The organism is Pseudomonas putida, assembly GCF_050990305.1.
Lineage (GTDB): Bacteria > Pseudomonadota > Gammaproteobacteria > Pseudomonadales > Pseudomonadaceae > Aquipseudomonas > Aquipseudomonas putida_AH.
In genome coordinates this window covers 2,631,429-2,688,733 of the sequence record NZ_CP158817.1, presented here as the reverse complement: position 1 = coordinate 2,688,733, position 57,305 = coordinate 2,631,429, and the positions used below count along the sequence as shown (strand labels likewise).

The window sequence follows — 57,305 nt, the reverse complement described above, 5'->3', positions numbered from 1 at the left end:
CAGCCACTGACCGGCGAACTGCGAATACCAGTCCCAGGTCTGCACGGTGATCGGCATCGGCCTGGCGGGATCGACCTGCACGACGGTCGAGCACTCGCCGCGCAGCTGCGCACCGAGGTAGGCGAGGATTTCCGTGCGCGCATTGATCGCACCGATTTCCCGCGCATCCAGCCCTGCCCCTTCGGCCATGCCGAGGATTTCGGCGTGCAAGGGTGGCGCGAACTGTTCGATCTGAAGCAATGCCTCGCAGCCCAGTTGCAGCAAGTCCACGGGGCCTTTTGCCGTGCGTTCGAACAAGCCGCGATACGCCTCGACCGACGCCTTAATCTGCGCGGCATGGCATTCGCCAAATTCGCGGCCTCGGCCACGGGGATCGGTCACCGTGGAGCGGAATACTGTGCTCATCGGCGTTGCTCCAGATACGGCGTCACATGGGCGGCCACTTCATCCAGGCGCGCAAACCAGACATCGCCATCGCTCACCAGACGCTCGACGAAACGCTCCAGTTGTTCGAAACGCGCCGCCCGGCCAATCACCTCCGGGTGCATCGTGAAGCTGGTGTGGCGACCGTCGCGACGGGCCGATTCGTACTCGGCCAGCCACACGTCGGTCAGGGTGCGCGGGTGGGTGTAGTTGCCACCGTTATCGATGCCCCAGCCAAACATTGGCCAGTCATCCAGCGACCAGTGCACCGGCAACTCGACGATCGACTGTCCGTTCCAGGTTTCGATGTACGGACGGTCATCGCCCATGCAGCTGGAGTCGTACTTGAAGCCGTGGCGGATGATCAGCTCGAAGGTTTCCGGGGTCAGCTCCCAGGACGACGAGCGATAACCCGCCGGTTTTGGCGCACCGGCCCTGGCCAGCGCCACCAGGCCGCGCTCCATTTCATCGATCTGTTCCTGTACCGAAACCTTGTCACTGCGCAGGTGCAGGTGGCCGTGATGGCCAACTTCGTGGCCCGCCTCCAGCAGGCGCTCCACCAGCCCGGGGTTGTGCTCGGCGGTGTGGCCCGGCACGAAAAACGAGGCCTTGATCTGGTGCCGCGCCAACAATTCGAGAATCCGTGGCACGCCGCGATTCACGCTGAAGCGGCCTTCCGACAGGCTGGTCAGGCGGCGGGCAAACGTCGGGCTGTCGCCGAGAAAACCGGCCTCGCCATCCACGTCGAACGTCAGGGAGACGGCCACGGGGCTACGATTCGGCCAGGCGAGGCCGAACGAGTTGTCGATACTCATTGGGGTGTTCCTTTATTGCGTGGTTGTGCGTGGGCTGCGAGCAGCGCCTTACGAATGCGCGGGTTGCGGGTGCGCCCGGTCTTGTGCCCGGCGCAACCGGTACATGACCTGGGAGATGGCGAGGACGGCGATGGCGATGCCGACTTCCTTGTAGCTGCCGTAGCCGGTGATCGAGGCGCTGGTGATGCCCACGATCAGGATCAGGCCGTCGAACACCGCCAGCGCCGAGGCAATGGCGATCCAGCGTCGCGGCAGGCGAATGGGTCGCGGGGTATCCGGCTGGTCCTTGCGCAGCACCACGAAACCGGCAACCGCCAGCAGGTGTGCCAACACATAGCCGACGTTACCGGCGACGATCACCGCCAGGGCATTGCCGACAAACAGCACCAGCGCCACGTTGATCGCCAGTTGCACGGTGACGGCGCGGGCCGGCACGCCGCTGCGATTGAGCACGCCGAACTGGCGCACGGTCAGGCCATCGCGGGAGCTTTGATAAAGCGCACGGGCCGCATCGGCGGTGCCCATTACCGAGAGCACCAGAATGCCGGCGATCAGCACCAGGGTCATCGCCGCCGCCCCACCACCGAGCAGCGCCACCGCACCGGCCTGGAGGAAACCGTTCGGCGAGTTGGCCAGGGTCTGCTCGCCCAACAGGCCGGCCAGGCCCAGTGGTGTGAGGGTGAACACCATCAGCAGGATCAACGCCGACACGCGCAAGGCCTTGCGGGTGTCGCGCACCGTGTCGCGGTACTCGGGAATGAACGAGGCCGCCGCTTCCACCGCATAGGCCGACCACGCCATCACGAACAGCCAGGCCATGACCGTGCGCAAGCCTTCCAGGCCACCGGGGATGCGCCAGGTGAAGGTCGACGTGGTCCAGAGGTGCGAAGCGAACGCGCCGCTGCCGAAAATCACCACCGGAATCATCAGCAGCACGCCGGCCAGGGTGATGAGGATCATGGTGAAACGCAGCTCAATCATGCTCAGCGCCCAGGACAGCAACGCCACGCCCAGGGCAATCAACTGCGGCAAATCGAGCTGGATGATGCCGAGGTCGAGCTGATAAGTGGCGTTGGGCCAGAACTGCTCGGTGAGAATCTGCGAAACCGCCAGGCCCCAGATCGCCGGGGCCGTGGCCCAGGCGAACCAGTACGCGTAGGTCGCCAATGGCCCCAGGGAAGGAAAACGCTTGCTCCAGGCTTCGTTGGCATACAGGGCGATGCCACCGGATTTGTGGCTGAACATCGCGCCCATTTCCGAATACACCCAGTTATGCAACGCCGCCACGCCGGCGATGGTGGCCCAGAGCGCGACCGCCGCCCAGGCACCGATGGCGCCCATGGAATAACCGAGGCCGACGAACAACGCCGCCGGCAAGCTGAGGGTGATGGCGACACCATCCCACCAGCGAATGGTCTTTTCGAAGCCTTGGGTCGGCTCAAGGCCGTTAGTGCTCTCGTGCATGACGTTCACCCTCATTCGCTATTTTTTTGTAACACCTTGCGATGAGTCAATCTTAATCCTGTTTTCTGCGCATTAGCAGCTGTTTTTTACGATTATATTGCGCATTGCGCAGCTTATGTCGCCATTAGATACGCATAGCGATAAACAGCACGATCGCGAAAAAACCGCTTTTTTGGGCGCAGGCCTTGAGGGATGAGGGTTTGCGGGCAGGCAGGTGCAATCACCTGCGCGCCAGGGGTGCGCAGGATTTGTCGCAAATGGATAAGGGGCAGGAAAACGTCGTGATCGACTCATCCCGAATAGGACGTCAGGTGATTTTCTCGCTGGGTCGTGGGCGAGCCCGCGCGGGACAAACCATTTTTTTCCTCATCAGTAACCACATATTTACTAATTTTCCTGCCCCCTGACATCGGCCACCATCGCAGCCGCTGACAGAGGTAAAGGGTCCACGAGAGACCACGCGGCCTCAGCTCTTTTGGGCGCCCTGCCCACTGCCCCGATTTGTACGAACAAAAAAAACCATCGTCCCGGGAGTGTTCCATGACCAAGTCTTTGCGTACCCGTTTAACTCATCCACTGGCAGTCACGGCCCTGGCCGTGGCTGCCGCCGGCAGCGCCCAGGCCGGCACCCTGTCCATCGGCCATACCACGTGGGTCGGCTACGGCACCCTCTACCTCGCCCAGGACCTGGGTTACTTCAAGGAAAAGGGTCTGACCGTCGAGTTGCCGGTGGTTGAAGAGGCGTCGATGTACATGGCGGCCCAGGCGTCCGGCCAACTCTCAGGCTCGGCCTCGACCATTGACGAAGTGCTCAAATACCGCCCGCAGTTCTGCTTCAAGGCCGTCGCGGCCCTGGATGACAGCCATGGCGGCGACGGCGTGCTGGTGGGCAAGGACGTCAAGAGCCTGCAGGAACTCAAGGGCAAGGCAGTCGCGGTCAATGAAGGGTCGACCTCGCAGTTCTGGCTGTCCTACCTGCTGAAAAAGCACGGCATGACCATGAGCGACATCACCGTGCAAAACATGACGGCCGATGACGCCGCCACGGCGTTTATCGCTGGCCGCGTTCCGGCCGCCGTGACGTGGGAACCGCATCTGTCGATGGTCCGCGACAAGCAGCAAGGCAAGGTGCTGATCGACAGCAGCAGTACCCCGGCAGTGATCGTCGACGTGGTAGCGCTCAACTGCAGCGTCATCGAAAAGCAGCCCGACGACGTCAAGGCCTTGGTGTCCGGTCTGTACAAAGCGGTGCAGTACACCAAGGACCATCCGGAAAAAGCCTACGAAATCATGGCCAAGGGTGTCGGCGGCTATCTGTCCGATCCCAAGGAACTGGCGGCCGCGGCCAAGGGCGTGCGTTTCTACGACCAGGCCATGAGCGAGCAGTTGCTGGGTTCCGTGGGCAAGCCTGGCGCCAGTGCCGAGCTGATCAAGTTGGCCAACGAGACCGCCAGCGAACTCCAGGGCAAACCCTACAACGTCAGCAATGACGACCTGGTCGACAACCGTTTTGTCAGCCCGCTCTAGGAGGTCGTCATGTTCAAGCGAAATTCGTGGGTCAGCCGCTGCGTCACGCCCAAGACCGGGCTGCCGGTGTCGGTGATCTGGAGCGCCAGTGGCCTGGCGTGGGTGTTGCTGGTCGGCCTGTGGGCCGGTCTGTCCTATGGCGGCGTGGTGCCGGCGATGTTTCTGCCGACACCGGGTGCCGTGCTGGACGCGGCAGCGCGCCTGGCACGTGACGGCACATTGGGTACGCACGTTTGGGCCAGCCTGGAAGTGGTGATGGTCGGCTTTATCGTGTCGTCGCTGGTGGCGGTGCCGCTGGGGTTGCTGATGGGCAGCTTCCGCATCGTCCAGGCGTTCCTCGAACCGATGGTCAACTTCATCCGCTACCTGCCGGTGACCTCCTTCGTGCCGCTGTTCATCCTGTGGATCGGCATCGGCCTGGAACAGCGGGTGTCGGTGATTATCTTCGGCGTGTTCTTCCAGCAACTGGTGATGATCGCTGACGTGTCCAAGGGCATTTCCAAAGACCTGGTCAACGCCTCCTACACCCTGGGCTCCAATCGTCGCGACGCGGTGCTGCATGTGATTGCCCCCGCCTCGTTGCCGGGCGTGCTCGATACCCTGCGCGTGACCATGGGCTGGGCCTGGACTTACCTGGTGGTCGCCGAGCTGGTGGCGGCTTCCAGTGGCCTGGGCTACCTGAGCCTCAAGGCGATGCGCGGCTTCCAGGTGGATGTGATTTTCCTCGCCATCGCGATCATCGGCCTGCTGGGCCTGGTCACCGATCAACTGTTCCGCTTCCTACGCCTGAGGATCACCGCATGGGCTCAGTAACCGCTACTTCGCATCGTTTCGTCACGGCTGACGCGCCCCCGGTGAAGGCTTCGCCACGGCTGCAGGTCGACAAGGTCAGCCTGCGCTACCAGAAACCCGACGGCAGTACCTTTACCGCGCTGGAGCAAGTGTCTTTCGACGTGCCAGACCAGCAATTCGCCGTGCTGGTGGGCCCTTCGGGGTGCGGCAAGTCGAGCCTGCTGTACCTCACCGCCGGCCTGGCCGAGCCCACCTCGGGCGAGATTTATGTCGGTGGCCAGCAGGTGCAGGGGCCGGGAGCGGATCGTGGCATGGTGTTCCAGAGCTACACCTTGTTCCCCTGGCTGACCGTGCGGCAGAACGTCGAGTTCGGTCTCAAGCGTCGCGGCATGCCGGCAGCGCAGCGCAAGGACATCGTCGATTACTACGTCAACGAAGTCGGCCTCAGCACCTTTGCCGACCACTACGCCAAGCAGCTATCGGGCGGCATGATGCAGCGCGTGGCCATTGCTCGTGCACTGGCTAACGATCCGCAAATCCTGCTGATGGACGAACCCTTCGGCGCGCTCGACAGCCAGACCCGCTTGCAGATGCAGCAGCTGCTGTTGCGTGTCTGGGGTAACAGCAAGAAGACGGTGTTGTTCGTGACCCACGATATCGACGAGGCCATTTTGCTGGGCGACCGGGTGTATGTCATGGGCGCCCGGCCTGGGCGGATCAAGCAGATTCTCGACGTGCCGATTGAGCGTCCACGCAGCCTGGACATGGTGATGGAGCGTTCATTCATCGAGATGAAGCGCAACATCTTCGGGCTGCTGCATGACGAGCTGGAGGAGGCGCATTGAGGTAGCGGCGACCTTTATATCGCCTTCGCGAGCAGGCTCGCTCCCACAGGGATCTCGGGTGGCCACATTCTTTGTGTTCACCGATGAGCCACTGTGGGAGCGAGCCTGCTCGCGAAGGGGCCGGCATGCTCAACATCACCAGTGACTGACACACCGCCATCGCTGGCAAGCCCGCTCCCACAGGTTCTGTGTCCAGACGCAAAATCTGTGACACCCCCAATTACTGTGGGAGCTGGCTTGCCCGCGATGGGGCCGGAACATTCAATACTAATGGCAGAGGCACACCACCCTCACAACTCGATATCCGCTCCCGGAATGGTGAAGCGGATTTTGTGCACTTTCACTTCCTGCATCATCCGCACTTCTTCCACGCCCGGCAGCGCGCGAAGGCGTTGCTTGAGGCGCCACAACGCGTCGTTATCGTGGCACAGCACCTGCACGCAAATATCGGCGGTGCCCATGGTGGTGGACAGGTAGCTGACTTCGGTCCAGCGCCCGAGGGTATCGACCACTCGCTCGTGTTCCTGTGGCCCGACGTTGACGAACAACAGTGCCAGCTTCGCATCGCCCAGCTTGGCCGGGTTGGTGAACGCCAGAATCTGCAAAATGCCCTGGTCCTGCATGCGCTTGACCCGCGTACGCACCGTGGCCTCGGGCACCGACAAATTACGTGCGACTTCGCGAAACGCGCGACGACCGTCTTCCTGCAATTCACGGACGATGTCCATGTCCAGAGGGTCGAGTGTTGACATTGGCATGCTGGGTTCTCGATGGCAGCGCCCGACGCACTGGAATGCGCACCGGGCAAAGAAGCGAAGGCTAGCAGATATGACCGCACGGCTGGAATGCGTGGCGCCGGCTCAGGCGTGCGCCTGCACCACCTCGATCCCCAGTACCCGGTAATCCTCGATATTGCCCGAGGCCACATGGCGTTCGGTGATCAGCGTGTGCAAGCGCGAACAGGGCGCGACCACGAACGGTTCCACCGCGCCCAGCTTGTCCGCCGTGGTCACGGCAATCACCTGGGATGCACTGTCGAGCATCGCCTGCTTCACCGGCACCTCGTCAAAATGCAGGGAGCTGATGCCAACTTCGGGGTGAATCGCACACACCCCGGTGAACAACAGATCGGCCTTGATGCCTTCGAGCAGGCGCAGGGTTTCATGGCCGCTGGCCGACATCGTGGCCGGGTTGAGTTGGCCGCCGGCCAGGATCACCTTCACCCCTTTGTATTCGGACAAGGTAATCGCCGTCATCGGTGAGGCAGTGACCGCCGTGATGCAGATGTCTGATGGCAGCATTCGCGCGATCTGCAAGGTCGTGGTGCCAGAGTCGAACATCACAATCTGCCCGTTCTCGACGCGACTGGCCGCGATCTGCGCCAGGCCGGTTTTCACCTCGTCGGTTTCGCTGATGCGGGTGAAGTAGTCCTTGCCGGTGTCCTTGGGTCGCGGCAGCGCCCCGCCATGCACCCGTTGCACCAGGCCGGCATCGGCCAGTTCCGACAGATCGCGGCGGATGGTGTCTTCGGAGACAGCGAAGTGTCGGCTCAACTCGGAAGCCATGACCTTGCCGTCACGCTCGAGGATCAAGAGGATTTTCTGCCGGCGCAGATGAGGGAGTTCGGCTGCGGAATGATCGTGCATGGTTATGCCTGTTTGTGCGTTATTTTGCGCGTTTCGGCAGATTAGCCAAAGCGCCGGGTAAACACAAACCGGCGTGCCCGGAAAACAGTGCAGGTATCAATTCTTTCGATCTTTCACATCACGAGGGGCAATTTTTTATTTCCCAGTCGCCTGTTCAGAATGGCGCCATCAACACTGTTCTGGAAGGAAGCCGCATGAACCTCAATTTCGCCTTTGCCTGCATGATCGTCGTCTCATTCACCATTGCCCTGGTGCACACCTGATCGCAGCATGGCGCTCCCATTCCCCCTGTAGGAGCTGCCGAAGGCTGCGATCTTTTGATCTTGTTTTTCAAACGATCGCAGCCTTCGGCAGCTCCTACGTTTCAGCTAAGTTTCGGTCGGTAGCCTTTCTCCTGCGCACTTGATAGCGCTGCCCAGGAGAATTGACCGACATGAACCCGACCCTAGCCGGCTGGCTCAACAAAGTCCCCGAAGTGACGCTGTCCTTCTGGATCATCAAAATCATGTCCACCACAGTGGGCGAAACAGGCGCCGACTTCCTCGCCGTCGACGCCGGCCTCGGCACTGTCTGGACCAGCATCGGCATGGCCGTGCTGCTGGCCATCGCCCTGACCTGCCAACTGCGTACCCGCGCCTACACCCCCTGGATCTACTGGCTCACGGTGGTACTGGTGAGCATCGTCGGCACCCAGATCACCGACATTCTCACCGACATGCTCGACGTCAGCCTGTACACCAGTACGGCGGTCTTCTCAGTGCTGCTGGTGGTCAATTTCCTGGTCTGGTACCGGGTCGAGCACAACCTGTCCATCCGCGAAATCGTCACCCCCCGGCGCGAATTGTTCTATTGGGCCACGGTGCTCTGCACCTTTGCCCTGGGCACGGCGGCGGGCGATCTGGCCACCGAGGCGCTGGGCCTGGGGTTCACCCTTGGCGCGGTGATTTTCGGCGCCTTGATCGCGGTGACACTGATCGCCTGGCGTCTGGGCGGCAATGTCGTGCTGACTTTTTGGATCGCTTACATCCTCACCCGCCCTTTCGGCGCCTCCCTGGGCGACCTGCTGACCCAGGCCAAGACCTACGGCGGCCTCGGCATGGGCGCGACCTGGACCAGCGCGCTGTTCCTTTGCGTCATCGTCATTCTGGTGACCGTCGCGCAAATCAGCGTCGGCAACCGCAAATCCATCGCTCAGTAACCTTTCAAAAGCCATCAAGGAATTGTCATGCGCTACTTTCAAAACGCTATTCGCCACATCGCCATCGTGACCTCGATTGCCCTGCTCAGCGTCGCGGCCGGCTGCTCGAAACCTGCCGACAAACCTAATGCGGGGGCCACCTCGAGTACTGCCGACAGCCAGGCCCACGCGGGATCCAAACTCGGCGATTTGTCGCCCTTTCGCAGCATTGCCGCCGATGTCGCAGGCCTGGTCGATAAAAATGACCTGGCGGCGGCGAAAACCCGGATCAAAGACCTGGAAACCTCCTGGGACGAAGCCGAAGCCGGCATCAAGCCCCGCGCCGCCAGCGACTGGCACGTGGTCGACAAAGCCATTGACCACGCCCTGTCCGCCCTGCGCAAAAGCAGCCCTAACCAGAGCGACTGCAAAGCCGCGATGGATGAGCTGTTGAAGGCCTTCGACTCGATGAAAGGCTAAACCTCTCCCCTGTAGGAGCCAGGCTTGCCGGCGAACTGGACGCTGCGGTGTATCTGTTGTACCGCGTTATCGTTCTTCGCGGGCAAGCCTCGCTCCTTCGGGCGAATTGGGCAACGCGGCGTGTCTGTTAGACCGCGTCACCGTTTTTCGCCTGTAGGAGCCAGGCTTGCCGGCGAACCAGACGCTGCGGTGTATCTGTCGTACCGCGCCATCGTTCTTCGCGGGCAAGCCTCGCTCCTACGGGCGAACCTAGCGACGCGGTGTGTCTGTTAGACCGCGTCATCGTTTTTCGCCTGTAGGAGCCAGGCTTGCCGGCGAACCTGGCGCCGTGGTCTATCTGTCAGACCGCGTTATCGTTCTTCGCGGGCGAGCCTCGCTCCTACGGGCGAAACGGGCGTCGTGGTCTATCTGTCGGACCGCGTCATCGTTTTTCGCCTGTAGGAGCCAGGCTTGCCGGCGAACCTGGCGCCGTGGTCTATCTGTCGGACCGCGTTATCGTTCTTCGCGGGCGAGCCTCGCTCCTACGGGCGAACCTAGCGACGCGGTGTGTCTGTTAGACCGCGTTATCGTTTTTCGCCTGTAGGAGCCAGGCTTGCCGGCGAACCTGGCGTCGTGGTCTATCTGTCGGACCGCGTTATCGTTCTTCGCGGGCAAGTCGGAACGCCGCCCGCTCGCTCCTACGGGCGAACCAAACGCTGCGGTGTATTTGTCAGACCGCGTTATCGTCCATCGCGAGCAGGCTCGCGCCTACAGGGCACCGGACAAATCCGTAGACAGGTGTTTCAATACAAGCGCGACGGTCATCACCGTCGCGTTTCCTTTTTGCCGGAGCGACACATGCGGATACTGCTGGTCGAAGATGACCCGATGATCGGCGAGGCGATCCAGGGTGCACTCAAGGACGCGAGCTATACCCCCGACTGGGTGCAAGACGGTGTCGTCGCCCTGACCGCGCTGCAGACCCAGCGCTATGACCTGGTGCTGCTGGACCTCGGCCTGCCCGGCAAGGATGGGCTTGAGGTGTTGAGCAGCCTTCGCGGCCAGGACAACCCGGTACCGCTGCTCATCATTACCGCCCGGGACAGCCTCGAAGATCGCTTGCGCGGGCTCGACGAGGGCGCCGACGACTACCTGCTCAAACCTTTCGACATGGCAGAACTGCTGGCGCGCATGCGGGCCGTCCTGCGCCGTCACAGCGGCAATGCCTCGTCGCGACTCGACAACGGCGTAGTGTCCCTGGATCTGGTTTCCAAAGAGGCCAGCACTGAAGACAACCCCAGCGTGCTGCTCTCGGCCCGCGAGTTCGCCCTGCTACAAGCCTTGTTGATCCGACCTGGGGCGATCTTGTCGCGCAGCGAGCTGGAAGACCGCCTCTACGGCTGGGGCAATGAAGTGGAAAGTAACGCGGTGGAGTTCCTGATCCATGGCTTGCGCCGCAAATTGGGCAGCCATGTGATCAAAAACGTCAGGGGAATGGGATGGATGGTTTCAAAAAACGCCTAGGTGAGTCGGTCCAGCTCAGGCTGTCGCTGGCCCTGTCGCTGGCCATCCTGATCATCGCCGTCGTGGCCGGTATCTTCGCTTACGTGTCGGCCTTCGATGAAGCCCACGACATGCAGGACGACACGCTGCGGCAGATGGCCGACTTGTTCGACCGGCAGCACATGACCCTCCAATACCCCGAAAACGGCGCTGAAGAGGATGACGAGTCGCGGATCATTCTTCAGTACCTCGCCGACGGCAGCAAAGCCTCAGGCCTGGATGACGCCGGCACGCCACTGCCCTTCCCCACGACCCTGGCCGACGGTTTGTCGACCGTGCCCATTGCCGGCGAAGCGTTTCGCGTGCTGGTCAAGACCACCGCGCGCGGCGAACGCATTGCCGTCGCCCAGGAAACCGGCGCCCGCGACAAGGACGCTCGCGCCAGTGCCTTGCGCAGTGTGCTGCCGTTCCTCATTTTGCTGCCGGTATTGCTATTGGTCGTCGGCGACCTGGTGCGCAAGTTGTTCCGCCCGATCGCCACCCTGTCCTCGGAAATCGACCGACGCGACGAGCAGGAACTGCACCCGATCGACGAGCAGCACCTGCCAGTCGAGATTCGCCCCTTTGTCGTCGCCATCAACCGCTTGCTGCAGCGCGTGGCGCAATCCATGGAAACCCAACGCCGCTTCGTCGCCGACGCCGCCCACGAACTGCGCTCGCCCATGACCGCCCTTTCCTTGCAGGCCGAGCGCCTGGCCGCCGCCGACCTGTCGACCCCGGCACGAGAACGACTGTTGCCATTACGGCGCGGCATCGAACGCAGCCGCAACCTGATCGATCAACTCCTGACACTGGCCAGGGTGCAGTCAGCCCCAGGACTTGCCCGCCCGATGCCAGTCTCTGTCCGTGACATCTACCGGCGCGTGCTGGAGGACCTGATGCCCCTGGCCGAACTCAAGCAACTGGACATTGGCGTAGAGGCCGGCGAAGACGCTCGCGTGATGATGGAGGATGCGGACCTGCTGACCCTGGTGAAGAACCTGGTGGACAACGCCATCCGCTATACCCCGCCGGGAGGACGGGTCGACCTGTCGGTGGCCCTTGAACATGGCAAGGCCCTGCTGCAAGTCAAGGACTCCGGACCCGGCATCACCCGCGAGGAACGCGAGCGCGTGTTCGATCCGTTTTATCGCAGCCTGGGGACCCAGGCCTCGGGTTCCGGGCTGGGGCTTTCGATCGTCAAGGCCATTGCCGATCGTACCGGGGCGAAGATTCGCTTGGGCTTTACCGATGAAAAAGAACAACGCGGCCTGTGTGTTTCGCTGTGGTTGCCCCTGAGCACGCCGCCCCTGGAACCGGTTGTGCCGTCCCCTCAGAGTAAACATTGATGCGTTTTTCGCTGGTTTTGAATGGAAGCGGTGCCGGTTAGCCAACCTGAATACAGATGTTTAAACATCAGATAAATCACCCTTCAAACAATAACGCTTATCAATTAACCATTAAGTAACTTGATGCGCTATTGATCTAACGCAATACAACCCACTCCGCCTGCAAGCACTCTCCAATACCGTCGGTCGATAAGGGCTCATGCCGTTAAACCCGGGAAAAGTTAGTGAACTAGTCTGATTGCAAGTTCGGCGGAGTGAACGCCATGGCATTGGCTGAAGAACAAAAACTGCAGCGGCGCAAGGAAACCCGGCTGTTCCTGTTTCTTGTCGTCTGCCTGTTTCCCTTGCTGTCGGTCGCTATTGTTGGCGGCTACGGTTTTATCGTCTGGTTTTTACAAATGATCTACGGCCCGCCCGGGCCACCCAACTGATCACACTCCGTTGGAGTCAGCGCATGGACGAAGCCCTGCACATTGCCAGTCTGGTCGTACTTGCCCGACCGGAACTGCTCGCCGCCATAAAAGCCAACTTGCGGTTATTGGACGGCGTGGAGTTACACCAGGAAAGTGCGGCCGGAAAACTGGTGGTGGTCCTTGAAACCACTCACGAAAACCAGATCCTGCAACGCATCGAACAGATCAACAATCTGCCCGGCGTACTCAACGCCGCGTTGATCTATCACGAAATCCTCGATCCTGCCGGAGACATCGAATGAGCATGTCGCGTCGAGCATTCGTCAAGGCCCAAGCCGCCGCCATTGCGGCGTCAGCGGCTGGCTTGCCGATCATCACTTCTGCCAGCAACCTGGTGACCGAAGCCGACATGGTCACCCTGGACTGGAACAAGGCGCCCTGTCGCTTCTGCGGCACCGGTTGCAGTGTGATGGTCGCGACCAAGGACAACCGCGTGGTCGCCACCCATGGCGACGTCAAGGCCGAAGTCAATCGCGGGCTGAACTGTGTAAAGGGCTATTTCCTGTCCAAGATCATGTACGGCGTCGACCGCCTGACCCAGCCCCTGTTGCGCATGACAAACGGTCAGTTCGACAAGCAAGGCGAGTTCCAGCCAATCAGCTGGGAGAAAGCCTTCGACATCATGGAATCGAAGTTCAAGGAAGCGCTCAAGAAAAAAGGGCCCGAGTCGGTCGGCATGTTCGGCTCCGGGCAGTGGACCGTGTGGGAAGGCTATGCCGCCAACAAACTGATGAAGGCCGGCTTTCGCAGCAACAACATCGACCCCAACGCCCGCCATTGCATGGCCTCGGCGGTGATGGGCTTCATGCGCACCTTCGGCATGGACGAACCCATGGGCTGCTACGACGACATCGAAGCCACCGACGCCTTTGTACTGTGGGGCTCGAACATGGCCGAGATGCACCCGATCCTGTGGAGCCGGGTCACCGACCGACGCCTGAGTTACCCCCATGTGAAAGTCGTCGTGCTGTCGACCTTCGAACACCGCAGCTTCGAACTGGCCGACATCCCCATGGTGTTCAAGCCGCAGACCGACCTGTTGATCCTCAACTACATCGCCAACCACATCATCGAAAGCGGTGCGGTGAACAAGGACTTCATCAGCCAGCACACCCGCTTTGCCCAAGGCGCCGATGACATCGGCTATGGCCTGCGCCCGGATGATCCACGGGAGAAACAGGCGAAGAATGCCGATAAGGCCAACACCTGGACGGACATTTCCTTCGAGCAATTCGCCGCGTTCGTCAAACCCTACACCCTGGAGCGCACCGCAAAGGAAACCGGCGTCCCGGCCGAACGGCTCAAGAGCCTGGCCGAGTTGTATGCCGACCCCAAGCGCAAGGTCGTGTCGTTCTGGACCATGGGTTTCAACCAGCACACCCGTGGGGTGTGGGCCAACAACCTGATCTACAACATCCACCTGCTCACCGGCAAAATCAGCGAGCCGGGCAACAGCCCCTTCTCGTTGACCGGCCAGCCATCGGCCTGCGGCACGGCGCGGGAAGTCGGGACGTTCTCCCATCGTCTGCCCGCAGACCTGGTGGTGGCCAACCCGAAACACCGCGCCACCGCAGAAAAAATCTGGAAGCTGCCTGAGGGCACCATCCAGGAGAAAGTCGGTTTTCACGCCGTGCAGCAAAGCCGCATGCTCAAGGACAGTGTGCTGAACGTGTACTGGACCATGGCCAGCAACAACATGCAGGCCGGGCCGAACATCATGCAGGAAACCCTGCCCGGCTGGCGCAACCCGGAAAACTTCGTGATTGTCTCCGACGTCTATCCCACCGTGTCGGCCCAGGCGGCGGACCTGATCCTGCCCACGGCCATGTGGGTGGAAAAGGAAGGTGCCTTTGGCAACGCCGAACGTCGCACGCAGTTCTGGCACCAATTGGTGACTGCACCGGGAGATGCCAAATCGGACTTGTGGCAATTGGTGGAATTTTCCAAGCGCTTCACCGTTGAGGACGTGTGGCCCGCCGAGTTGCTGGCCAAGAAACCCGAATACAAGGGCAAGACCCTGTACGACGTGCTGTTCAGGAATGGCCAGGTCGATCAGTTTCCCGCCGAGCAACTGGAAGCCGGTTACAAGAACGACGAAGCCAAGGCCTTTGGTTTCTACCTGCAAAAAGGCCTGTTCGAAGAGTACGCCCAATTCGGCCGTGGCCACGGCCATGACCTCGCTGCTTTCGACCGTTACCACAGCGAACGTGGCCTGCGTTGGCCGGTGGTCGATGGCAAGGAAACCCTCTGGCGCTACCGCGAGGGCTACGACCCTTATGTGGAGGCCGGCAGCAAGGTGCAGTTCTACGGCTACCCGGACAAAAAAGCGATCATCTTCGCCCTGCCCTACGAGCCGCCGGCCGAAGCCCCGGACACCGAGTACCCGTTCTGGCTGAGCACCGGTCGGGTCCTGGAACACTGGCATACCGGGACCATGACTCAACGGGTCGAAGAACTGTACAGGGCGGTGCCCGACGCGCTGGTCTACATGCATCCCGAGGATGCCAAGGCCCTGAAGGCGCGCCGTGGCAGTGAAGTGAAACTGATCAGCCGGCGCGGTGAAATCCGTGCGCGCATCGAAACCCGAGGGCGCAACAAACCGCCACGGGGTCTGGTGTTCGTACCGTTCTTCGATGCCAACAAGCTGATCAACAAGGTCACGCTCGACGCCACCGACCCGATCTCCAAGCAGACCGACTACAAGAAATGCGCCATCCGCATCGAGTTGATCAGCGCGGCCTGAGGAGCACTGTCATGACTTTTCGAATCCTGCCGCTGTTGTTGCTTGCCGTCATGGGTGTGGGTGTGGCCATCGCCGCCGACGTCAATTACCCCCTGGACGCACCTGCCCCGGACGGGCGCCGGCCCGGTGGCACCCTCACCCAGAACATGCCCGCGCCGCCAATTGCCAACGATGAAAACAAGGACCTCAAGCGCGAGCGCAACTACCCCGACCAGCCGCCGACCATCCCCCACACCATTCGCGGCTACCAGATCGACAAAAACGGCAACAAGTGCCTGTCCTGTCACAGTCGGGCCAACAGTGCCAAATCCCAGGCAACGATGATCAGCATCACCCACTACATGGACCGCGACGGCCAGGCCCTGGCCGCCGTTTCACCGCGCCGCTACTTCTGCAACCAGTGCCATGTAACGCAAAAAGAGGTGCTGCCGCTGGTGGGCAACAGCTTCGAGACCATCGACCAAATCCTGCAAGACGACGCCAACGCCACGAAAAAACCTTGAGGAGGCGCCATGAAAGCACTGTTCGCCCTGCTTAAGGACTACTGGGGCACCCTCCGTCGGCCAAGCGTCTACTACAGCCTGGGCTTTCTGACGCTGGGGGGATTCATTGCCGGGATCATTTTCTGGGGCGGGTTCAACACCGCGCTGGAGCTGACCAACACTGAGAAGTTCTGCACGTCCTGCCATGAAATGCGTGACAACGTGTTCGTCGAATTACAGGACACTATCCACTACACCAACCGCTCCGGCGTGCGCGCCAGCTGTCCGGACTGCCACGTGCCGCACGAATGGACGCACAAGATCGCCCGCAAGATGCAGGCCTCGAAGGAAGTCTGGGGCAAGCTGTTCGGCACCATCGACACCCGCGACAAATTCCTCAGCCTGCGCCGGGAACTGGCCGAACATGAATGGGCGAGACTCAAGGCCAATGACTCGCGTGAATGCCGCAATTGTCACAACTTCGAGTTCATGGACTTCACTCGCCAGAGCAAACGCGCCGCAGCGATGCACTCAACGTCGCTGGCCAAGGGTGAGGCGACTTGCATCGACTGCCATAAAGGCATCGCCCACAAACTGCCGGACATGACCGGAGTGAAAGGCTGGTAGCGGCCTAGTTGCTGGCGACATGCCCGGCGCTGTCTGCCTTCACCAAGGCCTTCAACGACGCATCGAACTGCTCCAGCGCATTCACCTGCAGCTCGGTTTGCTGATCGATCTGCGCGGCAATCTGCGACGCGGCTTTGCCATGCACCCACACCGAAGGCATCTGCTGAGTACGTGAGCCTTCGGCCTGACCGATGTATTGCAGGTTCGCGTCGTAGAACTTGGCCATGAACCGCGCTTCGACCTGATTGTTGCGCTTGGACACCAGGCGACTGTGAGTGTCGAGCATCACCACCACATCCGGATGCGCCTGCACGGCCGCGTCGAGGTTGTCGTAGACCGTCACCGTACCGAACGCCTTCTGCAACGATCCCATCAACCAGTTGATCGCCCGCTGCGGATCGGAGCTGTCGACGAATGCCTTGGCGATCTGCGCATTCATCTGGGGATTTTGCGCACCCTTCACCGCCACGGCGTGGTATTGCTCCAGGTATTGCTGGGTATTGAGGGTGTTCTCGCTGTACAGCACCGCCACCGTCCGCGCGTGTTGCAAACTGGCGGCACTGTCGGTGATCGGCAGGAGACGGCAGGACGGATCGGCGGCAAGGGCCGGTGCGGTGGAGGCAAGGCTGCCGGTCAGCACGGCAATGACAGCCAACAGAGTCGAGATTCTCATCGCGCAGGTTCCTTCAATGGCGAGATTGGAATGACCCTATCCTCCTCCTATGACAGAAAAACAGAACTTGCATTCTTTAATGATGAGTATCGATGGAATGAATGGTGGCTATCGGTAGTGGATTTAACCGGTTGGTGCACCCCCCGTAGGAGCGATGCTTGCTCGCGATGAACGTCAACGATAACGCGGGTTGTCTGAATGCCCGTGTTGTTCTGGCGTTTTTTCGCGAGCATGCTCGCTCCTACAGGGGTACCCTTCAGTCGGCTATAAGGCCGATCAAACAGCCTGCACCGCAGCCAGCGAACCCGCGTTGGCCGCACTCGGCTGCACAACACCCTGCCCTGGCAAATCAACCCGTGCTGGCACCCACGCCGGCACACTCGGCATCTCCTTGCGCAAGCTGTGGATCAAGGTGTACGACATCACCAGCAAGAGCATGGCAATCGGCAGTCCGGCGGCGATGCTCGCCATCTGAATCGCCTTGAGCCCGCCCGCCAGCAGCAGCCCCGCGGCAATGGCACCTTCCAGAATGCACCAGAGCAACCTGATCCAGTTCGGCGGATTGGTGCTGCCCAACGCGCACAGGGTGCACAACACCTGGGTCCCGGCATCCGCCGTGGTGACAAAGTGCACACCGAGCAGGACACAGACGAGAATCGAGAGTGCGGCGCCAATGGTCTTGCCATCGAGCGATTGCAACAAGGTGAACATGGCCGCCGTGGTTTCTTTCTTGGTGGCCAGCAACACGGTGCCGCCTTCGAACTTCGGCTGTTCCTGTGTCACGCCTTGGGTGGCAACGGAGGCCTGGTACGCCTGGCGATCCTGTTGCTCATTCTTCAACGCCGCACCGCCGAACACGGACATCCACAGGATGGTCACCATCGTCGGCACCACCAGCGCCCCGATCACCAGTTCACGGATGGTCCGGCCTTTGGAGATACGTGCAATGAACAACCCGACGAAAGGCCCCCAGGTCATCCACCATGGCCAGTAGAACGCCGTCCACCAGTTTTGCCATTCGGTGTCTTTCTGGGTATCCATCCAAAAGCTCAGGCCGACAATGTTTTGCACATAGTCACCGGTGGACTCGAACATCAAGTTAAGAATGTAACGGGTAGGCCCCAGTGCAAGTACTGCAAACATCAAAATGAAAGACAGGTACATATTCAACGTGGAGATACGCTTCATGCCTTTGGACAAACCGGCCACCAGCGAAATACACGCCACCACGCTGACAAACAAAATGATGGATAACTGCAAGGTCACACTGACCGGAACACCAAAAACATTGTGCAAACCGGTATTGATTTGAACGACACCCAGGCCCAGCGACTGGGACACACCGAACGCGGTAATCACCACGCCCATGATGTCGACCACATGCCCGACCCACCCGTAGATACGGTCGCCGATCAACGGATAGAGCAGCGAGCGAAGTGCCAGCGGCAGCCCTTTACGGTAGGCGAAGTAAGCGAGGCTCAGGCCGATCATGGAGAAGATCGCCCACGGGTGCAGACCCCAGTGGAACAGCGTGATGCGCATCGCCAGGGTCGCCGATTCATCGGTCAGCCCCTTGGAGAACGGGTTGTCGGCATAGTGCAGCATGGGTTCGGCCACCGACCAGAAAATCAGGCCGATGCCCATTCCCGCACTGAACAGCATGGCGATCCACGACGCGAAACTGAACTCGGGCCGGTCATGCTCACCGCCCAGTTTGAGAGTGCCGAAACGGCTGGTGGAGATATACAACAAGAGGCCCAGTACGCCACTGATCAGGGCGAGGTAATACCACTTGAAGTTGTGCAGAATAAAGGCCGAAGCCATTTCAAAGGCTTTGGATGCCTGTTCATCTTTAAAGGCACAAAACAGAACGAACAGGACCACGCCCAGAATAGAAGCGACGGTCACAGTCGGATTGAGGCCTTTTAACATGCCGGATTGCGCACGCATTGTTTTCCCCTTTTGTTTTTGTTTAAGGGTTTAGTTACTGTTCCGCAGGATTTGTCTGCAGGTTGATTCCGGACTAACTCGGTTCTGGCAGCATGGCCAAGATGATTGAATTCCTACCCTCGCTCAAACCATATTTAGTCACCGACTCATGAGAAAAACGCATCAATAAAATCGCCTGAATCGGGCGCTGACGTACCGTTTTTCGAAGGGGCAGATCGCGTGTGAGCGCACTCCCCCTGTAGGAGCAAAGCTTGCTCGCGATGACGGCAGTCCAGTCAACAATGCCGTGCCTGACACACCGCCATCGCGGGCGAGCCTCGCTCCTACAAAGCGAAAAACGCCGGAACACCGTGGGCGTTCAGACAGGGCGCGTCATCGTTGATGTCCCTCGCTCGCACACCCGCCCATCAACGCCTGTCAGCACACTCGGCCACCGACTCACCAACCGCCACCAGGTTAGAGCTGGCAATCCCGTTCGGCGTCACGGGGTGCTGCAATGGCGCATCCTTTTGCAGGTGCTTGCCCGTGACTTTTGCCTGGCCTACGCACAGCGCGAGCAACAGTGCGCTGCCGGCATAGAACCCGTAAAAACTCGGCGCCGCGAAGTACGCCATCAGCGCGCCCGCGATCAGTGGTCCGATGCAGGCGCCGACACCAAAAGTGATCAACAGCATTCCCGAGAGCGACACGCGTAACGCAGGCTCCATGTTGTCGTTGGCCAGCGCCACGCCCAACGGGTACAGGCAGAACTGTAAAAATCCAATGCCCGCGCCGAACCACAGCAAAGTGACAAACGAAGGGCTCTGATTGAAGGCCAGCGGCAGGCTGATAGCGATCAACAACACCGCCACGGCACGGATCAGGCTGGCACGGGGCAAGCGATCCGAGAGCCAGCCCAAAGGCAACTGGGCCAACAGCCCCGCGGCGATGGTCAAGGCCATGAGCTGACCGACCTGCGCCGTGGCCAACCCCTGCTTGCTCGCATAGATCGCAGCCAGGCCGTAGAAACTGCCATTGAGCATGCCCGACACCAGAATGGTCACCAGTGACTGGGGAATCCGGCGCAGGAACAGACGCAGATCAATCGACGCCGCTGGCACTGCCGTCGGATGCATGCTGCGGGTCAGGGCCACCGGCACCGAACCCAGGGCGAAGACCATGGCCACGCCCAGCAGTACGCGAATGCCCAAGCCTTCATCCAGACTCAGGGCCAGATTGCCGAGCATCATGCCGACGTAACTGGCCACCATGTACAGCGACAGGACCCGGCCGCGTTGCTCGGTCTTGGCCTGGTCGTTGAGCCAGCTTTCCAGCACCATCAACTGACACATCATTGCCAGCCCCACCAGCGCCCGCAGCACCAGCCAGAACGGCAGCGCCGTACTGAACTCATGGGCCAACACTGCCGAGGCAATGATCCCGGCACAGGCGGCAAAGGTGCGAATGTGCCCGACCTGCGCGATCAGGCTGCGCCCGACCCAGCCGCCCAGCACCATGCCCAGGGCATTGGCGGCCATCAGCGCGCCGCCTGCGGTTTCCGATGCACCCAGCACGTTCAGGCGCAACGCCAGCCAGGTCATCAACAACATCGATCCCAGCTGCATCATCAAGCTGGCCAGATACAGCGCGCCGAACGTCTTCGTCAGTCCAAACACGGTGCTGATTCCATAAAATAAAAATGCTAAATCTGTGGCTCGGGGATTCTTGTGGCTTGGGGATTCTTGTGGCTTGGGGATTCTTGTGGCTTGGGGATTCTTGTGGCGAGGGGATTTATCCCCGTTGGACTGCGCAGCAGTCCCATCTTTTGGGGCCGCTTCGCAGCCCAACGGGGATAAATCCCCTCGCCACAAGAGTCCTCTCTCTACAAGAGTCCTCTCTCCACAAGAGTCCCCTCTCCACAAGAATCCCCTCTCCACAGAGTTGGTTCAGTTCAGGCCGTGAAGCTCTTTCCAGTTGCCCGGATGCACGACATAGCCGAACAACGCGTGCCCGCCGTACACCAGTTCGGTGCCTTCGGGAATCCACAGCAACTGGCCGGGCGTGACCTGGAACAGCTCATCGCCGACCTGCAATTCAAAGCAGCCTTCGATGACGAAAATCACTTCGTCATACAGCACCGTCCAGGCCACCTGCGCCCCTTCCCAGCGGGCAAAACCCACGCCGATATTCGGCGAGATTTCATTGCTCAAGGCCCGGGCCACGAAGGCGGCGCCGGGTGGGCCGCCGCGAAAGGTGAAATCCAGATCCTTGTGGTCGACGCGCAGAACCCGGCCCTTGCCTTTGCCGGGCGTGCTCATAACTCGCTCCGGCTGTTCCACGCGGCCAGATGAATGCGCGAACGCACGCCCAGTCCGAGAAAGGGTTCAGGCGGATTGAGCGACGGCATGCCGGTCACCGCGCGAATGTCGTTCAACTGCGCGGAGTCAGCGCCCACAGCCATGTCCGCCAGCAAGGTGCCGGAGATGGTGCCCCACGCGGCGCCCACGCCGTTGTCGCACGCCGAGGCATGCACGCCCGGTTCCAGCTCGCCGAAGAAGTTGGTGAAGTTGCGCGAGATCGCGTAAACCCCGCCCCAGGTGTGGGTGAACGGCACGTCGGCCAGCTGCGGGAAACGCGCCTTGAACGCCTTGCGGTGCGACTCGCGAATCTTCAGACGCATGCCGTCGCTGGTGCTGCGGCCGTATTTCGGCACGTGCTTGTAGGTATTGCGGATGATCAGGCGGCGATCCTGGGTCATGCGCACCGTGGTCCCGGCATGGTCCGCCGGGGTCAGGCCCCAGTCCAGTTGACCGCCGTAGGTGGCCAGTTCCGCATCGGTCAGCGGACGGGTCCAGCTGGCGAAGGTCATCACCGGCAGCAGGCGGTTGCGCAGGTAGCCAAACTCTTGGGTGAAGATGCTGGTGCCCAGCAGCAGTTGCGGGGTGCGGATCACACCATTGGTGCCCTGCAGAATCCAGCCGCCGCGCCCGTCACGTTCCAGACGCTGGATCGGCGACTCTTGCAGCAACTCGACGTTATCCGGCAACGAGCGGGCCAGGCCGGTGACCAGCGCCGCCGGTTGCATCAGGTAGCAACCGGGGGTGTAGATCGCCCCGCTGTAATGTTGAGTGCCCAGTACGCCGGCCAGTTCCGTGGTGCCGACCCGGCGGAAGGGTTCGCCCAGGTCGGTCATCAGTTTCTCGAAGTGATCCAGATACGCCATGCCACGCGGGCCGACTGCACCCTGATACTTGCCGGCGTGGGACCACTGGCAGTCGATATCGTGTTTCTGTACCAACCCCTGCAACTGCGAAATGGCCGAGCGGTTGAGCGACAGCAAGCGTTGCTTGTGCGCCGGGTCCGGATGCTCCAGGGCGAACTTGTGCGGCAAGTCGATAACGAACCCCGAGTTGCGCCCTGAAGCGCCATGGGCGACCCGCTGAGCATCCACCAGGATGATCCGCGCTTCGGGATGATGCTGGGCCAGACGCCGTGCGGCGGCCAGACCGGCGAAGCCCGCCCCCACCACCGCGTAGTCGGCCCGTTGCTCGCCGGACAAACGCTTGCAGGCCGGTTGTTCAGGCAAGGCTGCGTACCAGCCGCAGCTCGCATCGTCATAAGGCAAATTGATCGAATTTTTCATGATTGAAGCCTCAGGCGACCGCCTGCTGAGTGTTCTGACAGGACTGCAGCAATGCGCTGCGCTGCGTTTGTGCTTGGCGACCCAACAGGACAAAGCCGTTGAGCCTGCCCTCGGTGTCATGGAAGCTGGCGCTCATGCCATCTGGCGTCGCCGTGCATCGCCATTGCCCTTCACTGCCCGCCGCCGGTGCCAACAGGCACAACGGCGCGGCCGGGGTTTTCACCGTGACCGGCATCAGCGGGTATTCCACGGCTGTAGCCTGCCCGAGCAGCGTTTTGCTCAGCGCCTGGATGCCCTGGTTGATCGGCGCCAGGTACGGCAGCAATTGCCCGTCGATCTCGATGCAATCGCCCAGGGCATAGATGCCCGGTGCCGAGGTTTGCAACTGGGCGTTGACTTGAATGCCGCGCCCCACCGCCAACCCTGCACTCTGCGCCAGGCTCAGGTCCGGACGCAGCCCGACCGCCGACAACACCAGATCAGCCTTCAGCGTCTGGCCGCCGGCGAGTGTCAGGACATAGCCCTGCCCGCTCGATTCGATGGCCTCCAGCGTGTTTTGCAGGTGCCACTTGACCCCCAGATCACTCAGCGCCCCTTGCAGCACCTCCCCCGCTTCGGCGGGCAACAGGCGCTCCATCGGCCAGCGCCCCAGACCGATGACATCCACCTCAAAACCGTTGTGGGCCAAGTCGTTGGCGAACTCGCAGCCGATCAGGCCATCACCGAGGATCGCCACCCGCTTCACACCGGTCAGGCGTTCGCGGAACCCATGGTAATCCTGCAGGTTGTTGACGCTGACCATGGCCGCCGCCTCACCGCGAATCGGCAGACAGATCGGTTGCGCGCCGCTGGCGATCACCAGCTGGCCGTACTCCATGTCACCGAAGCTGGTGCGCAAGCGCCGAGCCGAACTGTCGATGGATTGCACCGTGCAATGCGCATAGATGCGGATGTTCAGGCGCTGCTCGACGGCCAATGGTGATTCACCGGACATCGCCTCGGCGCTCTTGCCCTGGGACAAGCCGATCGACAGCGCCGGCTTGGAATACAGGTAACCGGATTCCTGGGTCAGCACGCGGATCTCGACCTTCGGGTCCGCCTTGCGCAGCGCCTGGGCCAGGCCCAAACCTGCATAGCCGCTGCCGATGATGACGATCGGCCCACGCGGCAAAGCAGCGACCACAGGTACCACCACGGCTGGCGGCGGCGTGCTGATGGGCGCGCTGACAGCCACAGCCGCCTCGGTGTACTCGCTGATGTCGAGCATCTCGAAATCAGCCTTACCGACGTGACACTCCGGGCAGATCCAGTCTTCGGGCACATCTTCCCAGCGCGTGCCGGCAAGAATCCCGTCCTCGGGCCAGCCCAGCGCCTCGTCGTAAATCAGACCGCAAACGATGCAAAGCCAAGTCTTGAACATGGTGTTCACTCCCCGGCGACCCGAATCGCCACGTTTTTGGTGCGCACGTAGCTGTACAAGGCTTCCTGGCCCTTTTCGCGGCCGAAGCCCGACAACCCGACTCCGCCGAACGGCGTTTCGATGCCGCCGGCGTACCATTCGTTGACGAACACCTGGCCGGATTTCAGACGACGGGTGCAGCGCATGGCGCGGCTGATGTCCTGGGTGAACACGCCCGCCACCAGACCGAAATCGGTGCCGTTGGCGATGGCGATGGCCTCCTCCTCGGTGTCGAATGGCATGATCGCCAACACCGGCCCGAACACTTCTTCCTGGGCGATACACATGTCTGGCGTGACGTCGCGGAACACGGTCGGGCGCATAAAATGCCCGGCGCGGTCAGCGAAGGCTTCGCCACCGGTGACAGCCACGGCGCCGTCTTCGATGGCCCGGCGGCACAAGGCTTCGATGCCCGACAATTGCCCGGCGCTGACCACCGGCGTGAGGTCGGCGTTGTCCTGACCCAGGCCGACACTGAGACCCTCGGCCATGGCCACCACGGCCTCGACCACCTGTTCATAGATCTCGCGTTGCACCAGCAGTCGCGACATCGCCGAACACACTTGGCCGGCATTGAAGAAGATGCCCCACTGAACGCTGGCCAGCAGTTGTTTGAGGTCGGCATCGGCGAAAGCAATCGCTGCCGACTTGCCACCCAACTCCATCACGCTCGGAATCGCATGCTGGGCCGCGTCGCGCAAAATCGACTGGCCGGTGGGCACGGAGCCGGTGAACACGATCTGGTCGACGCTGCGATGGCTGACCAGGTGCGAACCGACTTCACGGCCACGACCGCAAATCAGGTTGACCGCGCCGTCTGGCAGGCCGGCCTTGGCGATGGCGCGGATCAGCACGCACATGCCCAGCGGCGACAATTCAGGTGACTTGATGACCACCGCGTTACCGGCCGCCAGGGCCGGTGCCAGCGAGCGGGCACAGATCGACACCGGGAAGTTCCACGGCACGATCTGCGCCGAAACGCCCATCGGGTCGTACAGGGTGAAGTCCATGTAGCCGTTGCCCAGCGGGATCGAGGTGCCCTCGATCTTGTCCGCCATGCCGGCGTAGTACTCGAAGTAGCGCGCCGCTTCGGTGAACTCGTCTTTGGCGTCGCTCAGGCGCTTGCCGTTTTCCTGGCACAGCACCCAGGCGCCCTCGTCCGCCACCGCGCGAATTTCCTCGGCGATGCGCAGCAGCCAGGTGACCCGCTGCGCAGGGCGTGCGCGGGTCAGCTCGCCGCTGTCGGCGCAACGACGGGCCGCCTGTAAGGCGCGCTCGGCGTCGGCCACGGTGGCCTGGGCGATGGTCGCCAAGGGTTCTGCGGTGCCGGGGTTGTTGACCGTCAGGCGCTGGGTGCTATCGACCCATTGCCCATCGATGTAGTTGAGCCAGTGAGAGGCTATCGGATACATGGCTCCGCTCCTCAGGCTTTTTCAGTGGTGGCGAGCAGCTGACGCGCGGCCCACTGGTGGAAGAAGTGCGTCGGGATGTCCATTTCCGGAGAGAAGGCGCCGCCCTTGTAACCTGGGGAGTAACGGCCTTTCTGCATGCCTTCGACGGAGCTGATGTCTTCGGCGAACACCACTTTCCAGGATTCGAGGATCGCATCGCGGCAGGCGCTGAATTCCTCGCTGCTCGCCGCTTCGTCGCCGACGTAGAACAGGCGCAGGTGCTCGATGGTGCGGCCCGGCGATACCGGCTCAAGCTGCATGGCGAAAGCGTGGTCAGCCTGGATGCCCAGCAATACGTTCGGGAAGAACGCGACGTATTCGGCGTTGCGCAGACGGTCCAGCGGCCAGCTCGGGAATTTCGGCAGGTGCGTGCCGGCGACATCCGACAGGTTGTAGGCGTAGCTGCCCTGGCCGGAGAAGTGCTCGCCGACGATGATGTTGTAGTGGTCTTCCAGGCGCGAGTAGGAGTTCAGGCTCGGGTGCACCCACGGCAGGTGATAGGCCTCGCAGTAGTTCTCGACGGCCAGTTTCCAGTTGCAGTTGATGTCCAGCACGGTGGCGTCATGACCCGGACGGCGGCTCAACAGGCTCATGCCGTCTTCGCCGAGGAACTGGCTCCAGCGCGCGGTCAGCGGCGCGAGCATGTCTTCGAGCGGCTGCGCATCCCCGGACAGGTTGATGAACACCATGTCCATCCAGATTGCGCTGCGGATGGCTTTCAGGCCGTGTTTTTCACAGGCGAAACGTTCGTCCTTGTGTTGGTCGATGCCGCCAACGTGCGGGGTGCCGCGCAGGCCGCCATTGAGGTCGTAAGTCCAGGAGTGGTAAGGGCAGCGAATCACGCCTTGCACCTCGCCCGCCTCTTCCACCAGCTTCATACCGCGGTGGCTGCAGACGTTATGGAACACCTGCACCAGGCCTTCGCGGTTGCGCATCAGCAGCAGTGGCAGGCCCATGAAATCGACGGGTTTGACCGAGCCGGCCTTGGCCAGGTCGCTGGCGAAACCGACACAAGCCCAGGTTTTACCCATGACCTGATCGCGCTCGAGCTCGAAGTAACGTTGTTCGGTGTAAAACTCGTTACTCAGGCCAGTCGCTTCGTGGATCGGGTTGAGCACGGTTTCAAGGTTTTGCACTGGAATTTGTTGGAGGGTGGTCATTATTGTTTTCCCCTGCTGGGCACGGTATTGGAATGATCGGCAGGCTTGCTGGCCAGGTCCGCTGGCGGCAAGTTTCGGAAAACGGGGTGGGTGTCGACAAACGATATTTCGGGAGGGATTCATGACTTTTGATCATGAATATGACAGCGCTAAACTTGCCTGTAGGAGCTGCCGCAGGCTGCGATCTTTTGATTTTTTATAAGCAAGATCAAAAGATCGCAGCCTGCGGCAGCTCCTACAGTAGGGTTTTGGCTGTTATTTGTTGGTGGGCGGGGTAGGCAGTTGGCTCATCAACCAACTGCGAAAACGTTTCACGCTTTGCCGCATACCGCCACGGGACAGCGGTTCCAGCAGGCAGAAATGCGCATCGGTGCGCAACACTGCATCCAGTGGCCGCACCAGTGCACCGCCCTGCAAATAGTCTTCGACCAGATTGGACCAGGCCAGCGCAACGCCCTGCCCGTTGAGGGCCGACTGAATCACCATCGAGTAACTGTTGATATTGATCCGGCGCTTGGGTTCGACGTTTCTCAGGCCCTGGCTCTGAAACCATTCGGGCCAGCCCAGCCAGTCACGCTGCGGGTCGTCGAGGACCAGCCAGGTGCAGGCTGCAAGGTCCGCAGGCGTGGTCAAGTCAGGATGCTTGGCCAGATACGCGGGGCTGCACACCGGATAGACCTCTTCGGAAAACAGCGGCGTGACCTGCATCTCCCGAGGCGGCGTGCTGCAGTAATACAACGCCAGATCGCAATCCAGGCGCGAGAAATCCTTGACCTGATCATGGGCGATGATGCGCAGGTCGATCTCTTCGTTTTCACGTTGAAACTCGGTCACTTTGGGCAATAACCAGAGGGACGCCATGGCCGTGCTGGTCGCCACCGTCACTTGCTCGGCACCTTGCCAATGACGAATTTCGCCGGTGGCCTGGGCCACTTGCAGCAAGGCCGCGCGAACCGTTTCGTAATACTGGCTGGCCGCCGGGCTGAGGTGAATCGTGCGGGTGGTACGTTCGAACAAAACCTTACCCAGGTAATCTTCGAGCAGGCGTACCTGGCGGCTGATTGCACCTTGGGTCACGTTCAATTCTTGCGCGGCCAGGGTAAAACTCAAATGGCGCGCGGCGGCTTCAAACGCGACCAGACTGTTGAGTGGCGGCAGAGGGTGGATTTTCATACAGGCAAGGTCACGTCGTTGTTTTGGTTTTATCGCGCGAGTTTAGTCTTTGGTGATGGGCGTGGACAGCGGCTGTTTCAGTTGGGCTTGGGGCCGCGTTCGAAGAGCCTGTAGGAGCGAAGCTCGCTCGCGATGGCGGGGTTCAGGCAAAACATTGTTGATTGGACTGCCGTCATCGCGAGCAAGCTTTGCTCCTACAGGTGTGCGTGTTTGCCAACATATGGGCAGACACCCAGTTTGCTTTGGTTTTTTGATCTGCCCTGCCCCCGTCATTACTTTGTAGGAGCGGAGCTTGCTCGCGATGGACGTCAACGATGACGCGTACTGTCTGAGGGAACGCTTTTTCGCGAGCAACCTTCGTCAACGAAAACGCAGGCGGTCTGAATGTACGCGGTGTCTGGACATCCATCGCTGGCAAGCCAGCTCCCACAGGGGGATTGGGTACATTCGCGAAAGCCAGGTCGGCTGTCAGGCCGCCTCGCGCGCTTTTGATTTGGCTTTTGATCTTCTTGCCCCATCGAGAGGCCGAGTGGAGGTTCTGCGCAGTGGGCAAACCGGCATGGATGCCGGTTTAGCCGCCCCCGGCCATGGATGGCCGATGGCGGCGGGCCTACGGAGCAGGACCGGAGCGAGGGCATGCCGAGCCTAAGCGAGGCACCGAACGAAAGGGGCAAGAGCCCTTGGTTACTTGGGGCTCTTCCAAGTGACTCGCCGTAAGGGCGAAACCATAAGTGGCCGTTACCGAAGAAACGGATATGTACGCTATGCCCCTAAGCCCGAGAAACGTTTTTCAAGTTTGACCGTAAGGGAGCAGCCGCTACCGACGTCGGCAAAATCACATCATCAACGTGCCCCACCTCCGTCTTCTCCTCCACTACCTCCCCATCCAACGCCCTGTGCATTTTCGCCGTATCCAACGCCCCTACCCACTTCGCAATCGCCATGGTCCCCACGCCATTGCCAATGGTATTGGTGATCGCCCGCGCCTCCGACATGAAGCGGTCAACGCCGAGCAACAACACCATCCCCGCCACCGGAATCGTCCCAAGGGACGACAGCGTAGCCGCCAGAATGATGAACCCGGACCCGGTAACCCCCGCCGACCCCTTGGAGGTGAACATCAGCACCGCCAGCACGATCAATTGATCGGTCAGGGTCAGCGGCGTATTGGTCGCCTGGGCGATGAAGATCGCGGCGATGGTGTAGTAGATCGCCTGCCCGTCCGGGTTGAAGGTCAGGCCGGAGGGAATGATCATCCCGGCCACGGGTTTGGACACGCCGGCCTTTTCCATCTTGGAGATCATCTGCGGCAGCACCGATTCCGACGAGCTGGTGCCCAGCACGGTGAACAGTTCTTCCTTGATGAACTTGAGGAACTTCCACAGGCTGAAGCCGCTGTAGCGGCAGATCGGGCCGAGCACGAAGATCACGAACACCGCACAGGTCAGGTACACGCAAGCCATCAGCTTGCCCAGGGAGAACAGCGATCCGAAACCGTACTTGCCGATGGTGAATGCGATGGCACCGAACGCACCGATCGGGGCCAGGCGCATGACCATGTTGACGATGCGGAACATGCCCTGCATCAGGCTGTCGAGGGTGTCGACAAAGGCTTTGCCGCGCGGCCCGACGTGAGCCAGGGCGATACCCAGCAGGATGGAAAACAGCAGGATTTGCAGGACGTTGCCCTTGGCGAAGGCATCGACAATGGTGTCGGGGATGATGTTCATGACGAAGTCCATGAACGAGGCATGCTTGACCGCCGAGGTGTAGGTCGCCAGGCTCGAGGTATCCAGCGTCGCGACATCGATGTTCATGCCGGCGCCGGGCTTGAACACATCGACCACCACCAGGCCGACGACGAGCGCCAGGGTCGACACCACTTCGAAATACAACAGCGCGCGAAAGCCGACGCGGCCCAGTTCCTTCATGTTTTCCATGCGCGCGATACCCGTGACCACGGTCAGGAAAATCACCGGGGCCAGGAGCATCTTGATCAGTTTGATGAAAGCATCGCCCAAGGGTTTGAGCGCGGCGCCGGTTTCCGGAACGAAGACCCCGACGAGGGCGCCGAGGATCACCGCAATGAGCACTTGTACGTAGAGTTTGCCGAATATTCTTTTCATGACAGGGCCCTGATTTTTTATTGTTGTCAGGAAGTGCCCGTGGGGCGCAACAAATGCTCCGCCCCGGGCGTTATGCCGCAGTACTACTTTGAATCGCTGGGAAAGATCAGCGGTTGATCAGCGCAATCACCGCATCGGTGATCTGCCGTGTGGTGGCGTTGCCGCCCAGGTCCGGGGTGTGCAAACCGCTTTCGGTGACGGCTTCGATGGCCGACATCAATTGCTTGGCCGCCCCGCGCTCGCCCAGGTGTTCGAGCATCATGGCGGCAGTCCAGAAGGTGGCGATGGGGTTGGCCACGCCTTTGCCGGTGATGTCGAAGGCCGAGCCGTGGATCGGTTCGAACATCGACGGGAATTGGCGCGAAGGATTGAGGTTGGCGGTCGGTGCGATGCCCAGGCTGCCGGACAGCGCGGCGGCCAGGTCGGAGAGAATGTCGGCGTGCAGGTTGGTGGCGACGATCACGTCCAGGGTCGACGGCTTGAGCACCATGCGCGTGGTCACGGCGTCCACCAGCTCCTTGTCGATTTTCACATCCGGGAAGTCCTTGGCCACTTCGTAGAAGATCTCGTCCCACAGCACCATACCGTGACGTTGGGCGTTGGACTTGGTGACCATGGTCAGGTGCTTGCGTGGACGGCTCTGCGCCAGTTCAAAGGCGAAGCGGTGAATGCGCTCGACCCCAGCCCGGGTGAACACCGAGACTTCAGTGGCCACCTCTTCCGGCAGGCCACGGTGCACGCGACCACCGTTGCCGGAGTACTCGCCTTCGGAGTTTTCCCGCACCACCACCCAGTCGATCTGGTCACCGTTGTGCAGTGGGCTTTTCACCCCCGGCAATACGCGGGCCGGACGCACGTTGGCGTATTGGTCGAACCCCTGGCAGATCGGCAGGCGCAGGCCCCAGAGAGAGATGTGGTCCGGGACGTTGAGCGCACCGACCGCGCCGAAGAAAATCGCGTCGAAGGTCTTCAGTTCCTCCAGGCCACCTTCGGGAATGTAATAGCCGTTTTTCAGGTAGTTATCGGAGTTCCAGTCGAAGTGTTTGAAAGCCAGTTCAAAACCGGACTTTTTCGACAGGGCTTGCAGCACCTCGACGCCGGCTGCGATCACTTCCACACCGATGCCGTCACCTGGCACTGCAGCAATTTTGTAGGCGCTCATAGTTGTCTCCACTCTCGTCGACTTCTTGTTGTTCCCGTTGAACCGGACTGTTCAGGCGGGGTGTGAGCGGAGTATATGTAGTGAACAAATAGGTGCGAGTTACCAAAAATCACTACATAAATAACTTTGAGTTACGAATGGACCAGACCCTGGATTTGTCGTTTTTTTACCTGCTGGCCAATAAAGGCAGCCTCGCGGCGACCGCTCGGGAGCTGGGCGTCACCCCGCCAGCGGTGAGCAAACGCCTGACTGCGCTGGAAGCCCGATTGGGCATTCGCCTGGTGAACCGCACCACGCGCTCGATGAGCCTGACGTCCGAAGGCGAGCTGTATTTCTCCCAAGCCGCACGCATCCTTACCCAGATCAATGAACTGGAGCAGTTGGTCAGCAGCAGCCGGGCGACGCCCAAGGGCCTGATTCGGGTCAATGCCTCCCTCGGCTTCGGCCGCCGTCATATCGGCCCTGCCCTCGCCGCGTTCTACGCCCAGTATCCGGAGGTGGAAATCCAGCTGGAGATCAGCGACCACCCACTGGACCTGGCCACCCACGGCTTCGATCTGGGCATCCGTTTCGGCACCCTGCCGGATGCGGCGTTCCATGCGCGCAAGATCGCTTCCAACCGCCGCTTGCTGTGTGCTTCACCGCTGTACCTGGACAAATTCGGCACCCCGCAAAAGCTCGCCGACCTGCAACATCACAACTGCATCTTCATCCGGCAGAACGAGTCGCCCTATGGCGTGTGGAGCTTCACCAACGGCGGACACACCGACAACATCAAGGTGCACGGCGCCTTGGGTTGCAACGATGGTGAAGTCGCCCTGAACTGGGCGCTGGAGGGGTATGGGATTTTGCTGCGGGCCGAATGGGACATCGCCCGTTATGTGCGCAGTGGCCGCCTGCGCCTCGTGCTGGAGGACCAGACGCCGACCCGCGCCGACGTGTATGCGGTGTACCCGCAACAACTGCATTTGTCGGCGAGGGTGCGTAGCCTGATCGACTTTTTGATCGAGCGTTTCAAGCACATTGATAATGTCGAGGACAACTGACTGCCCGATGCCTATTAAAGCCGGTGGCATCAGCCAGGATCACGCTGCTGTCGCTGGGTTCCTCACCGGTTCAGTGAGCAGCGGCATTGGTCCACTGCGATTCGGTGAGCATGTTCTGGCGCTTGGCTCGCTGAGTCAGAGCCAGCATCATCATAAAGCCCAGTACGATCAGCACCGGATACGCCATCAGCAGTTCGCTAAGCGAGTACTTCCAGGCCAACGGGCGCCCGACCCCGAGCATGGCGGCATACATCCACGACACTGCTGATAGCGAGCCACAAAACAAGGCCAGCATCCGTGCACTGAATCCGAGTTCAAGCAAAGAGCCTGCCTTTTTCAGAGCCGGCAATACCAGGTTGTGCAGCAGGACGCCGTTGTAGGTCAGCAGCACGACAATGATCACCTTGGCGTGAAGCTTGGGGTTCATGAAGTATTCCGTGCCTTTGCCCAGGTAATCGATGCCGATGATGGCGGCGCCTGTCACCCATAGACCGATCAATGCCCAGACGACAGACCTCTGAAGGCTTTCCATGTGCGCAAGATCATGTTCAGTGAATGACTTGCGTTTCCACAGGTCCCTGACCATTGCTATATCACTGGTCAGCACTAATCCAATCGCCACGCAGCAGGCGACCAAATGAACGTACACAACGCCCAGCCGCAATAACTCCATGAATTCTTTATGTTCGATCAGGCTCATAATTGTATTTATCGCCACGGGTATGTTCTCCACCTTATTCGATAGTACAGATCGGCCAATCAACAGAGCATTGCTTAAAATAACCCTGCACGACCTTGCTCATACAAGAATGCAAACAACAGGTTAATTATAAAAATCCTATTGATGCGGTAAGTGAATCGATGACTGCTTAGTTGGCACCTCTTATATTTCAGGTAAAAAAATCCCCACGTGCATTCACTGCATATGAGGTTCGGGTTTCACTTCCTGAGTGGGATTTCAAGAGCAGGTCATTGGGTGACGTGCTGCTGAATCTGAGGACCCAAGCCCGGATTTGTTCACTTTCATGGCACATCACCGACAAACGGTCGCTGACTTGAAGGTCAATGAAAACGGTATCAACAGAGCAACTTTCCCGTCAGCGCCCATTCCAACTGAGCTGCTTGAGTTACATGACTATCGTCATTACCCATTGGATCCATTAGTTGCCGCGCAGGCCAAACCGTGAGCAATAAGCGAACTCTTGTCATTTACACCTGTAACGCTAAAACAGTCATACTATTTTTGAGCAGCCTGAATACTCCAGAGGCTTCGATAAAAACCAGTGCACGCATATCCCGCCTGGCAAGACAACTTGGCCATCTAACTATTAGAGAGAAAGGATTAACAACAAAAGTTAAATACACGCTCATCCCGTCACCCTTGTACGGGTGACGGTCCCTGCGACGTGACTTGCGAAATCGGTCGCCGGGACCTTTATCAATTCAACTCAAGCGAGCTTCACCACGACGTTGATGTTATTACGCGTGGCTTTCGAATACGGGCAGTACTGGTGTCCGGTATCGACCAGTTTCTGCGCGGTCTCGCGATCCAGCCCCGGCAAGCTGACATTAAGCCGGGCCTGCAGCAGGTAGCCGCCCTCATTGGTGCCCAGATCGACTTCGGTGTCGACCGCCACATCCTTGGGCAGCGCAACTTTCAGCTCCTTGGCCGCAACGCCCATGGCGCCGATGAAACAGGCTGACCAACCAGCGGCGAACAACTGTTCCGGATTGGTGCCGCCACCATTGGTGCCTGGGGACGAGAGTTTTATATCCAGAATGCCGTCGGAGCTGCGAGACGCGCCGTCCCGGCCGCCGGTGGTGTGGGTTTTGGCGGTGTACAGTACTTTGTCGAGCTGGTTCATGATGATCTCCTGATTGATTGGGGTGGTTATGCAATGTCAGGTGAATCAGAAAACGGCCTGCCGGCACGATGCCGGTCATTCAATATAGACGGCGCTGGTCAATCGGGAGCTCGGTCCGACAAAGGTCAGCTTGCACAAGGCCGGGGCCTATCAAAACCTGTGGGAATAGGCTTGCTTGCGTGACACGGCCGGCCTGATACCCCGTGGCGCGCTCAGGTTCATCGCGAGCGGGCTCGCTCCTACAAGGGACTGAGTACATCCGTGAAATCAGGGTGTCTTCGTTGCGATGCGGCGACCCTGCGGAACTGTAGGAGCTGACGAGTGCAACGAGGCTGCGATCTTTTACGGCAAGATCAAAAGATCGCAGCCTTCGGCAGCTCCTACAGGGATTGGGTACATCCGTGAAAGTCAGGTCGGCTACCAGGCCGCCTTCGCGGGCAAGCCACGCTCCTACAGTGGTACGCGAACTGCAATGAGGTCGAGTGTCAGCTCGCCTCGGCGGCTTTTGATTTTGATCTGCCCGCCCCCTCGGCAGGCTGAGTGGAGGTGTTTATCCGGGGACTGGCGCGTAGCGCCGTTCGACGCAGTCGAACCCATCGCATGTAGGTGCCAGCGAAGCCAACCGGAGGGCGATGCCCCCGGATGAATGCCGGAGCGAAGGAACCCCGAGCCTTGGCGAGGGGCCGTACGTTCGGGGCGAGCGTTTTTTTGCTTACTTTTTTGAGGCGTGTGTCAAAAAAGTGAGTCGCCGTAAGGGCGAAACCGCCAGCCGCCGTTACCGCAGCAATGGATATACACCCAAACAACCAACAACCTGGTCGGCCCAAAGGCCGCCAAGTCCAAGGCCAAACCTTACTTACGCGCCAACTTATACCTAACGCAATCCTCATAAAAACTCTGCTTGACCGCCGCCGGCTTGATCCGGGTCGGGCTGTCATACGTCTGCTCGGTAATCCCCATCGCCATCATTCTCATCCACGGCTTGGAAAACTTGTACGCCTGGATTTTCTGCCGCGCCGCATAGAGGGAAACCCCGGACAACTTGAGCTCCTGCGCCCTGCCCGCCGTCCCCGCCCCCCAACTGCACACATAACGATCATTGTCCTTCAACTCCCTGGCCTGGGCAGACACCGCAAGACCCGCAGCACCAACCGAGATCAGCACAATCCTTATAATGCGCATTTGCTCTGCACCCTAACCGTCTGAAAATAAAGCGATTCTGGCGACAAGCGAACAACCCGGGGGCCAGCATAATGCCTTACTTGAAAAACACCGCCCCATGTCAATCAGCAAAAGCCGACTTATTGCGACATTTCAATACTTTGCTATAGCTAAGGCTCACAACGGCAATCCAAAGAGGCCATGGAATGTCAGTCGCAAAGAAAATGAGTGTGGGGCAACTGACCCTGTTGACCGCGGTGAACATGCTGGGCTCAGGCATCGTGATGCTTCCGTCGAAACTGGCGGAGGTCGGGGGCATTTCCATTCTTTCCTGGCTGATCACTGCCACCGGCTCCCTCGCACTGGCCTATGCCTTCGCCCGTTGCGGCATGCTCAGCCGCAAAACCGGTGGCATGGGCGGTTACGCCGAATACACCTTCGGCAAGGCCGGTAACTACCTGACCAACTACACCTATGGCCTGTCGCTATTGATTGCCAACGTGGCGATCAGCATCACGGCGGTCGGCTACACCCAGGAGCTGTTCCATCTCGAGCTGAGTTCACTGCAAGTCGGGCTGGCAACCGTCGCCCTGCTGTGGATCACCACCGTCGCCAACTTCGGTGGCGCGCGGATTACCGGGCGAATCAGCGCAGTGACCGTCTGGGGGGTGATTGCGCCGGTGGTGCTGGTGTCTACCGTCGGCTGGTTCTGGTTCGACAGCAGCGTCTACGCCGCGGCTTGGAACCCCCATGACAAGGGCTGGTTCGAAGCGGCCAACGCGTCGGTGGCGATCACGCTGTGGGCGTTCCTGGGCCTGGAATCAGCGTGCGCCAACACCGACGCCGTAGAAAACCCGGAAAGGAACGTGCCGATTGCCGTGCTCGGTGGCACCCTCGGCGCGGCGGTGATCTACATCGTTTCCACCAACGTGATCGCCGGCATCGTCGACAATCCGGAACTGGCCGCCTCCACCGCCCCCTTCGGCCTAGTGTTCGCCAAGATGTTCACGCCACTGGTCGGTGACATCGTCATGGGCGTGATGGTCCTGGCTTGCATCGGCTCGCTCCTGGGTTGGCAGTTCACCATCGCCCAGGTCTACAAAAGCTCGGCCGACACCGGTTATTTCCTGTCGATCTTCGCCAAGGTCAACAAACAAGGGACGCCGATTGTCGGCATGTTGGTGCTGTTGGCCGCGCAGACGGTGCTTGGCCTGCTGACCATCAGCCCGGACCTGAGCAAGCAATTCGACACCCTGGTCAATCTCGCGGTGGTCACCAACCTGGTGCCGTACATCCTGTCCATGGCCACCTTGATGACCCTGCAAAAAGTCTCGAACGTGCCCGCCGGTCAAGCACTGGTCACCAACATCGTTGCCTGGGTCGCGTCGGTCTACAGTTACCTGGCGCTCTACAGCGCCGGCGAACAGGCGCTGATGCTGGGCGGCGTGGCGACCCTCTTCGGCTACACGATATTCGGCTTCGTCAATAACCGCCTGATCCGCCTCGAAGCCATCAATAACAGCGTACCGACGCAAACTGTCGCCGCGCAGCACATCACTGGCGCAGCAGTCCCACTCAGTGACTTGAAAAAAGTAAAACGCGAGATTCAACAAAAGTGATCATAAACACGCGTCTCTGTAGGAGCGAAGCTTGCTCGCGATGGTGCGTCAGCCACATTGATTTCGACTGACACACCATCGCGAGCAAGCTTCGCTCCTACAGGGGGGATTTCCATCAGTCCACTGCCTATGGGCAAATTCGATCACAGCGCTCTATGATTGAACCCCATGACCACTTCTGCTCCGATTCGCCAACCCTGCCCGCCCGGAGCCTGCGATTGCGGGCGTGACCCGTTGCTGGAAACACCGGGCGCGGACGTACGCATCCTGTTTTTGACCCGAAACGAAGAAAAGCGCCTGATCGAACGCCTGGAAAACCTGTCGAGCTTTCAGGACCTGGAGCACCTGCAACGGCGAATGTTCGAGCAACTGGGTATCCGCGTCGACATCGTCCCAAGCTTCAACGAAGTGCGTACCATGCGCGGCATCGGCATTTACGTCGGCGACCAGCCGGGGCTGTGCCGCAAGACCCGCGCCTCGATCCCGGCGGCGATCCGCCGCGCCATGGAAAAGCGCCCGGAAATCGCCTACGACGTGCTCAACGCCAACGACCTGTTGCGGAATGCATGATGAAACCCGTTCTCGAATTCCCCCTCACCGACGAGATACTCACCTCCTTCGCACTGGCGATCGGCCCGGACCTGCAGGGCTATCGCAATCACATCTATCGGGTGCTGAATTTCTATTGCGCGTTACGCGGCACCGAAAGCCTGCCCGCTGAGGCCTTGCAGATCGCCGCGGCATTCCACGACCTGGGCATCTGGACGGACAACACCCTCGACTACCTGCCACCCTCAGTGCACCTGGTCACCGATTACCTCGACAGCCACCAACGCGGTGAACTCAAGGAGGAAGTCAGTGCATTGATCCTGGAACATCACAAGGTGCGCTCCTATCACTCGGTATACGCACTCACCGTCGAGCCTTTCCGGCGAGCGGACCTGATCGATGTGTCCCTTGGATTGGTGCGCTTCGGCCTACCCCGGGACTTCATCAAAACCGTGCAAGCGACGTTCCCCGATCACGGTTTTCACGGGATGCTGATCAAGCTTTCCGCCCGCCAATTCATCCGCTCCCCCCTGCATCCGCTACCCATGTTTCGCTGGTGAAACAGACAGCTTTTCCACCATTGAAAATACCCCGGAACAGGATCAGCGGTCGTACACGCAGCGCGTTGCACTGCTATGCCTTCACAGGGGAGCTCTGGCAGTAAACCTGCCAGGACGGAACTGCAAACCACGTGCGAACCTGGCCTCGGCGCCAGCCAGGCCCGCCTGGGCAATCGGGTGCCAATGCGTAACAGGAGGTGGCCGATGTTATTCATAGTCAGTTGGACGCTGAGTCCAGACACTCGCAACCGTGCAATCGAGCGTTTCCTCAAGACCGGAGGCGCGCCCCCCGCGGGCGTCAAATTGATCGGACGCTGGTACAGCGTCGGTGGTGCGGCAGGTGTGGGTGTGGCAGAAGCCGATGATCCGGCATTGATCCAGAAATGGGTGCTGGAGTGGAGCGACCTCATGAACATGGAGGTTCAGGTCGCATTGACCGACGAACAGATGGCGCCGCTGCTGGCAGGCGTTATCGGCAAATAGTCGTCATCAAGGCGGCGAGTGCTGCTCGCCGCCTCGTCACCCACCCTGTAGGAGCCAAGCTTGTTTGCGGGCGGCGGTCCGACGATGGTCGTTAACGATAACGCGTGCTGTCTGAATGAACGCGTCGCCTGGTCATTCATCGCGAGCAAGCTTCGCTCCTACAGAATCGAACGCAATCACCCTGGCATACACCGCCCGGTCAACATTCCCGCCAGACAGAATCACCCCCACCTTTCTTCCTTCCATGCTTCCACGCTCCTGCATCAGCGCCGCCAAAGCCGCCGCGCCCGCCCCTTCGGCGAGGTTGTGGGTGTCGGTGTAATACACCCGCATGGCCTCGGCGATCTGCGCCTCACTGACCGATACGATACGCTGCGCGCCTTGCGCATAGACGGCAAAGGCTTCGGGAATCGGCCTGCGCACCGCAAGGCCGTCGGCGAAGGTATTGGCCGAGGCGGTTTCGCGTATTTCTCCCGCGTCGAACGACAACTTGGCAGCCTCGGCTTCGGTGGACACCACGCCCACCACTTGGGTTTTCAGGCCCAATGCGTCGCGGGCGGCGATGACCCCGCAGATGCCCGATCCACAGCCAATCGGCACATACACGGTATCCAGATCCGGCGCGGCCTTGAACAACTCCAGCGCATAGGTGGCCACACCTTTGACCAGCTCGGCATGGAACGGCGGCACCAGATACAGACCATGCACCTGGGCCAGGCGCGCGGCCTCTTCCCGGGCTTCGTCGAAATCGCGGCCATACTCGACCACTTCGCCGCCAAAGGCGCGCATCGCCTTGTTTTTTTCCACCGAGTTACCTTCAGGCACCACAATCAACGCCTGCAAACCGACGGCACCGGCTGCCAGTGCCAGGCTCTGTCCATGGTTACCACGGGTGGCACTGACGATCCCCTTGATATCCGGATGCGTGCGTTTGAGCCAATGCATGAAGGTAATGCCACCGCGCACCTTGAAGGCACCGGTGGGTGTGTGGTTTTCGTGTTTGACCCACACCGTGCAGCCCAGTCGCTCGGCCAGCAACGGCCACGGGTACTGGGCGGTGGCTGGCATGACTTGGTACACGTGGCGAGCGGCTTGTTCGATGTCGTCGAGGGTCAGTCTGTGCATGGGTCGTTCTCCCTGAGGTGTTGCCCAGTCTAGACAGTGCCCCATCGCACTGACTTTCAAAAAACTGACCTGACTTTTGTATCCCGGCTTCACTACTATGGTGCTCATGAGCCATCGAAACCGCCGTCTGCCGCCCCTGCCCGCTGAACCGGTCCGCCGAATCGAGGCCGGTCCCTGGGCCATCGAATTGTTACCCGGTGCCGCCTACACCACCCGCTATGTCGCGCCTCAATCGGCGATCGGCTTTGCCTTCGACAGTCAACGCGGCCTGCACGCCATCGGCAGCGACCGGGTGCAGCCGTTCAATGCGCTCCCCAACGGTCTGGCCTTCGTCCCCGCCGGCTGTGATGTGTTGTCCGAGTCGCCCACGGGCGGTGAATACCTACGGGTGATGCGCAACGATGGCATGGCGTTGCCGGGGGACCGTGCCTTCAACAATCGCATCGATCCGCAGGCCATTACCCTTGCACTGCGCATGCGTGCCGCGCTGTTGCGACCTTCGGTGGAGGACGATTGGGAGGCATGGGCCCTGGTGCTGACGGAGCGGGCACAGGCTGACATTGCGCTGCCGGCAGCCCCCCAAGGCTCGATCACCGGCAGCCGCATGCGCCTGCTCGACGAGTTCATCGACGCGGGCCTGGACGGTGCACTGGGGGTGAAGGTGATGGCGGATATGCTGGGATTGTCCGAAGGCTATTTCATGCGCGCCTTCAAGCAGGCGACCGGCCAGAGCCCGCACAGTTATCTGATCGACCGACGTCTGGCCAGGGCCCGTGCCCTGATGCGCGATTCCACGGCCACGCTGGCGCAGATCGCCCTCGCCTGCGGCTTCAACTCCCAGGCGCACATGGCAACCGCCTTCAAACAACGCCTTGGCATCAGCCCGGTGCAGTTGCGCAGGTGCCTGACGTCCTGAGACGTGCTGGCGTGAATCCTGCTTCGTTCAACGACATAACGTCGGTGCTGACTATGCCGATGACACTTTTGAAGTGAGCCGTGTCGGTGGCTACCCCGATAATCGAAGTCTTATTGACGAATGGTCGGGGTCAAGCATGACAAGCACCACTACGCAGCAGGTCAGTCCGCAAACCCTCAGGAAAGTGATTGTCGCCGCCGGCATCGGTAATTTTGTCGAATGGTTCGACTTCGCCGTCTATGGCTTTCTTGCCACCACCATCGCCCAGCAATTTTTCCCCAGCGGCGATGCCAGTGCCGCGCTGCTCAAGACGTTCGCGGTGTTCGCCGTAGCCTTTGCGTTTCGGCCCCTTGGCGGGATTTTCTTCGGCATGCTAGGCGACAAGATCGGCCGCAAGCGCACATTGGCGGCGACGATTCTACTGATGGCCGCCGCCACGACCTTGATCGGTCTGTTGCCCACCTATGCGACGATCGGGGTCGCGGCGCCGATTCTGCTGTCGCTGATCCGTTGCGCCCAGGGCTTTTCCGCCGGGGGCGAATACGCCGGTGCCTGTGCCTACCTGATGGAGCACGCACCGAATGACAAACGCGCCTGGTACGGCAGCTTCATTCCGGTGTCGACCTTTGCCGCCTTCGCCTCGGCAGCGGTACTGGCTTATGCGCTTGAAGCCTCCTTGTCCGCCGACGCGATGGCCAGTTGGGGCTGGCGCCTGCCATTCCTGGTGGCAGCACCCTTGGGTCTTGTCGGTCTATACCTGCGCTGGAAGCTGGACGAGACGCCTGCATTCCAGGCGGTGACCCAGGAAAAAGACGTCGCCCACTCCCCGCTCAAGGAAACCCTGCGCAACCACGGTGCAGCGATGTGCTGTCTGGGCGCTTTTGTGTCGCTCACGGCGCTGTCGTTTTACATGTTCACCACCTACTTCACGACTTACCTGCAAGTCGCCGGTGGCCTGAGCCGCGCCACCGCGTTGCTGGTGTCGCTGATTGCCCTGATGTTCGCAGCGGCAATCTGTCCGCTGGCCGGGCTGTATTCGGACCGGGTCGGGCGTCGAAAAACCGTGATGAGCGCCTGCGCCTTGTTGATTGTGGTGGTGTATCCCGCGTTCCTGATGGCCAGCTCCGGCTCGTTCGCCGCCTCCGTCATTGGCGTCATGCTGCTAGCCACGGGGGCAGTGTTGTGCAACGTGGTCACGGCGGCCCTGCTCTCGGAAACCTTCCCGACCCGCACCCGCTACACCGCGTCCGCCGTCACTTACAACATGGCCTATACCCTGTTCGGCGGCACCGCGCCACTGATGGCGACCTGGCTGATCAGCAGCACCGGCAGCAACCTGTCGCCAGCGTTCTACCTGATGCTGGTGGCCTTGTTGGGGCTGGCGGGTGGGTTGGCCTTGCGCGAGACGTCGCGGGTTTCGTTGCATGAGGTGGGGGTGGAGGAGAAAGAAGTTGGTGTGGAAGTAGTAGCCTGAACAGTCCTGCCCTGTAGGAGCTGCCGCAGGCTGCGATCTTTTGATTTTCAAAAACAGAATCAAAAGATCGCAGCCTTCGGCAGCTCCTACATGAAGTGATGCACCGTATCTGTTGGTGTTTAAAAAAACAAAATCCCCATGTGCTCCATTCGTTTCTCCATACGTCGCAGTTCTTCACTGCCCGTTCCTGTCCGTATGGAGTTACCCCAATGCCCTCGCCCAATTCCCTGCCCACTGCCCTGCTGGGCCTGGCCCTTGCCTGTCCGGCCATGGCCTGCGCCGAGGGCCTGGAACTGGGGCAAGTGCTGATTGGGGCCGAAGACCGCAGTGGCGAAGATCAGTCGATTGAAGAAGCCAAGGCACGGCTGGATCGGGTGCCCGGTGGCACCAACGTGGTGGATATGCGCCGCCCGCTGCAGGGTCGCGTGGCCAGCAATCAGGATGTGCTGGCGTATCAGCCGGGGGTTTATGCCCAGTCTTCAGGCAACGAAGGGACGAAGATCTCGATCCGCGGCTCGGGGATCAACCGTGCACCGGGTGCCCATGCCTCGGGGCTGTACACGATGCTCGACGGCCTGCCGCTGACCGGTCCCGGTGGCACGCCCTATGAATTGCTCGAGCCGTTGTGGCTCGACCATGTGGAGGTACTGCGCGGTGCCAACGGTTTCGACCGGGGCGCGCTGGCCCTGGGCGGGGCCATCGATTACGTCAGCCACACCGGCTACAACGCTCCCAAGTTGCAAGTGCGCTATGCCACGGGCAGCCATGGCTATCAGCAGCGCCAGGTCAGCTCCGGGCAGGTGCTGGGCGACTTCGACTACTACATGGCGGTGACCGACGCACAGTCCGATGGTTACCAGGACCATACGGCCAGCGACAGTCAGGGTGTGATCGCCAATTTCGGTTATCGCTTCAACCCGAACCTGGAAACGCGTTTTTACCTGCGCTACCGCGAGACTGACAACGACCTCGCCGGGCGCGTCACCAAACACTCCATCGAGCACGACCCAAAAGCGGCCAACCCCGCCTACGTGTTGCGCGACGACAGCCGCAAGCAGCCAGGCAGCACCTTTATTGGCAACAAGACGACCTTCTGGCTCGATGACGATTCGAGCATTCAGACCGGCCTGGTCTACCACGACTATCCGATGGATTTACGCGAAGGCCCCAACCGCTTGAAGGTGGCGTACACCGATGTCAGTGGCACCTTCGACTACAAGCGCCGCGACACACTGTGGGGCCTGGAAAGCCAAAGCACCGTGGGCCTGCGGGTGACCAAGCACCTGCCCAACGATGGCGCCAGCGAATTCGTGCGCATCCCCACCGGCAATACCGCCGGCTATGCACCGGGCACGCCCATGCGCAACTTCACTTATCAGGGCTCGGACACAGTCCTGCATGTGGGCAATGACCTGGAGATCGCCGACGACCTGTGGCTGACCACGGGCCTGGCCGCCATCTACACCCGCCGCGAAAGCGCTGTGACTTACCCGGACGGCGGTGGCAAGACCAGCATGGGCGATTGGGATTACGCGCCGCGCCTGGGGCTGCGCTATCAGGTGACCCCCGATCTGCAACTGTTCGGCAATCTCAGCCGTTCGGTCGAGGCACCGCATCCGTGGTCGCTGATCTACAGCGCCAATCAGCGCTTCCCGGCGGGTAGCGGCCCGGCCACCGGCACCCAGCGGGACCCGATCGAACTGCAAAACCAGACGGCGACCACCCTGGAGCTGGGTGGTCGTGGCGACAGCGCGATGGGCCAATGGACGCTCGCCTGGTACTACGCCCAGGTGCGCCATGAATTGCTCTCGGTGTTGCCGGATGCCAACGCCACCACGCCCTATGAACTCAACGCCAGCCCCACCGTGCACCAGGGCGTGGAAGCCAGCCTGCAAAGCAACCTGTGGTCGCGCGACGATGGCGGCCAGTTGAACTTGCGCCAGAGCTACACCTTCAGTGACTTCCACTACCGCGACGACGAGCGCTTCGGCGACAACCGTTTGCCGGGGCTGCCGATGCATTACTACCAGGGCGAACTGCGCTACGACTGGCCACAGGGCTTTTTCGCTGCGCTGAACACGCAGCTGGTGTCCAAGGTTGCGGTGGACTACGCCAACAGCTACTACGCCGATCCCTATGCGCTGTTCGGCGCGACCTTGGGCTACAACGCGCCCAAGGGCGACTGGCAGACCTGGGTGGACCTGCGCAACCTGACGGACAAACACTACGCCGCCACCGTCACACCGGGCTACGACGATAAGGGACTGGACGCGGCACGCTCCACGCCGGGCGAAGGCCTGGGGGTGTATGTCGGGGTGTCGTGGAGTTTGCTCTAAGCGCCTGATCAGTCGTCGTTGTCGTCGCGATCGCGGTAACGACGGTGGTCGCGGTCATAGTCTCGGCGATCGTATCGGTGGTCGTAACCCTGATCATTGTCATCACCCTGGTCGTAACCACGGCGATGATCATGGTCGTGGTATCGGCCATACCTTTCGCCATCGTCCCAGTGAGGACCGCAGCCTCCCAACAGCAAAGCACTGAAAATGGCCAGGATCATAAGGACTGCGCGATTCATGGTAACGCCCTAAACATGGAAAAATTGAAGAGTTATGGCTGCTCGAAATGCTCATTGGAACAACGCTCAGCCATAACTATGACCAATAAGTAACTTAATGATTCCGTTGGGAAAGCCATCAATGTAGGAGCCAGGCTTGCAGGCGAACCGGGCGCTGCGGTGTATCTGTCAAACCGCGTCATCGTTCTTCGCGGGCAAGCCTCGCTCCTACAAGCGAACCAGACGCTGCGGTGTGTCTGGCGCACCGCGTTATCGTTTTTCGCTTGTAGGAGCCAGGCTTGCCGGCGAACCGGGCACTGCGGTGTATCTGTCAGACCGCGTTATCGTTCTTCGCGGGCAAGCCTCGCTCCTACAAGCGAACCGGGCGCCGTGGTGTTCTGTCAGACCGCGTTATCGTTCTTCGCGGGCAAGCCTCGCTCCTACAAGCGAACCAGGCGCTGCGGTGTATCTGTCAGACCGCGTCATCGTTCTTCGCGGGCGAGCCTCGCTCCTACAAGTGAACCGGGCGCTGTGGTGTGTCTGTCAAACCGCGTGATCTTTTTAAGGCTGCCTCCCCGAACGTGGGTGCTGACCAAACGCGGCCCTGGCAAAGTCCATGAAGCTGCGAAGCTTGGGTGTCAGTCGACGGTCAGGGGTGTACAACAGGTTCATCGGGGACACCGGCACTTTGTATTGCGGCAGAAGGTTCACCAAGGTTCCACTTCTCAGCGCGTCCCTGACCAGCTCCTGCGGCAGCAACACCACCCCCAATCCCGCCACGGCGGCGGCCAGCAGCGGATCGCCCTGATTAATCGTCAATCGGCTTTTAATCGGCACATCGATACAGCCTTCCGGCCCTTCGAGGCGAATGTGCGAGCGCCCGTCCGAATAGGCAAACGCCAGGCATTCATGCTCCTGAAGATCCCACGGCGTCGTGATAGGTGGGCGACGGGCCAGATAGGCCGGCGCCGCACAGAGCACCATCTGATAAGGCGCCAGGGGCAAGGCTTTCAAACCGCTGTCCGACAGCTCGCCGATACGAAATACAGCGTCATAGCCACCTTCCACCAGGTCGACCAGTTCGTTGGACAAGGTCAAATCCACGGACACCTGCGGGTACTTGACCATGTACTCCAACAAGCGCGGCGACAACGTGGTCACGCCAAAGGTGACCGGGGCGTTGATCCGCAGGCGTCCGCTGGGCACGCCCCGGGTCACGGCGGCCATTTCTTCGGCGGCGTACATGTCGGCCAGAATCAACTTGGCTCGCTGATAGAAGGTGCGGCCAAAATCGGTGAGGCTTTGCTTGCGAGTCGTTCGATTGAGCAGGGAGACGCCCAAATGTTGTTCGAGCATTTTGACCTGCTTGCCCACCAATTGCGGGGACAGGTTGAGCTCGTCCGCCACCGCGCTGAAGGAGCCCAGTTCCACCGCTTTGACGAAGGTGGCCATCAAGGTGAGGCGATCCATTGGAAACCCTGTGTTTCTAGTGTTGCGCCATCGTAGGCCTTTATCCGACACAGACCAACGCCTAAATTGACGGCCATCGCACCGAAGTACACAGCCCATCGGACGCGAACGGGTCTAGGCTTTCACGGGGTTTCAGGTCGGTAAACACCGGCCTCATTGATGACAGAAGAGGTAACCATGGCACGCATTGTCAGGATTCATGAATACGGTGACGCAAGCGTTTTGAAACTGGAGGCGGTGGATGTACCTGCGCCAGCGCCAGGCGAAGTGCAAATTGAGGTCAAGGCCTTTGGTTTGAATCGGGCAGAAGTCATGTTCCGCAATCACGCCTATTTGCAGGAAGCGCACTTCCCCAGCCGCCTGGGTTATGAAGCAGCGGGTGTGGTGGTTGCCGTCGGTGCCGGGGTCACCGATTTCAAGACGGGTGACGCGGTCAGCGTGATTCCGCCGCTGGACATTGCGCGCTGGGGCACTTATGGCGAGCTGGCGAATGTGCCCGCTCACCTCACGGTCAAGCACCCGCAGAACCTGTCCTTCGAGCAAGCCGCTGCGTCCTGGATGCAATACGTCACCGCCTGGGGCGCGCTGATCGAGCAGGCCAAGCTCCAGAAGGATGACTTTGTGCTGGTTACCGCCGCTTCCAGCAGCGTCGGGTTGGCCGCCTTCCAGATGGCCAGAAAGGTTGGCGCGACCGCGATTGCCGTGACCCGCACCCGCGCGAAAAAACAGGCACTGCTGGACGCTGGTGCGGCCCATGTCATCGTCAGCGATGAAGAGGATCTGGTCGAAGCGGTCATGGCCTTGACCGCTGGCAAGGGTGTCCGTGTGGTATTCGACCCGGTGGGCGGGCCGTCCTTCGAACCGCTCACCCAGAGCATGGCCAAAGGCGGCATCCTGCTGGAGTACGGCGCATTGAGCCCCGAGCCCACGCCGTTCCCGTTGTTCACCGTGCTGGGTAAAAGCCTGACCCTCAAGGGTTACCTCTACTCGGAGATCGTCTCGGACCCGGCCACCCTCTCCCGGGCCAAGACCTTCATCCTGGACGGCCTGGCCTCGGGTGCGCTTTCGCCGATCATCGCCAAAACGTTCTCGCTTGACGATATTCAAGCGGCGCATCGGTTCCTGGAGGCTAACCAGCAGATTGGGAAGGTTGTGGTGACGGTCTGAGAGACACACCATTCCCTGTAGGAGCTGCCGAAGGCTGCGATCTCTTGATCTTGATCTGCACGGCATTACTGAACATCAAGATCAAAAGATCGCAGCCTCGTTTCACTCGACAGCTCCTACAGGGGGACGCGGTGCGGTTTTGACATTGACTCCCGGCACCCGACTTGGCGTTACTTCACGACTTCGACGGCGGGAAATGTGTAGTGCCCTGCCTGTACGTCCTTGCTCGGCCCATACATCCGCAGAACGATGTAGGTGTCCTTCTCCGGTATCGGCAGGAAGTTGGGGTTGTTGGCATCGCCCTTGGCGCCGAGTTCGATGGTGTACAGGCCATCCTTGCCTGGCTTGAGTGTGCGGTCGCCGCGGCTGTGACGGTTGAGGTCGTTGTGTGCCATCAGCCGGTTGTCGCTGCCGTAGACCGTGAACGACCAGAACTCGCTGACCTGCGGTGCCTTGAAGTGCAGGCGGTACTGCTTGCCGTTCGAGCCGTTGATGGTCTGCCCGTCCGAGCCCTTCACCGCTTGCAGGTAGACGGTTTCATCTGGCGGCAGGCCCCATTGGCCGATGTGGGTGCCCTCGGCGAACAAGTCGCGCTCACCATCTCCCAGTTGCTCGCGGGTGCCCAACAACTTGCCGGCATTTTTCATGCTCGGTGCCAGGTCCTTGATGTGCTGCAAGCCGAGCTTTTCGCCCTTCTCGGCCGCCGCCAACTGTTCCTGGGTGAAGTCTTCCTTGCACGGCGCCAGGCCAATCGCCTGGTATTGATCGAGCCATTTCTTGTCGGCCGTGCCCATGTCGCCGTCACACAACACGTCGTTCACCCGCTGCAACCAGTTGCTGTTCGCCGGGTCCGGATAACTGCGCACCTTGGCCTTGGGACTGGGCTCGCCCAGGTAGGCCGACAGCGTCCTGACATTCCAGTCGTCCATGTACTTGAGCGCCTTTTTCTCGTCGGCTGGACCTGTGGCCATGATCCGCCCCATCAACTTGACGATATTGGAGTCGACGCGAACGACTTCATCGACGCTGTCAGGCACCGTGCCCGTCCAGGTCCGGGCGGCGAACATGAAATGCCCGCCTTTGTTGTGCCGGGTCCGGGAGCCGATCATCGACGTGGTGTAGTGGCCCATGTCCATGGTGTGCAGGATCCAGTAGCGGCCCTTGTCCATGTCCGGAACGCTGACGATCACCGGTTCCGCTGCCACGTCGAGCCACCCTTGCAGGTGCAGGGTGTCGTTGTTGATCGTCGGGTGATCGGTGTAGGTGTCGTCGGCCAGGTGGCGGATGTTCTGGAAGCGGTTGAGCGGTGTGTCGGTCTTGACCGCGGTGTCGTAGAAGAACGCGTAGGCCTTGTCCATCGAGTACGCGTAAACGTAGGCATCCTGGGCCAGCTTGTCCGGAATCTCGGCGAAGGCCGAACAGGCGACAGACAGCATGGATGCAGCGAATAAAACCTTTTTCATCGATTTTCCTTGTCAGCGTGGAACAGGCCCACAGGCATTGATCAGTTGACGCGCACAGCCGCCGGCGGCGTCCATGCGCCGCTCAGCACTTCGGGTTTTGGCCAATAGGTGCGAATGGTCACTTCGAATTCACTTTTGGGCGCCGGCAACCAGTTGGCTTCCTTGTCCTTGCCGGGCGAGTCGGGCTGCACGTACAGCGTCAGCGAGCCATCGGCGCCGTATGTCATGCGTTTGCTGTTTTTAGTGCCGAGGGAATAGCGGTTCAGCTCGTTGGGGGCGAAGAAGTGCTGCGGGTCGTACAGGGTCAGCGACCAGAAACCCTCGGCAGGCGGCGTCTGGCCTTTGGGGAAGGTCACGGTGTAGCGATGCTCGCCATTGAGGCGCTCGCCCTTCTCATCCACTTCGAGGAAGAAGTAACGGGTTTCCTCGGGCTGGTTGGTGTACATGTTCGACTTGGCAGTCGCGGTACGGGTGAGGTAGTCGTTGCCCCAACGGGCGACGTTGGTCGGCGAGTTCCAGCCATTGGGCAGGCGCGAGCCATTGGTGCGGAACGAGAACAGTGGCGTTACTGCCTTGTCTTCGGTGTCGACCGCCGCCTTGACGATGGCCTCCTTGATCGCCGGGTCCTTTGCTGCGGCGTCCAGCAAGGCTTTCATCATGGCGTAGCGGCTCTCCTCCCCCGCCAGCGGCGGCACCTTGGCGAGGATTTCCGGCAACTGCTCGAAGAATTTTTCGGGGATGACCCAGCGCGCTTCAGCGGCGGACTTCTGCGGCTGAGGAAAGTGCGGCGTCGCCTTCCAGTCCTTGGTCACCGTCTGGCCGGTGTACTGGCTCAGCGGGTAAACCACCATCTGATTGAGGATCGGCTGGATCGCCTTGCGGTCTTCGGCGCTGTCATCCATGAAGGTACGCGGGCCTACCGCCACCAGTTCTGTCGGGGCCTTGATGACGGCTGTGATGCCTGGCGGCACGGAGCCCTTCCAGTTCGGCCCTACGACCAGGTAGTTACCCGGCTGGGTGCCGTACTGTTTGCCCAGTTGGGAGAACTCTTCGCTGCGCGCATCGTAGAGCGCATAGACCCAGAAGCGATCGCCGAAGTCCGGCACCTGCAACACCATCGGATCATCGTCGGTCGCGCCGTAGCCAAAACCGTAGACCACGTCCTGGTTGGGGTGCGCCACCCAGCGCTGCTCGGGCGAGATGTAGTCGGTGAGCATGCTGATGTAACCGGTCGGGGCCGCCGGCAGGAAGCCGCCCACCAGTCCGGGCTCAGGTGCTTTGGAGAAGGAGGCACGGCGATTGAACGCATTGACGATCGGCCAGCCCCACAGATAGGCGTCTTGCGCAATGATCGTGGCACTGGACGGCGTGATGACGCTCCCAGCGGGGACGCCCGCCACGTCGATGGCAGGCTTGCCTGCCGAGTTGTCTGCGGCCTGAACGGAGCCTGCCAGAACGGCACTCATGGCGAGGGCAAGCAAAGAACAGCTCAAGGTGTTTCTCATTCGATTCAAGCTCCTTGAATCCGGAAAAAAACCCGGCTCAAACCGGAGAGCCGGGTGTATCGGCAATGACTCCAACAAGTGTCGATGACCTTTCCTTCATGACCGGGCCGCCGTGACACGACGGCTCGGTAAAACCGCAATTTCTACTGCGCCTTGACCCCCTTTCCAGCAGGCAGCAACCACGCCGCCAGCGCCGGCAGCAAGAGGATCGCGCCGAGCATGTTCACCAGGAACATGAATGCCAGCAGGATGCCCATGTCGGCCTGGAACTTGAGGTTGGAGAACGCCCAGGTGGCAATCGACAGGGTCATGGTCACCGCCGTGAACACCGAGGCCGTGCCGCGCTGCTTGAGCGCTTCGACGAAGGCCTCGCGCAGGCTCAGGCCGCTCTCATGCATCTCGTGCTTGATCCGCTCGAACAGGTAGATCCCGTAGTCCACGCCAACACCCACACCCAACGCCACCACCGGCAAGGTGTTGACCTTGACGCCAATGCCCAGCAACGCCATCAGCGCGTTGCACAGCACGGTCACCAGCGCCAACGGGATGATCACGCAGAGGGTGATGCGCACGGAACGGAACATCCACAGGCACAGCAACGACACCGAGGCAAACAGCGCACCGTTGACCAATTTGTCGCCGGCATGCACTACCTCGTTGGTCGCCGCCATCACGCCGACGTTGCCCGAGGCCAGCTGGAAGCTGACTTGATCGTTGTCGTAGGCGGCCTTGAAGGCTTTGATCTTGTTCATCAGCTCGCTGATGGTGTCGGCCTGGTGGTCCTTGGTGTAGATGGACACCGGGATCGCATTACAGGCGCTGTTCATGTACTCGGTGCCGACCCGGGTGGCGAAGCCGACGCCTTGGGCGATCTGCGCCGTGGGCTCGGGCAGGACCCGCCACTTGAGGTCGGTTTCGGCGTAGGCCTGGGTGATGTTGCCGACGAAACCGGCCAGGCTGCGCACCGACGACACACCAGGGTCCTGGCGCAGGTACAGCTCCAGTTCGCTGATCGGGTCGAGCACTTCGCGCTTTACGCAAGGCGTCTCGTCGCCCTGAGCCTTGACGATCACTTGCAGCAAGTCGACGCCGATGGCGAAGTCACGGGTGATGACGGCCACGTCCTGGTTGTAACGCGAGTCTGCGCGCAGTTCCGGCACGCCGGCACCGATGTCGCCCACGTGCAGGTTGCGCGCTTCGTACAGCCCCCAGCCCGTCAGCAAGCCGGCGCACAACAGCGCCCAGGCCGCCCCACGACGGGTCGCCAACACGCCAAGGCGTTCCCACAGCCCGGCGCCCAGGGTTTCCTTGCCGCGCAGCTTCTGCGCATCGGCGGCGGACAGGCGCATGAACGACAGCAGGATCGGCAGCAGCATCTTGTTGGTGACGATCATCACCGACACACCCAGGGTCGCGGTGATCGCCAGTTCACGCACCATCTCGATGTCGACCAGCGCGATCACCATGAAGCCCAGGGCGTTGGCCAACAGCGCGACGGCGCCGGGCACGAACAGCTTCTGGAAGCAATTGCGCGAGGCCGTGACGCCGTCGGCGCCGTTGAGGGTTTCCAGCTTCCAGGCGTTGGTCATCTGCACCGCGTGGGAAACACCGATGGAGAAGATCAGGAACGGCACCAGGATCGACATCGGATCGAGGGTCAATTTCACCAGCGGCAACAGGCCGAGCAGCCACACCACCGGCACCATCGCGCAGATCAACGCCCAGCCCGTCAACATCAGCGAGCCGCAGTACCAGTACAACAGCAGTGCGCTGATAGCGAAGGCGATGATGAAAAACACCAACACATCGCTGGCACCCTCGGCGATGTCACCGATGGATTTGGCGAAGCCGATGATGTGAATGCTGATGCCCGCGCCCTGGTTGTCCTGGCGGATCTTCTCCAGCTTGTGGGCCACCTCTTGCAGGTCCAGGCGCTGGCCGGTGATCGGATCGGTTTCCTGCAGGTTGGCCACGACCATGGCCGAGGACAGGTCATTGGAAACGATGCGCCCAACCCAGTCGGACTTCAGCGTACGTTCACGCACCTGGGCAATCTGCTGGGGCGTGCCGGAATAGCTGGAGTCCACCAGATTGCCGCCAGTGAAGCCGTCTTCGACCACTTCGGTGTAGCGCACATTGGAAGTGAACAACGAAGTCACGGAACTGCGCTCGACGCCGTTGATGAAGAACACCTCATCGGAGACCTTGCGCAAGGCAGCCATAGCCTCGGGGGTGAAGATTTCACCCTGTTTGTTCTTCACCGCCACCAATACCTTGTTGGCACCACCGAAATCCTTCTGGTACTCGAGGAAGGTCTTCATGTACTCGTGGTGCAGCGGGATCATCTTGAAGAAGCCGGCCTCGACCTTGAGTTTGGTCGCGCTGTAGCCCAGCCCCAGGGTGATCAGGATAAACAGCGCCAACAACGGTTTGCGCTGGTGAAAGATCCAGTAGGACACCCGGCCAACAAGGCCCCCGGCAAAATCCTGGCGCGCCAGCTTATCGGCATCCGTGACGTATTTTTGTTGAATGCTCATGGGCGCTTATTCCTTTCGCTCGGTCAGGTTTGCAGCGAGCGATGCGACACCGCGGTCACCGACCGTGAGCAGTTGTCCGTCGTCCAGTTGCAGGGCCTTGGCCAGGCTTTTGTGCGTGGAGGGCAACGGCTTGAAGCTGCGCCCCTGATCGTCGCTGGCCAGCAGCAGGCCGCTGTTGCCAAACACCAGGATGCGGCCGGTTTTCAGCTCGATGGCGCCGTTGAAGGCGAAGGTGGTGGCGCTGTTGCGCTGGCTAAAGGTTTGCCCGCCATCGCTGGACAGCCACAGGTTGCCGCGCATGCCGTAGATCAGCAGATCGCCGTTGCTGATCTGCAAGGCGCCGAACAGGCTGCCGGCGTAGGGGCTGTTCAAGGCCTGCCAGGTCTCGCCGTGATCCGTGGATTTGGCCAGTGTGCCGCTCTCGCCCACCAGCAGGCAGTCGCCGTTGGCCAGGCGAATGATTTGGGAAATGTGCCGGTCGAAATCGCCGTCCAGCAACGGGATGCGCTCCCAGGTGGCGCCGTTGTCCTTGGACAACAGATACAGGCCGAACGCGCCCCAGGCCGCCATGTGCCCCTCACCCAGTAGCGCGACACCCAGCAACGAATCGCCGTTGGCGTCGGTCTCGAGCGCCGCCCAGTGTTGCCCGCCGTCCTCGGTACGCAACAGCGTGCCGCCATGACCGACGGCCACGCCGACCTGCGCATCGGCGAAGACCACGCCGGACAGGGTGCGGGTGGTTGGGGTGCGCACGGTGCTCCAGGCCTTTGCCTTTTCGTCGGCGATCAGCACCACGCCGCGCTCGCCCACGGCGACCAGGTGCTGGCCGTTGTCGGCGATGTTGAGCAGGAACACATGATCGGGGCTGATCTGGTAGTCGAGCTTGGGCGCTTCGGCATACACGGCGCTGGCGAGCAGGCCCAAGCCAACGCCCGTCAACAAATTCAGGTGGCGTAACGACATAGCAAGAATTCCGGTGTGCAGACGAACTGCCGGGCGGCAGTTCGTCGCGAGTTGAACGAACAGGTCAGTCGATCACTTGCCCATGCGTCGCAGTGCGTCCGGCTGGAAGTCGACGAAACGCCCCTTGATCCCGAACTTCCACGGTTGCGCTTCCTCGTTGGCCAGGCCCGCCAGGTAGTAGCCGCCGTTGCTCAGGTCATGCCAGATGTTGGCGCGATACCACGGCACTTGCGCGTCGTAGAACTGCACCAGCGGATGCACACCGATGCGCCACAGGGTGCCGCGGGTGTCATAGGCGTCGCTGGCCAGTACGGTCCAGGAGTCCTCGTCGAGGTACATCACGCGCTTGCCATAGACGTGCTTGGCGTCCGGGCGCAAGGTGCCTTCCACCACCCACACGCGGTGCAGCTCATAGCGCATGAAATCCGGGTTCGGGGTGTTGGCGGTGAGAATGTCCTTGTACTTGGCCTGCTTGGAACCGAGTTTGTAATCGTTGTACGGCACGTACATTTCGCGCTTGCCGATCAGCTTCCACTCGAAGCGATCCGGCGCACCGTTGTAGCCGTCGAAGTCGTCGGTCACCCGCAGGCCTTCGGTACCATCGTTGACGTTGTCGTAGGCCAGATCCGGGGCACGACGCACGCGGCGCTGGCCGACGTTGTAGATCCACGCCGAACGCACTTCCTTGACCTGGTCGATCGGTTCCTGCACCAGTTGCACGGTGCCGGCCAGGGTGGCCGGGGAAATGAAACGTGCCGAGTAGTTGAGCAGGCGGTTGTCCGACTGCTTGTCCATGTTGGAATCGAACACGCGGTTTTCTGCGATGCGCAAGGCGTAATAGTCACCGCCGCTGCGGACCGGGAACGACGCGTAGGTACGCTGCAGGCCACCACCGAGGTAGCGCACGTTGTGGTTCCAGATCGCTTCCAGGCCGTTCTTCGGAATCGGGAACGGGGTGGTCGAACCGTTGAGGTTGTTGATGCCGAAACCATTGAGTTCGGCATGCACCGCTTCCTGCTTGACCTTGTCGGCAATCGCCGGCGGCACCATGGCCGTGCGGTGGGTCGGGTAGACCGGCATCAAGAAGCTCGGGTACTTGGCCAGCAGCGCCTGCATGCCCGGGGTGATCTTGTCCTTGTACTGCGCAAGGTTGGCGGCGGTGATGGTGAACAGCGGTTTCTCGCTGGCGAACGGGTCGACATAACCCTGCTCCGGGCTCCAGCCGGCCGGCGGCTGGGCCAGGCCTCCGGTGTACGCCGGAATGGAGCCATCGGCGTTGCCGGCCATTTCGCCACCCAGCGGCGTCAGGTCCTTGCCCAGGCGCGCAGCCTGGTCGGCGGTGATCTGGGCGTGGGCCTGGCTGCAAAGGGCGAGCAGCAAGGCAGACGCCATGCCGCTCAAGCGCGCGGCACGAACTATCGTGTTCATCGGACTTACCTCTTATTGTTATGTCAGAAGCTGTAGCTGTAATTGGCGGCGTAGAAATCGCGGTCGTGCAGCGGGTCGTATTCGGCGCTGTTGTCGAAACTCACGTAGCTGAAATCGAGCTTGTGCTGCTTGTTGTAATCAAAGGTGATGCCGATGGCCGAGGTCACGCGGCCCTCGTTGAACTGGCCATCCATCGACACGCCGTCAACGTCCTGGCCGACAAAGGCATAGGGCGACGCGGTGATGCTGGTGCCGAGGAAGTTGTTGTAGTCGAGCTGACCGCGCAGGCGATAACCCCAGGCGAAGTCGGTGACATAGCCATCGTTCTTGCACCCGGCCGGGCTTGCGTTGGCCAGGCTGGCCACCGGGCTGGTACAGGTGTTGCCGCCCGCCGGGATGGTCGGTGACGAACCCAGGCCATAGATGAAACCGCGACCGTAACGACGGTCATCGTCGCTCTGGCCGATGTTGTTCCACTGGAAGCCCACCTCGGCGACCACCGTCAGGTTCTCGGCCTTGAGCACGTTGGGGAACACGTTCACGCCGTTGACCTGGAACTGGGTTTTCTCATAGCGATCCCAGCCTGCGGTAAAGGCCGAGCTCTGCACCTTCACCGATTGCAACAGATCGCCGGCCGGGCCGATGCCCGCCAGTGCGCCGTTGAGCAAATCCGCACCGTTGATCTGTGCCGGCTGGTTAGGCGAGTAGCTGAGTTCCGAACCAATCGACCAGCCGGCCAGGGTGGTGGTGAAACTCAGGCCGAACAGGCGGATGTTTTCCGGGTATTCCCAGCTAGGCCCGACGAATTGACCCTGGGCATTGCGCGCCACCGCCCCTGGCGTACCGGCATTGGGGAATTCCGACAGCGCCGCCGAATCGGTGCTGCGGATGCCCAGGTACGGGGTGCGGGAGTGGTAGTTGAGGTAGTACAGGCCCAACTCGCCATCGAGCGCTTCGAGCGGGAAGCGGAACGCCACGCCCCACTGTCCGCTGTCGTGCGGGTCCTGGCCCTTGACCTCGGGCAAGTACACGCCGCCGGCGATCTTGGCGGGCGACGATGGGTTGGTGCCGCCCAGGAAGGTGCCCAACTGGCAATCGCCGAAGTCCTGGCCGACCGCACTCTCGGTGACCGACCAGTAGTGACCGCAGCCCTAGATGGCGGTGGCTTCATACTTGAGCTGGTAGAACGCCTCCATGGAAATCCCGGCCGGCAGGCCGATGTTCACATAGCCCATCCACACCGGGATCAAGGCTTCCTTCAACTCGGTGCCGGGTCGGCGCAGGGCTGGCACGTCCAGCGGGTTGATCTGGTTGATGCCCTGGATGTAGGCACTCTCGCCCCAGTTCACCACCTGACGCCCCAAGCGCACCTGCACTGGCGTTTCATCGAGGTACCAGGTGTTGAAGGCGTAGGCATCGAGCAGGTAGACGCCGCTGAATTTCTGCAGGTCGGCGTAGCCGTCGTCGTTGAGCGGCTTCTTGCGATAGCCGTTGGAGGCACTGCCGAAATTAACGTCTTCGTCCTTCAGCGCTTCGTCGTACCAGCCCTTGACCCGGACCAAGCCACCCATGTCGCCATTGCGCAGCGACAGATCAGTGACGAACTTGGCGATGGTCGAGACGCGGTCACCCTTGTCGTAGTTGAGGTTGCCGGCATCCACCGAGCCGCCGGTACCACCGGACTTGCCCAGCAGTGCGCCGTTGGCTGCGCTGTAAAGCGCGCTGTCCTGACTTTCGGCCCGCCATTGCGAACCCACCGACAGCGTGGTGTTCCACTCCCCCTCCCAGCCGTTTTCCATCTGGAACGGCAGGGCCTGGACCGAGCTTGCCGTGATGCAGGCAATGGCTGCGGCCAGCGGTTTGATAAACGTACGGACGCTTTTATTCTTGTTGTGCATGCAGATCTCCGCCATCGCCCTTACCGTGCGAGCCGGGTTCGGCCCTTGGGTGAGCGTTCTTGTTTGTTTGAACAAGCATGCCCAGTGGTCACCCAGAACCATTTGTCCGTTCATGTCAGATTTTTGTCATTTGCTGCCAATTGGCGGTTGAGGACTGTTAGAGCGAAGCAAAAACGCAGACGATGTCTTCGCCCCTGAAACCCGACACTGGAAACCGGAAGTCAACGACCGTGACCGAGCTGATAAAAACCACTTCCCTGACTGGCTACCCGCAACTCGTAAGGGAACTGGGTGGCGATCCGGACGATCTGCTGGGCCAGATGAACATCGACCCGAAGCTGCTCGACAACGGCTCGGCAGTCCTGCCTTACCGTGCCCTGAT

50 protein-coding genes and 2 pseudogenes (2 of these 52 cut by a window edge) are annotated in these 57,305 nt (G+C 60.8%); 23 read left to right on the top strand and 29 right to left on the bottom strand.

Translation table 11 applies throughout. From position 1 onward, the window contains the following. The 3 genes in view from ABTV22_RS12450 to ABTV22_RS12440 are tightly spaced (at most 48 nt apart) and all read right to left on the bottom strand, a layout consistent with a single transcriptional unit that may run on beyond the window. Positions 1-405, bottom strand: partial view of a C45 family autoproteolytic acyltransferase/hydolase gene (locus tag ABTV22_RS12450; protein WP_433740516.1) — the start only. It extends 654 nt beyond the left edge of the window; 405 of the gene's 1,059 nt are visible here — the first part of the coding sequence; it begins with the start codon at positions 403-405; the stop codon falls past the left edge of the window. After that, positions 402-1,238: a polysaccharide deacetylase family protein gene (locus ABTV22_RS12445; protein ID WP_433740515.1), complete on the bottom strand. Its 837-nt coding sequence runs from the start codon at positions 1,236-1,238 to the stop codon at positions 402-404. The genes ABTV22_RS12450 and ABTV22_RS12445 overlap by 4 nt, the downstream gene beginning before the upstream one ends. 48 nt (positions 1,239-1,286) lie before the next feature. Further along, positions 1,287-2,702, bottom strand: a complete 1,416-nt coding sequence (locus ABTV22_RS12440) for an APC family permease (protein ID WP_433740513.1) — start codon at positions 2,700-2,702, stop codon at positions 1,287-1,289. 540 nt (positions 2,703-3,242) lie between these two features. Here ABTV22_RS12440 and ABTV22_RS12435 point away from each other — a divergent pair. Genes ABTV22_RS12435 through ABTV22_RS12425 form a run of 3 tightly spaced genes read left to right on the top strand, consistent with a single transcriptional unit; the run spans position 3,243 to position 5,866 of the window. After that, entirely contained in the window at positions 3,243-4,229 is a 987-nt protein-coding gene (locus tag ABTV22_RS12435) for an ABC transporter substrate-binding protein (RefSeq protein ID WP_433740511.1), read from the top strand. Between the two features lie 9 nt (positions 4,230-4,238). After that, complete coding sequence (locus tag ABTV22_RS12430) at positions 4,239-5,042, top strand: ABC transporter permease (protein WP_433740510.1); 804 nt, start codon at positions 4,239-4,241, stop codon at positions 5,040-5,042. After that, the gene (locus ABTV22_RS12425; RefSeq protein ID WP_433740508.1) at positions 5,030-5,866 is read left to right on the top strand and encodes an ABC transporter ATP-binding protein; all 837 of its coding nucleotides are present in this window, start codon (positions 5,030-5,032) and stop codon (positions 5,864-5,866) included. The genes ABTV22_RS12430 and ABTV22_RS12425 overlap by 13 nt, the downstream gene beginning before the upstream one ends. A gap of 290 nt (positions 5,867-6,156) precedes the next feature. Here ABTV22_RS12425 and ABTV22_RS12420 read toward each other — a convergent pair whose 3' ends face one another. Together ABTV22_RS12420 and ABTV22_RS12415 are read right to left on the bottom strand one after the other, a co-directional pair. After that, positions 6,157-6,624, bottom strand: coding sequence for an Lrp/AsnC family transcriptional regulator (locus ABTV22_RS12420; RefSeq protein WP_433740506.1), 468 nt, complete (start codon positions 6,622-6,624; stop codon positions 6,157-6,159). Positions 6,625-6,726: 102 nt separating this feature from the next. After that, on the bottom strand, positions 6,727-7,512 hold the full coding sequence (locus tag ABTV22_RS12415; protein WP_433740504.1) for a DeoR/GlpR family DNA-binding transcription regulator: 786 nt from the start codon (positions 7,510-7,512) through the stop codon (positions 6,727-6,729). Positions 7,513-7,526: 14 nt separating this feature from the next. On the opposite strand from ABTV22_RS12415, the gene ABTV22_RS12410 reads away from it, so the two are divergent. The 10 genes from ABTV22_RS12410 (at position 7,527) to ABTV22_RS12365 (ending at position 16,364) form a co-directional block, all read left to right on the top strand. Further along, a complete protein-coding gene (locus ABTV22_RS12410; RefSeq protein WP_433740502.1) occupies positions 7,527-7,775 on the top strand; it encodes a hypothetical protein in 249 nt (82 codons plus the stop codon). A 170-nt stretch (positions 7,776-7,945) separates the two neighbouring features. After that, positions 7,946-8,710, top strand: coding sequence for a COG4705 family protein (locus ABTV22_RS12405; RefSeq protein WP_433740500.1), 765 nt, complete (start codon positions 7,946-7,948; stop codon positions 8,708-8,710). Between the two features lie 27 nt (positions 8,711-8,737). After that, positions 8,738-9,169, top strand: coding sequence for a hypothetical protein (locus ABTV22_RS12400; protein ID WP_433740498.1), 432 nt, complete (start codon positions 8,738-8,740; stop codon positions 9,167-9,169). A gap of 837 nt (positions 9,170-10,006) precedes the next feature. Then, positions 10,007-10,672: a response regulator gene (locus tag ABTV22_RS12395; RefSeq protein ID WP_433740496.1), complete on the top strand. Its 666-nt coding sequence runs from the start codon at positions 10,007-10,009 to the stop codon at positions 10,670-10,672. Further along, positions 10,648-12,039 (top strand): sensor histidine kinase, encoded by a 1,392-nt coding sequence (locus ABTV22_RS12390; RefSeq protein WP_433740494.1) that lies wholly within the window; start codon positions 10,648-10,650, stop codon positions 12,037-12,039. The genes ABTV22_RS12395 and ABTV22_RS12390 overlap by 25 nt, the downstream gene beginning before the upstream one ends. Before the next feature lie 263 nt (positions 12,040-12,302). Then, positions 12,303-12,470, top strand: a complete 168-nt coding sequence (napE, locus tag ABTV22_RS12385; protein ID WP_433740492.1) for a periplasmic nitrate reductase, NapE protein — start codon at positions 12,303-12,305, stop codon at positions 12,468-12,470. A 23-nt stretch (positions 12,471-12,493) separates the two neighbouring features. Beyond that, entirely contained in the window at positions 12,494-12,754 is a 261-nt protein-coding gene (locus ABTV22_RS12380) for a chaperone NapD (RefSeq protein ID WP_433740491.1), read from the top strand. Then, on the top strand, positions 12,751-15,255 hold the full coding sequence (gene napA, locus ABTV22_RS12375; protein WP_433740489.1) for a nitrate reductase catalytic subunit NapA: 2,505 nt from the start codon (positions 12,751-12,753) through the stop codon (positions 15,253-15,255). Before ABTV22_RS12380 ends, napA begins: the two co-directional genes overlap by 4 nt. Positions 15,256-15,266: 11 nt before the next feature. After that, a complete protein-coding gene (locus tag ABTV22_RS12370; protein WP_433740487.1) occupies positions 15,267-15,758 on the top strand; it encodes a nitrate reductase cytochrome c-type subunit in 492 nt (163 codons plus the stop codon). A gap of 9 nt (positions 15,759-15,767) precedes the next feature. Further along, the gene (locus ABTV22_RS12365) at positions 15,768-16,364 is read left to right on the top strand and encodes a cytochrome c3 family protein (RefSeq protein ID WP_433740485.1); all 597 of its coding nucleotides are present in this window, start codon (positions 15,768-15,770) and stop codon (positions 16,362-16,364) included. Positions 16,365-16,368: 4 nt separating this feature from the next. On the opposite strand, the gene ABTV22_RS12360 is transcribed toward ABTV22_RS12365, so the two are convergent. From ABTV22_RS12360 to ABTV22_RS12305, 12 genes and pseudogenes are all read right to left on the bottom strand, one after another. Further along, positions 16,369-17,037: an ATPase gene (locus ABTV22_RS12360; protein ID WP_433740483.1), complete on the bottom strand. Its 669-nt coding sequence runs from the start codon at positions 17,035-17,037 to the stop codon at positions 16,369-16,371. A 276-nt stretch (positions 17,038-17,313) separates the two neighbouring features. Continuing rightward, positions 17,314-18,987: a BCCT family transporter gene (locus ABTV22_RS12355; protein WP_433740481.1), complete on the bottom strand. Its 1,674-nt coding sequence runs from the start codon at positions 18,985-18,987 to the stop codon at positions 17,314-17,316. Positions 18,988-19,394: 407 nt separating this feature from the next. Beyond that, positions 19,395-20,642, bottom strand: coding sequence for an MFS transporter (locus tag ABTV22_RS12350; protein WP_433740479.1), 1,248 nt, complete (start codon positions 20,640-20,642; stop codon positions 19,395-19,397). A gap of 270 nt (positions 20,643-20,912) precedes the next feature. Then, positions 20,913-21,284, bottom strand: a complete 372-nt coding sequence (locus tag ABTV22_RS12345) for an ethanolamine utilization protein EutQ (RefSeq protein ID WP_433740477.1) — start codon at positions 21,282-21,284, stop codon at positions 20,913-20,915. Then, a complete protein-coding gene (locus tag ABTV22_RS12340) occupies positions 21,281-22,609 on the bottom strand; it encodes an NAD(P)/FAD-dependent oxidoreductase (protein ID WP_433740475.1) in 1,329 nt (442 codons plus the stop codon). The genes ABTV22_RS12345 and ABTV22_RS12340 overlap by 4 nt, the downstream gene beginning before the upstream one ends. A 10-nt stretch (positions 22,610-22,619) precedes the next feature. Continuing rightward, positions 22,620-23,876, bottom strand: a complete 1,257-nt coding sequence (locus tag ABTV22_RS12335) for an FAD-dependent oxidoreductase (protein WP_433741378.1) — start codon at positions 23,874-23,876, stop codon at positions 22,620-22,622. Next, positions 23,865-24,029 (bottom strand): annotated as a pseudogene (locus ABTV22_RS12330) (rubredoxin); the annotation flags it as partial. The gene ABTV22_RS12335 and the pseudogene ABTV22_RS12330, both read right to left, overlap by 12 nt. A 5-nt stretch (positions 24,030-24,034) precedes the next feature. Next, a complete protein-coding gene (locus ABTV22_RS12325; protein WP_433740473.1) occupies positions 24,035-25,480 on the bottom strand; it encodes an aldehyde dehydrogenase family protein in 1,446 nt (481 codons plus the stop codon). A gap of 11 nt (positions 25,481-25,491) precedes the next feature. Next, a complete protein-coding gene (locus tag ABTV22_RS12320; protein ID WP_433740471.1) occupies positions 25,492-26,679 on the bottom strand; it encodes an aromatic ring-hydroxylating oxygenase subunit alpha in 1,188 nt (395 codons plus the stop codon). A 255-nt stretch (positions 26,680-26,934) separates the two neighbouring features. Further along, entirely contained in the window at positions 26,935-27,852 is a 918-nt protein-coding gene (locus tag ABTV22_RS12315) for a LysR substrate-binding domain-containing protein (protein WP_433740469.1), read from the bottom strand. Positions 27,853-28,622: 770 nt separating this feature from the next. Continuing rightward, a complete protein-coding gene (locus tag ABTV22_RS12310) occupies positions 28,623-29,978 on the bottom strand; it encodes a dicarboxylate/amino acid:cation symporter (RefSeq protein WP_433740467.1) in 1,356 nt (451 codons plus the stop codon). Between the two features lie 106 nt (positions 29,979-30,084). Next, a complete protein-coding gene (locus tag ABTV22_RS12305) occupies positions 30,085-31,140 on the bottom strand; it encodes a tartrate dehydrogenase (RefSeq protein ID WP_433740465.1) in 1,056 nt (351 codons plus the stop codon). A 137-nt stretch (positions 31,141-31,277) separates the two neighbouring features. Here ABTV22_RS12305 and ABTV22_RS12300 point away from each other — a divergent pair, with 137 nt between their 5' ends. Then, a complete protein-coding gene (locus ABTV22_RS12300; RefSeq protein ID WP_433740463.1) occupies positions 31,278-32,186 on the top strand; it encodes a LysR family transcriptional regulator in 909 nt (302 codons plus the stop codon). Positions 32,187-32,256: 70 nt separating this feature from the next. Here ABTV22_RS12300 and ABTV22_RS12295 read toward each other — a convergent pair whose 3' ends face one another. From ABTV22_RS12295 to ABTV22_RS12285, 3 genes are all read right to left on the bottom strand, one after another. Next, positions 32,257-32,904 (bottom strand): hypothetical protein, encoded by a 648-nt coding sequence (locus tag ABTV22_RS12295; protein ID WP_433741377.1) that lies wholly within the window; start codon positions 32,902-32,904, stop codon positions 32,257-32,259. Positions 32,905-33,634: 730 nt separating this feature from the next. Continuing rightward, the gene (locus tag ABTV22_RS12290; protein ID WP_433740461.1) at positions 33,635-34,051 is read right to left on the bottom strand and encodes an organic hydroperoxide resistance protein; all 417 of its coding nucleotides are present in this window, start codon (positions 34,049-34,051) and stop codon (positions 33,635-33,637) included. 852 nt (positions 34,052-34,903) lie between these two features. Continuing rightward, the gene (locus ABTV22_RS12285) at positions 34,904-35,233 is read right to left on the bottom strand and encodes a hypothetical protein (protein WP_433740459.1); all 330 of its coding nucleotides are present in this window, start codon (positions 35,231-35,233) and stop codon (positions 34,904-34,906) included. A gap of 185 nt (positions 35,234-35,418) precedes the next feature. Between ABTV22_RS12285 and potE the strand changes: the two genes are divergently transcribed. The 4 genes from potE (at position 35,419) to ABTV22_RS12265 (ending at position 38,423) form a co-directional block, all read left to right on the top strand. Beyond that, complete coding sequence (potE, locus tag ABTV22_RS12280) at positions 35,419-36,831, top strand: putrescine-ornithine antiporter (protein WP_433740457.1); 1,413 nt, start codon at positions 35,419-35,421, stop codon at positions 36,829-36,831. A gap of 168 nt (positions 36,832-36,999) precedes the next feature. Then, entirely contained in the window at positions 37,000-37,401 is a 402-nt protein-coding gene (locus ABTV22_RS12275) for a hypothetical protein (RefSeq protein WP_433740455.1), read from the top strand. Then, positions 37,401-37,940, top strand: coding sequence for a phosphohydrolase (locus tag ABTV22_RS12270; protein WP_433740453.1), 540 nt, complete (start codon positions 37,401-37,403; stop codon positions 37,938-37,940). Before ABTV22_RS12275 ends, ABTV22_RS12270 begins: the two co-directional genes overlap by 1 nt. 204 nt (positions 37,941-38,144) lie before the next feature. After that, positions 38,145-38,423, top strand: coding sequence for a DUF3303 domain-containing protein (locus ABTV22_RS12265; protein ID WP_433740451.1), 279 nt, complete (start codon positions 38,145-38,147; stop codon positions 38,421-38,423). Positions 38,424-38,555: 132 nt separating this feature from the next. Here ABTV22_RS12265 and ABTV22_RS12260 read toward each other — a convergent pair whose 3' ends face one another. After that, a complete protein-coding gene (locus ABTV22_RS12260; RefSeq protein ID WP_433740449.1) occupies positions 38,556-39,548 on the bottom strand; it encodes a threonine dehydratase in 993 nt (330 codons plus the stop codon). A 97-nt stretch (positions 39,549-39,645) separates the two neighbouring features. On the opposite strand from ABTV22_RS12260, the gene ABTV22_RS12255 reads away from it, so the two are divergent. From ABTV22_RS12255 to ABTV22_RS12245, 3 genes are all read left to right on the top strand, one after another. Beyond that, complete coding sequence (locus ABTV22_RS12255; protein ID WP_433740448.1) at positions 39,646-40,464, top strand: helix-turn-helix transcriptional regulator; 819 nt, start codon at positions 39,646-39,648, stop codon at positions 40,462-40,464. A gap of 136 nt (positions 40,465-40,600) precedes the next feature. Beyond that, a complete protein-coding gene (locus ABTV22_RS12250) occupies positions 40,601-41,938 on the top strand; it encodes an MFS transporter (protein WP_433740446.1) in 1,338 nt (445 codons plus the stop codon). Between the two features lie 209 nt (positions 41,939-42,147). Next, positions 42,148-44,274 (top strand): TonB-dependent receptor family protein, encoded by a 2,127-nt coding sequence (locus ABTV22_RS12245; RefSeq protein WP_433740444.1) that lies wholly within the window; start codon positions 42,148-42,150, stop codon positions 44,272-44,274. A gap of 8 nt (positions 44,275-44,282) precedes the next feature. Here ABTV22_RS12245 and ABTV22_RS12240 read toward each other — a convergent pair whose 3' ends face one another. Further along, positions 44,283-44,513, bottom strand: a complete 231-nt coding sequence (locus ABTV22_RS12240; RefSeq protein WP_433740442.1) for a hypothetical protein — start codon at positions 44,511-44,513, stop codon at positions 44,283-44,285. A 540-nt stretch (positions 44,514-45,053) separates the two neighbouring features. Continuing rightward, positions 45,054-45,962, bottom strand: coding sequence for a LysR family transcriptional regulator (locus ABTV22_RS12235; RefSeq protein ID WP_433740440.1), 909 nt, complete (start codon positions 45,960-45,962; stop codon positions 45,054-45,056). A gap of 177 nt (positions 45,963-46,139) precedes the next feature. Between ABTV22_RS12235 and ABTV22_RS12230 the strand changes: the two genes are divergently transcribed. Further along, positions 46,140-47,129 (top strand): zinc-dependent alcohol dehydrogenase family protein, encoded by a 990-nt coding sequence (locus tag ABTV22_RS12230; protein WP_433740438.1) that lies wholly within the window; start codon positions 46,140-46,142, stop codon positions 47,127-47,129. 170 nt (positions 47,130-47,299) lie between these two features. Here ABTV22_RS12230 and ABTV22_RS12225 read toward each other — a convergent pair whose 3' ends face one another. From ABTV22_RS12225 to ABTV22_RS12200, 6 genes and pseudogenes are all read right to left on the bottom strand, one after another. Next, positions 47,300-48,592: a DUF1254 domain-containing protein gene (locus ABTV22_RS12225; protein ID WP_433740436.1), complete on the bottom strand. Its 1,293-nt coding sequence runs from the start codon at positions 48,590-48,592 to the stop codon at positions 47,300-47,302. A gap of 41 nt (positions 48,593-48,633) precedes the next feature. Continuing rightward, positions 48,634-50,097 (bottom strand): DUF1254 domain-containing protein, encoded by a 1,464-nt coding sequence (locus tag ABTV22_RS12220; protein ID WP_433740434.1) that lies wholly within the window; start codon positions 50,095-50,097, stop codon positions 48,634-48,636. 143 nt (positions 50,098-50,240) lie between these two features. After that, positions 50,241-52,634, bottom strand: a complete 2,394-nt coding sequence (locus ABTV22_RS12215) for an efflux RND transporter permease subunit (RefSeq protein ID WP_433740432.1) — start codon at positions 52,632-52,634, stop codon at positions 50,241-50,243. Positions 52,635-52,640: 6 nt separating this feature from the next. Continuing rightward, positions 52,641-53,597, bottom strand: coding sequence for a WD40/YVTN/BNR-like repeat-containing protein (locus ABTV22_RS12210; RefSeq protein WP_433740431.1), 957 nt, complete (start codon positions 53,595-53,597; stop codon positions 52,641-52,643). Between the two features lie 72 nt (positions 53,598-53,669). Beyond that, positions 53,670-55,025 carry a DUF1329 domain-containing protein gene (locus ABTV22_RS12205; RefSeq protein ID WP_433740429.1) on the bottom strand — a complete coding sequence of 452 codons (1,356 nt, stop codon included), beginning with the start codon at positions 55,023-55,025 and terminating at the stop codon, positions 53,670-53,672. Between the two features lie 23 nt (positions 55,026-55,048). Next, positions 55,049-56,824: pseudogene (locus tag ABTV22_RS12200) on the bottom strand (DUF1302 domain-containing protein). Positions 56,825-57,153: 329 nt separating this feature from the next. Here ABTV22_RS12200 and ABTV22_RS12195 point away from each other — a divergent pair. After that, positions 57,154-57,305: the start of an AraC family transcriptional regulator gene (locus ABTV22_RS12195; RefSeq protein WP_433740427.1), read on the top strand. Its footprint extends 889 nt past the window's final position; the window shows 152 of its 1,041 coding nt (coding positions 1-152); it begins with the start codon at positions 57,154-57,156; its stop codon lies beyond the right edge, outside the window.

Bases quoted from the DNA above. Each gene is read 5' to 3' on its own strand.
- ABTV22_RS12445 (WP_433740515.1), bottom strand. From the start codon at position 1,238: ATGAGTATCGACAACTCGTTCGGCCTCGCCTGGCCGAATCGTAGCCCC.
- ABTV22_RS12440 (WP_433740513.1), bottom strand. From the start codon at position 2,702: ATGCACGAGAGCACTAACGGCCTTGAGCCGACCCAAGGCTTCGAAAAG.
- ABTV22_RS12435 (WP_433740511.1), top strand. From the start codon at position 3,243: ATGACCAAGTCTTTGCGTACCCGTTTAACTCATCCACTGGCAGTCACG.
- ABTV22_RS12430 (WP_433740510.1), top strand. From the start codon at position 4,239: ATGTTCAAGCGAAATTCGTGGGTCAGCCGCTGCGTCACGCCCAAGACC.
- ABTV22_RS12425 (WP_433740508.1), top strand. From the start codon at position 5,030: ATGGGCTCAGTAACCGCTACTTCGCATCGTTTCGTCACGGCTGACGCG.
- ABTV22_RS12420 (WP_433740506.1), bottom strand. From the start codon at position 6,624: ATGCCAATGTCAACACTCGACCCTCTGGACATGGACATCGTCCGTGAA.
- ABTV22_RS12415 (WP_433740504.1), bottom strand. From the start codon at position 7,512: ATGCACGATCATTCCGCAGCCGAACTCCCTCATCTGCGCCGGCAGAAA.
- ABTV22_RS12405 (WP_433740500.1), top strand. From the start codon at position 7,946: ATGAACCCGACCCTAGCCGGCTGGCTCAACAAAGTCCCCGAAGTGACG.
- ABTV22_RS12400 (WP_433740498.1), top strand. From the start codon at position 8,738: ATGCGCTACTTTCAAAACGCTATTCGCCACATCGCCATCGTGACCTCG.
- ABTV22_RS12395 (WP_433740496.1), top strand. From the start codon at position 10,007: ATGCGGATACTGCTGGTCGAAGATGACCCGATGATCGGCGAGGCGATC.
- ABTV22_RS12390 (WP_433740494.1), top strand. From the start codon at position 10,648: ATGGATGGTTTCAAAAAACGCCTAGGTGAGTCGGTCCAGCTCAGGCTG.
- napE (WP_433740492.1), top strand. From the start codon at position 12,303: ATGGCATTGGCTGAAGAACAAAAACTGCAGCGGCGCAAGGAAACCCGG.
- ABTV22_RS12380 (WP_433740491.1), top strand. From the start codon at position 12,494: ATGGACGAAGCCCTGCACATTGCCAGTCTGGTCGTACTTGCCCGACCG.
- napA (WP_433740489.1), top strand. From the start codon at position 12,751: ATGAGCATGTCGCGTCGAGCATTCGTCAAGGCCCAAGCCGCCGCCATT.
- ABTV22_RS12370 (WP_433740487.1), top strand. From the start codon at position 15,267: ATGACTTTTCGAATCCTGCCGCTGTTGTTGCTTGCCGTCATGGGTGTG.
- ABTV22_RS12365 (WP_433740485.1), top strand. From the start codon at position 15,768: ATGAAAGCACTGTTCGCCCTGCTTAAGGACTACTGGGGCACCCTCCGT.
- ABTV22_RS12360 (WP_433740483.1), bottom strand. From the start codon at position 17,037: ATGAGAATCTCGACTCTGTTGGCTGTCATTGCCGTGCTGACCGGCAGC.
- ABTV22_RS12355 (WP_433740481.1), bottom strand. From the start codon at position 18,987: ATGCGTGCGCAATCCGGCATGTTAAAAGGCCTCAATCCGACTGTGACC.
- ABTV22_RS12345 (WP_433740477.1), bottom strand. From the start codon at position 21,284: ATGAGCACGCCCGGCAAAGGCAAGGGCCGGGTTCTGCGCGTCGACCAC.
- ABTV22_RS12340 (WP_433740475.1), bottom strand. From the start codon at position 22,609: ATGAAAAATTCGATCAATTTGCCTTATGACGATGCGAGCTGCGGCTGG.
- ABTV22_RS12335 (WP_433741378.1), bottom strand. From the start codon at position 23,876: ATGCTCGACATCAGCGAGTACACCGAGGCGGCTGTGGCTGTCAGCGCG.
- ABTV22_RS12325 (WP_433740473.1), bottom strand. From the start codon at position 25,480: ATGTATCCGATAGCCTCTCACTGGCTCAACTACATCGATGGGCAATGG.
- ABTV22_RS12320 (WP_433740471.1), bottom strand. From the start codon at position 26,679: ATGACCACCCTCCAACAAATTCCAGTGCAAAACCTTGAAACCGTGCTC.
- ABTV22_RS12315 (WP_433740469.1), bottom strand. From the start codon at position 27,852: ATGAAAATCCACCCTCTGCCGCCACTCAACAGTCTGGTCGCGTTTGAA.
- ABTV22_RS12310 (WP_433740467.1), bottom strand. From the start codon at position 29,978: ATGAAAAGAATATTCGGCAAACTCTACGTACAAGTGCTCATTGCGGTG.
- ABTV22_RS12305 (WP_433740465.1), bottom strand. From the start codon at position 31,140: ATGAGCGCCTACAAAATTGCTGCAGTGCCAGGTGACGGCATCGGTGTG.
- ABTV22_RS12300 (WP_433740463.1), top strand. From the start codon at position 31,278: ATGGACCAGACCCTGGATTTGTCGTTTTTTTACCTGCTGGCCAATAAA.
- ABTV22_RS12290 (WP_433740461.1), bottom strand. From the start codon at position 34,051: ATGAACCAGCTCGACAAAGTACTGTACACCGCCAAAACCCACACCACC.
- ABTV22_RS12285 (WP_433740459.1), bottom strand. From the start codon at position 35,233: ATGCGCATTATAAGGATTGTGCTGATCTCGGTTGGTGCTGCGGGTCTT.
- potE (WP_433740457.1), top strand. From the start codon at position 35,419: ATGTCAGTCGCAAAGAAAATGAGTGTGGGGCAACTGACCCTGTTGACC.
- ABTV22_RS12275 (WP_433740455.1), top strand. From the start codon at position 37,000: ATGACCACTTCTGCTCCGATTCGCCAACCCTGCCCGCCCGGAGCCTGC.
- ABTV22_RS12270 (WP_433740453.1), top strand. From the start codon at position 37,401: ATGAAACCCGTTCTCGAATTCCCCCTCACCGACGAGATACTCACCTCC.
- ABTV22_RS12265 (WP_433740451.1), top strand. From the start codon at position 38,145: ATGTTATTCATAGTCAGTTGGACGCTGAGTCCAGACACTCGCAACCGT.
- ABTV22_RS12260 (WP_433740449.1), bottom strand. From the start codon at position 39,548: ATGCACAGACTGACCCTCGACGACATCGAACAAGCCGCTCGCCACGTG.
- ABTV22_RS12255 (WP_433740448.1), top strand. From the start codon at position 39,646: ATGGTGCTCATGAGCCATCGAAACCGCCGTCTGCCGCCCCTGCCCGCT.
- ABTV22_RS12250 (WP_433740446.1), top strand. From the start codon at position 40,601: ATGACAAGCACCACTACGCAGCAGGTCAGTCCGCAAACCCTCAGGAAA.
- ABTV22_RS12245 (WP_433740444.1), top strand. From the start codon at position 42,148: ATGCCCTCGCCCAATTCCCTGCCCACTGCCCTGCTGGGCCTGGCCCTT.
- ABTV22_RS12240 (WP_433740442.1), bottom strand. From the start codon at position 44,513: ATGAATCGCGCAGTCCTTATGATCCTGGCCATTTTCAGTGCTTTGCTG.
- ABTV22_RS12235 (WP_433740440.1), bottom strand. From the start codon at position 45,962: ATGGATCGCCTCACCTTGATGGCCACCTTCGTCAAAGCGGTGGAACTG.
- ABTV22_RS12230 (WP_433740438.1), top strand. From the start codon at position 46,140: ATGGCACGCATTGTCAGGATTCATGAATACGGTGACGCAAGCGTTTTG.
- ABTV22_RS12225 (WP_433740436.1), bottom strand. From the start codon at position 48,592: ATGAAAAAGGTTTTATTCGCTGCATCCATGCTGTCTGTCGCCTGTTCG.
- ABTV22_RS12220 (WP_433740434.1), bottom strand. From the start codon at position 50,097: ATGAGAAACACCTTGAGCTGTTCTTTGCTTGCCCTCGCCATGAGTGCC.
- ABTV22_RS12215 (WP_433740432.1), bottom strand. From the start codon at position 52,634: ATGAGCATTCAACAAAAATACGTCACGGATGCCGATAAGCTGGCGCGC.
- ABTV22_RS12210 (WP_433740431.1), bottom strand. From the start codon at position 53,597: ATGTCGTTACGCCACCTGAATTTGTTGACGGGCGTTGGCTTGGGCCTG.
- ABTV22_RS12205 (WP_433740429.1), bottom strand. From the start codon at position 55,025: ATGAACACGATAGTTCGTGCCGCGCGCTTGAGCGGCATGGCGTCTGCC.